Source organism: Pseudomonas pharyngis (assembly GCF_021602345.1).
In the GTDB taxonomy this organism is placed as follows: domain Bacteria; phylum Pseudomonadota; class Gammaproteobacteria; order Pseudomonadales; family Pseudomonadaceae; genus Aquipseudomonas; species Aquipseudomonas pharyngis.
In genome coordinates, this window is record NZ_BQID01000010.1 from 57,489 (window position 1) to 113,960 (window position 56,472).

A 56,472-nucleotide genomic window follows, 5' to 3' on the forward strand; every position below is an offset into this window, starting at 1 on the left:
GCTAGCATTGAGAGCTATTTTGGCAACAATTGATGCCGCCCAAAAAGCTAAGGTTGCTTCACTTTGATTAAAACGGTTCGCCACAAGATGAGCGCATACTGAATACTCAGTTAGCTTCGGATTGTAGAGATATTCAAAGGTTTCTTTTTCATAAAGACTAGTTGCGACTATTCGTTGATCTTCATCCTCAATGCGACGAAGCAGAGACATTGCCGCATCCATTTCCGCCGCCATCGCTCCGGTTTCAAGCAAGGAAATAGTCGAGATCGGCGACCTCACTATCGGCTCCCACCGCTCATTGAAAAAACGGACGAACAAAATCGGTCGCTCACCCGGCTTACCATCTGGGCGAAACTCTCTACCAGATGTGAGACGTGACCGCCAAGGTCGTTTGGTGTCAAACTGCTCGGCGACGGTGGTGTAATATTCAGGAAGTTTGAGCCGTCTTAGATGCGTGTAATAAGCTCGCATAACGTGGAACTTGCTCTCATCATTACCAACACAAACATAGGCTCTATGCATCATCCTTAGATGACGTAGCCCCCAGACGGTAGATGTAGAGTCCACAAAGTGAGTATATTCATGTACGGCCAAAACCAAAGCCTTCATCATCCGCTCACAAGTGGCGAGATCGATTTTTTCTACAGAGTTAAGATCAGAAAGAGCTATACCTTTAACAGCGTGGCTTTCTAAAGAATCAAGCATTACGATGCAGGTATTGAAGTCGAATCGGCCCAAAATATCTACTTGGCGAAGAGGATTCCAACGTGCACTACTATCCTTAATCTTCTCGACCAAAGTTTTGTTTGAGTCTGACATTATTTGCGTCCTAGCATTTATTGAAGAGTAGATGAGCCACAAGATTGGCTATGCTGCCATAGCTAAACGCCACTTCACAGAGGTGACGAGGGTTGCACAGGCTCGAAAATGACAAATGTGGCCCGCTGAACGCTATTTTCCATGCATCCCATGCGACTCAACAGATCGTTGCTCGCCGACAGTCTGAAGCTCTGCCTGCGGTTGATGCTCATCCAAGCGGACTGGCAGTCAATGGGTGAGTAACCCACTGTTTGCCGCATGATGGCTGACAATATTAGCCCTATGATTGAGCGCTGGAGCTGTTTATGATGAGGGTTGCCAACAGCGTTCAGCATTATAAATCGGGAAAGACTATGGGCCTGGAAGTTGCAACCACGGTGACAAAGGAAGACATCACCTTTTACCTGAGCGTCGCAACGACCATACTGGGTATTGCGACGTTATTTGTAGGCTTTTCGCAAATGAAGATTGCGAGCGCCAAGGTTAGATTAGACTTATACAACAAAAGATTTAACATCTATGTTGCCGCACTCGAATACTATCAAGCAATGTGGAACCACCCTATCAACCTTCTGAATCTTAACCAAAAAGCTGAAACATTCATCAAGCACTACAGAGAGTCTTCATTCCTCTTCTCAAACAGAGACGGTATCTACGAGACACTTACCAAAATTAAAGACAATGGTGCAGTAGTCAAAACCTATGAAGAATGGAAACAAGATAGCAGCGGCGTGCATTCAGTTGATGGCTTGAATGCACTACACACAAAGAGTGTGACGGCTAGGGAAAGAATAGCCGCCGACTTACAAACGTTGGAGAAGCAGATTGCTGATTACATTGATTTCAGAGTTGTAGAAGGCTGGGCGTTGCTGGGAATACCTCGTTGGCTTAAATGGTTTTCCAGCGTAACAAATACAAGGCACTGAACTCCGCCCGCCGCCGCCCAGAAGACCTTACACCTTTCGAAAAGTCTCAAATCAGATTGGGAAAAATAATGACCGGGCGGTGGTCGGTCTGAACAACACCTCAAGGATGCGCGGTATGAGAGCACTATTAATAGCGGTGGCATTGATTGGGATGTTGTGTAGCGGGTCGGTCATCGCTGACTTCACCGGCGGGAATGCCCTACTTGCTCAGTGCCAGGGTGTGATTCCTTATGTGACTGGCGACGAAATCAAGGGCGGGCCAACTGTCGCTGAAGGGATGTGCGTAGGACTTGTTGAGGGGGTTCTGAGAACAATGCAGAGCTTGAATAGTCACCTTCCGAGCGAGTTTAAAACATGCTTCCCTGAAAGGTCTGTAAAAATAGGCGAGGCAGTACAGGCAGTAGTCGATTACTTGCGGACTACCGAACTCCGGGACACTGATGACGCTACATTAGCGATGTTTGCTATTCAAGAAGCTTACGCCTGCAAGTGACATGGCATTCTCCTAACGAAAACGCGAATCCCGCGCAGCGAGAGTCATACACTTGAGGGTGTTCTACGTCTCGGTTCAGGGAAAAATAATCTGGGGTTCTATCCCACCCACTTAGCCTGACACGGGTGGCCCATTTGAAAGCTGTCCATTTCTCAAAATAAGTTGAAGTGCCCATCTCCAGGTCATAGATGTGACGAAGCCCTGCGTTGGCGAGGCTCTGGGGCGTCGTGTAAACCCTTCTGGGGAGGCGTGGAAGATCGTACAGGGGCTCACAGAGCCGCTTCACTCGAAGGAAAGTGAAGGGCCAGGTTCTTCATCACTCGACTCACTTGAATAGACGACCATTGGCCTCCCCGACTTGTGGTGATGCCCTTGCCGTTCAGGCAATCAGCAACCTGTTGGAGTGTACGACCACCTTTGTGGATGCACAGGTCTATGGGATCACGTACCGACTCTTGCCATGTATTCACGCGCTGTTGAACTGCCTCACTGGCCTTAGCACGGTTGGCCTCTGTACGGCCTTTATCCAGTGCTTCGGAGCGACGAGAAATCTTTTGAACAGACTGCACGTCACCAGCGTCAGCACGCTTCTTGAGGGCTGCCAGAGCTTCTTTGGTACGGTTGGCGATGAACTCTCGCTCCTGTTGGGCAAGGGCTGCAAACAGATGGAGCTGGAAAGAGTTGGCGGTGGGCATGGTTGCAACTTTGAACTCTGTTTCCTCCATCAGACGGGCGATGTGGTGAACCGAACGGGATAGACGATCCAGCTTGGCTACAACGAGTTGTGCACCCAGCTCTTTACACGCTGTCAGTGCCTTCTTGCCTTCGGGACGATCCTCGATAGCCAGCTTACCCGACACAACATCCACGAACTCACCAACGATGTTCCAACCATTCTGTTGGGCTGCACGAGCGATGTACTCGCGTTGAGCTTCCAAACCCAAGCCACTTTCACCTTGTCCCTGACTAGACACACGGCAGTAGCTCACTACGTCAATTGTGTTGGTGATGATGTTGGTGTCGGTGGTCATGTCCCCGCCCTCTGAATTTCGTCTGAGAGCAACTATAACATTTCTCGAATGGTCGTTCTAGAATTGTTATGGCAAATATCCTACTAAACCTTTATTACCTGATTTTGAAAATCCCAGCGGTTATGGCGGATGCGTTCGCATCGAGAGTCTGCAATGCGGTGACAGCGTTCTCATGTATTTCACTTGATCCATTGGCCCTGACCCACAGGGCTACCTCCTCAATTGCTGCTGCAAGCGCGTGCTGGTTATGCAGCAAGAGGGTTAGCACGTCAGCGGTGGCAACGTTTGCATCTGTGTTGTTTGGCATGCCAGTCGTCCTTGATGGGGGTGGCTACTATCGTAGCTCAGCAACTTGATGAACGAGTTGGATGCAGAATCCGCATGGCCCAGGTCGAGTGTGTGATGGAAACGCGGGTGATGCGCTGCTATACGAAGCGGAGCGACCTTAGCACGTCGAAACTCTCCAGATTTTGCGTGCAGGCGGGGAAAAACGGCTTTTGCTTGGTGTTAGGGAAGGCAGGTGGCTCTAGAATCAATGTTTCCGGGCATCGCACCATACCAACGCCCTCGAATAACCACACTCGATGGCCCAATTCCGTCCGTTAAAACAGGGTTTATCGAGGGTTTTTCCATACTTCTTTTTATATAAATCCGGTGAAATTAGTGTGCGGGGTACGCATACACGCAGAATACCCGATCAACAGGATTAGTCTTCTAGGCCGCCCAAGCTGACACTGACGGTTTCACAGGCAGCGCCACAACACTTTGCAATATCCATCGCACATCCAGTTGGTCAATACACCTGATTCGCATGGAGGAAACATCTGCACTTAGAACCATCCGCACCGATGAAGCCAGCAAGACAGAGGGCGATGACACAACGAAGTTATAGAGGAATACCCGTTAACCGAAGGTAAAGAGGAATTACACAGCAGCGTTGCTGCAACAGAACACTCTTTCAATGGGCAATAAATTTCATTTATTTTATTGCCTAATTACGGATGCCAGACAACCATCGGAGATGGGATAGCATTCCACTTGCGAACTTACTCAATAAATACAATCAATGTGCAAACCACTTTAATGTGATCAGACCACACGCCAAGCGTGTCATGGGATAACAGCTTCACCTTCGGTTAAAGGATTACAATTCCAGAGGTATCCAGCTCAGAGAGCCCAAAGCTTTTGAGCTTCTTTATACATGCGTCTGGAATTGTGTACCCCCTCGATGGAGGTTTATGCCGCTTGCAACTGGCCTTCATCCCGCCATTTGCGGATAGTCGACAAGGACACACCTGTACACCGACCAATGCTTTTCAGACTCTCGCCCTGCGACAGCATATCCATCACTTCGGCTTTCTTGGCGTGTTGCTTTCGGGCTGGGAACGTCAACACGGTGGGAATGAACACTCCTTCCACAGCGACTCCATACTCTGCTTCGGTTTTAAACTCGGTGAGGGTGCGCATGTCATGATGCAACTGTGCAAGCTCTGCGTCACTTGGCTTACGCAATTCATCCAAGTCTTCCCACATCAACGCGCCGCCAGGAGGCGGTAGTACACCTTCCATTTCCCAACGTAGCGCGTTAGGACGACTATCCATCATGCGGGGTATCGCCAGCTTTACAGCCTTCACGTAACGGCTTGCGTGACGCTCTCCAAGGTCGAGGAAGCGCTCTACAGCCTCCGTGGTGACTTCGGGTAGCCATTCGAGAATAGAGAGAATCTTGCGCACGCTCAGGGGCTTCGAAACACCACCTTGACTGATGCCCCGGCCATGCCAATCAAGTCGAGCAATACCTTCGATGATATCCATTGCGAACAAAGGGTATGGACGCTTGTAGTCGTCGGGCTTCATCAGATAGCCAGCAAACGGATTCACGATAACTCGAGGTTTGCGACGGATCAGTTTTAGAAGCTCTGGACGCTTGGTCTTGAGCTTCCCAGCTAACCAACGATCTGCGTTGGCACCTATACGGGCGCTCATGGCTTCAAGTTCGACGGGCGATAGTAGGACGGTGGACATTTCGCTTCTCCTTGCGTGGTGGTCTATAGGCGTTCCCCCCCTTGGGGATGTGGTTGGATGACGGGCACATTACAGCTTCATCGGAAAAAAGTCAATATAATCATTGACATACAAGTAGTTATATGGTTGCGACTATCTTCCTCCTAGGCTGATGGGTGTGCCGAGCTGCTTAGAGCAGCCCAATCGATTTCATTAGGTGAGCGGTGTTGAAACGCCATCAGGAAGCCCCCAGATATGGTTCACACCGCACTCTCGCGGCTAGTTGAATAATACAAAGAAAGGACGCGATTAATGATTAGGGTGTTACTGTCTCTCGACTTGATTGACTCTGAAGACCAGCGTGACGAACTGTATGAGATTCTGAAGAAAAAGAATTGGCAAAAAACCAAAGATGTCGATACCGTTTGGACTCTTGGATACACCAAGCTAGACCCCAGCAAAGAAAGTGACTTCGTAAAGATAAAAAACAATATTACCTCAACTCTTATAACAGCATCCAAAAATCTAAAACTCAAGAAAATTTACTACGTAGCCCAATTGGGCAATAACGAAGTAATTGCCCGTGTAATCAAGAAGGTGGATGGGGAATACAAAGCTTTCAAGCGAGACCTTTACGAAAAGTAGGAAACTTAAAATCCGAAGATTTCGATCTTCGGATTCACTCGCGGCGTGCAAAAAAACCTCTCTACCCGGAGCGGCACCAGCGTACTTTTACATTGAAGATGGTACGGCATCGCAATAACGGTGCAACTTATAAATCAAGAACATGCGACCGAAATAGTTGTAGGCACGAGTCTTGTTCATTGGCAGCTCTCTTAGAAAATGTCGGTTACCACTCGATGGCAGGTTAATTAGTAGGCGTAATGTGGAAGTGCCCAAGCGGGGCGCTCTTCCTTCACTTCTTGTTTTTGCCATGCCTTTCGTCCAGTTGGTACAGGTTGTGGAGATTGGCGTGTTCCTATCGCTTCGATTAGCTCTTCGACCAATTGAATTCGTAGGGCGATAGGATATTCAGCGGCATATTCTTGCAGCACGCTCAAAACTCCTTGCAGTAATGCAGGCTGATTCATTCAGGCTCTCCTAATCGGGGAATTGCTGGGTTATTGGATGTTGCACGCATAACCTCAACGGAAACGATTTTCCGTATCTGCTCTTCGTATATGGTTCTGTCTTGCGAGCGCTCTAACTGGAGCCGATTGTATGTTTGCCGACTCAGGTCATTTGCGTGCTGGTTGACGGATTCAATTTCTGCCCCTTGGCTAAAGTGCAGTATCACAATCAGTGCCCACGTCATACAGAAGGCGAGCGGTATCTTGCCGATGTACATTGGCACTATCCTTATGTGGGAATATGGGGAATGGCCCGAAGGCCATCCGGGGTTTAGCCTCTAAGACCTATCACTTCGTAAGTTCTGCACGAATGCGAGTTTCGATGGCATCACGTTGAGCCTGACGCTCCGTTGCCAACTCTTTTTCAACTTGGCGATCTATGCTCGCCTGCTCTAGTTCTACTTGACGCAGCACAATAGCGCTATTGTGCTCTTCGATGTCTCGCTTGTACTTCGCCTCCACTTCCAGGAGCAGAGCTTTGATGTCAACTCGCTGCTGTGCTTCCGGTTTGTAGAAATAGATGTAGTGCGAAGTTCCAACATGTTGCATTGTCCCGAATTCATGCAGCGTGTAGCCTTCTGCGATCTTCGCCAGATATGTTGGAATGATTTGATCGGGAGTCAGAACCAATTCAGGGGTGTATGCACCAGTCACCATCTTGGCAATAGGGCGCCCTGTTTTCGGGTCAGTGTCGGCGTAGGCATCATAGCCATGCTGACGGCCTTTATAGGAGGCTGTGGCTGCATCCTTCAGAGCTTGCAGTTCTTGCTTTGTTTCTTTTCGTAGAATCGACATTAGTGGTTTTCCTTGTAGTGGGTAATGTGGGTTGGCCGTTCGAATTGGCGTGTTGCTTCATTTTGTTTCATTTGATTCCTGAGTCGGTGGTTGTTCGTGTTGTTTTTCTCGGTATAGCTGCATGTAACAGCGATGCGAGCATGTTTTTTTTGAAGAGCGTTGCGTTTTCATGGGATTTCCACAGATCACGCAGGGACGTACTAGGATCAAAGCCATATGGCCTCCTTATTTTGTGGTTTTGTGAGAATAACGAGAGAGAGACAAAGAGAATGGCCACTGAGGCCATTCCGATTTTAACACCGATTGAATTAGTTGCTGTTTTCCATCACCTTACAGCGAAAGGCTCTTTGAACAAACGGAGACGAACCCGTCTGCCCTGATGTACCAGTTTGCCAAATGTCACTGGATAGGACACGAGGTAGCGGAGGAAACAGTCCGCCATTGGCACTCTCAAGGTCACAAAAGGGATTTTGAGGAAGATAAAAGAACCACGTTGAACGCGGTTCGCTCTTCGTCATTGGAAGGAATAGACAATGGCGATGAGACAGGAAATAGAGGTGGCAACGGACGCTACCACCAGACAACAACAGCAAACCCATTCAGACATGGTTGATTAAAAAACTGTTGGTGCGAAAGGAGAAAAATTTCTTCTCTACCTTTGTGTAATTCTCGCATGGAAGTGCTGTTTTGTCAAGATATTAGCTGCAAGTCTAGTTTGATTAATATACCCACCCCTTTATCCAGCCATCATATCTTCCAGACTTTTATGTTTACCCTGACGATCCATCAAGAGCCTTCAAAAACCTCCACCGTAGCACCAGTGGCAGTATCGATAAACTCTGCACCATTCCATTGTAGTACCTGACGGGTCGGAGTATTTTCAAACTCAACTATAGCCGCAGCGACACGCTTCGAGTTTGGCATATCGAGGTGATACTCAGTGTGATTATTCGCGATCACCCTATACGTCTCGGTAGCACGATCTGAGCCCATGTATTCGTATATCTGATGATCACCTCCGATATCAATGTGCGGCTCGTCTACAGTAATTGTGGTGCCATTACATACGATGATGTAACCCGTTCCTTGCAACAAAGCATTCAACCTCATTTGATCGTCATCAAGCAGTATATGTTGTAAATCAATCATGTCGTCCATAGACACGGGAGCCGGTGCAACCTTGAGTAACGCCCTCTCCTGCTCAAGCTGTTGGACTTGTTCCGTCAGCCTGTCGAGGACTGTTGTGATTGCAGGAACCATCCCATACTTTGCCAACCCTTCCGCCGCGTTATCCGACTGTCGACGTAGCTCGCTTAATTCGCCCTCGATTTCAAGCAATCTTTTCTCGCCTGATGTGAGGTTCCTGCTTTGAGCAGCACGTTGCATAGCGGCATACATAGTCTGACTGCGGACAAAATCCAGTACGTGCATAGGTATCGAACTTCCGTTCGAACACCCCTCAGCACCCTGACGATGGCGCCGATAGCAACGCATGACCGCAGGAGAGCGCTTCGTGTCCACGACACAGTGATTTGTGCCACACCGCCCGCAACGAACTAAACCAGACAACAGATATTTGGAAGGCGCGGATCGTGGTACATAGCCCTCTTCCAAACGCTTCTGCACCCTGTACCAGAGCTCTTTACTGACGACAGGAGGGTAAACGTCCTCGATGTCATTCCAACGGCCAATCGCAGTGGGATTCCGTAACCAACGTTTCAACGTTGTCGGATTTGTTTTCTCAACAGATGGGTGCTTACCACGAATTCGGGAGAGGATTCGACGCTCGCCAAGTCCGTCAGCGTAGTCCTCGAACACTTGAACAATGATCGGTGCGAGACCTTCAATAAGCTCGCCTTCGGAGGTGAGCCAGACTGGCGTGTGACGTTTGACGCCATCACCGGCAGCGGCCTTCTCTCTTTTCCGTGTGTAGGCGTCCTTGACTCGGCGACTCAACGCGTCACTGTACTGATGCGCCTGTTGTACCTTGGCAACCAAAAGAAAGAGATTGTTCGAATTGTTGGGATCATTGCTGTAGGTGATTCCATCGTCCAGCGTTATCAGCTTTACACCCGCATTCACAATGCCAGTGAGCAGGTGGAGCATCACGGATGGCTCAAGCCTCCCTGCCCTGTCGATAGCTTCGATGAGCACAACATCAGTGGGCTTGATAACGCCGCTCTCAACAGCGGCGAGCAACTTGCCGAAACCGTTTTCAAGATGCTTACCGGAGTAACCACTGATGCCAAGGTCTTGGAAGCTCGCGCTACTCAAACTGTATTCGGGGTGAGCCAACAACCATTTGGCGACGTACTCTTGCTGGCGCGTAAGGCTGTCGCCATGAGCCTGTTCTGCACTGCTGAAACGGATATATGAGAATGCAACGGGCATGAAAAACCCCGACCAGTTGGACGAAAGCAGCGATCATAACATCGCCGATTCCTTCCACCTGATCGGGGTTTTCTTTTACCGCTCGTTTGCGCTTAGTGCGAAACGCGGCTGGTCCCGCCAACGGTCGAAATCCGTACCCGCTCACCCACGCGGAACACTTCATTCTCCTGCACTTGCTGCACATAGGCGCGCATGCTGCCGTCGTCTTCACGTACGGTGATTTCAACACCTTGGGTGCGGGTCAGGCCTTCTTCGGTGGCCGAACCTATCAGGCCGCCGGCCACGGCACCGATAACGGCTGCAACGATGCTGCCTTTGCCGCCGCCGATGGCACTGCCGCCAACACCGCCAACCACTGCACCGGCAGCGCCGCCGATCGGGGTCTTGGTGCCTTCGATTTTCACCGGACGCAGGGATTCGATGGTGCCCATGCGAATCGTCTGCACGCGACGCGCTTCGTCACGGGAGTAGGAGTCACCGGTCAGGCTCGACTGGCAGCCGGTCAGCAACATCGCCATCGTGGAAAAGGAAGCAACCAGCAGAACAGACTTACGCATAGCATCAACTCCAAAGGACAGGTATTCATTAAACTCCGCAGCTTGACGCCTGTCACGGCGTCGCCCGGATAAAGTTGCTTTCATTCAGGCCCGGTACAGGCACCCGCGAACTCACCCAACAGTAGCGCCAAATTCCATTTCCTGCGCCGCCGACCCAAGGATTTCCATGGATTACTTCATCATTGTCGTCACCACCGCCGCCGGTCTGTACTTCCATTGGTGGCTGTATGTACGGATCAAACGCTGGATGGATCGCGATCTGGCATTGTCACTGGCCGGCAAGGATGAAGGCAAACGCGCGTTCATGCTCGAACGGCTGGAGCAGGCTCAGGCGCAGAAGATCAAGCGCCGGGACCTGCCGAAGTGGCTCCAAGCCGCTGCGGCAGACTATCCCGCTCGGTAGACTGCTCAGGGTGCCAGACGTTCAAGAATCCAGTCGGCGCCCTGCACACGGTAGTTGAGGCGATCGTGCAGGCGGCTCGCGCGGCCCTGCCAGAATTCCACGCGTTCGGGGAGCAGGCGGTAGCCACCCCAGTGTTCCGGGCAGTGAGGCTGAGTGTCGGTGAAGCGTTGCTCAGTCGCCTTGAGCAAATCTTCCAGCTCACCCCGGCCGTTGATCACCCGGCTCTGCGGTGAAGCCCAGGCGCCGAGTCGGCTCCCCAGCGGTCGCACCTGATAGTACGCATCCGACTCTTCAGGCGTGACCTTCACCACCCGCCCTTCGATCCGCACCTGGCGCTCCAAAGTCGGCCAGAAGAATGTCATGGCAGCAAACGGGTTCGCCGCCAGATGCTGGCCCTTGGCGCTTTCGTAGTTGGTGAAGAAGGTGAAGCCCTGCTCGTCCAGCCCCTTGAGCAGCAGAATGCGGCAATGCGGACGGCCATCCGCATCCACCGTGGCCAGGGTCATGGCGTTGGCTTCCACTGGCGCCTGTTCGGTTTTCACCGCTTCGGCAAACCACTGGTGAAACAACGCAAAGGGCTCCGCCGGGGCTTGCGCCTCGGTCAGGCCATCCCGAGTGTAATCACGACGCATATCTGCCAGAGACTGGGTCACGGCGCATTCCTTTTCGTTAGCGGATCACTTTTTAGTGGTATCGGTCGCAGCGACGTTCTTGTCGGTTGCGGCGGCTTTGGCGGGCGCGGTCTTTTTCGCCGGAGCCTTGGCCGGGGCCTTCTTCGCTGGAGCCTTGGCAGCAGCCTTCTTGGCCGGAGCCTTTTTGGTGGCCGGTACAGCCGCTTTCTTCGCAGTTGGCGCCGGGGTCACCGGTTTGGCGACAGGCTTGACGTCCTGGGCAGCGACCATGGTCACTGGCTTAGGTGCCGGCATGTTGTACTTGCTCAGCAGCGCGACCATGGTGTTCTGAGGGGTCACCAGCAGTTCGACACGGCGGTTCAGGGCACGGCCTTCAACGCTGTCGTTGGCAGCACGCGGTGCTTCGGAGCCCATGCCGCGCAGCATCAGGCGGTCACGCTGCAGACCGCTGAGGCGGAAGATGGCCGCCACGGCCTGGGCGCGTTCCTGACTCAGCTTGATGTTGGCCGGAGCGGCACCGGTGGTGTCACTGTGACCGAGCACCAGTACGGCGGTTTTCGGGTCGGCTTCGAGGATTTTCGCCACGCGGGTGAACGGGCCGAGGGTCACTGGCAGCAGCATCGCCGGACGATCCGGGTTGAACGAGCCTTCCACCGGCGCGGTCACGACCAGCACGTTTTCACGGCGTTCGAGTTGCAGGTTGCTGTCCTTGATTGCGGTGCGCAGGCGCGGTTCGTAGTCATCCAGCCACGCTTGGGTCACTTTCGGATCGGGCATCGGCACGACTTTGGCCGTGTCCTGCTCCTTGCCACCAAACGGCCACCACCATTTGCCACCCTTGTCGGCCTCGGCCTTGGCGACTTCAACCGGTTTTGCCTCGGGTTTGGCTTCAGCTTTCACTTCTGGTTTGGCCACCGAGTCGTCCGAGCCAAACGGCCAGTACCACGGACTGCTGCTCTCGGCCTTGGCCACAGGCGCGGTGGCGGCCGGTTTCAACGGGGCAGGTGCCGGAGCGGGTTCCTTGGCTGCGACTTTGTCGGAAGAACCGAACGGCCACCAGCTGCCGCCATCGGCGTCGTTCTTTGGAGTCTGTGCACAACCGGTGATTGCGAAACACAGGGCCAGGGCGAGAGTTTGTTTGGACGACATTGGAAACCCACAAAAATAATTAGTGAACAATCAGAGGACTTTCGCCCGGATAAACAGACGCTTTGAAACGAAATTCGCCATGAGGTTCCGGCCCTGGAACCTCGGACGACGCTTTACAGACAAGTGGCAAGTACCCGCGCCAGCTTCTGCGCGCGCGGATCCATCAAGACGTACGGCCCCAGTGTATTTGTCACAAATCCGAAGGCAACATCGTGCTCCGGATCAGCAAAACCGATGGAACCGCCAGCACCCGGATGGCCGAATGCACGCGGGCCGAGGCCGTAGGTGGCGTTCGGCACGTCGGGTTGATCGAGCATGCAACCGAGACCGAAACGGGTGCGGGTCAGCAAGGTCTTGTCCTCGCCGAGGCTGTGTTCGCGGGTCAGTTCGTCGAGCATTTCGCTTTCCAGCAGGCTGCCGTCGAGCAGACCGGCGTAGAACCCGGCCAGACTGCGGGCATTGCCGTGGCCGTTGGCCGCCGGTTGCTGCATGCGCCGCCATTCCGGTTTATTGGTGCTGGTGAGCACCGACGGCGGATTGGTGAAGGCCCGGGTGGTCATCGCCGTCGGCTCGCGCATGGTCACTTGCAGCAGGCGCTGGGCGGCGGCGTCGCCGGTGTTGCCCTTGCCACGGGCAATGTGCGCCACGCGATGGAATTCTGCGTCGGCCAGACCGACATGAAAATCCAGCCCCAGCGGTTTCGCGACCCGCGCCACGATCGATTCCCCCGGCCCGCGACCGTCGGCGCGCCGCAGCAATTCGCCGATCAACCAGCCGTAAGTGATCGCGGCATAACCGTGACCGGTGCCCGGCGTCCACCACGGTGCTTCGGCGGCGAGGGCGTCGACCATGGTTTGCCAGTCGTACAGCGCTTCCGGCGCCAGCAATTCGCGCAGGGCCGGCAGACCGGCCTGATGGCAAAGCAGTTGGCGCAGGGTGACGGACTCCTTGCCGGCAGCGGCGAATTCCGGCCAGTAACGGGCGACCGGCGCATCGAGCTGCAACTTGCCTTCGGCGACCAGTTGCAGCGCGGTGACGGCGGTGAAGGTCTTGGTGCAGGAGAACAGGTTGGCGATGGTGTCGCTGTGCCAGGCCTCGGCGCCGTCCTTGTCGGCGGTACCGGACCAGAGGTCGAGGACGGTTTCCCCGCCGACCCGGATGCACAACGCGGCGCCGCGTTCCTGGGGATCGTCGAACAGTGCGGCGAAGGCTTCGCGCACCGCTTCGAATTGAAGCTCGTAATGGCCCTGAATCTGCACCCGCAACTCCCCCGCGAAAACGCTCTACAAAGTGGCCCGCATTGTTCCAGCCCGTGAGGCTTTTGGGAACCGCTGCGGGCCGGGCGGTCTTCAGGTTTCGTAACGATCAGTGACCGTTGCCGGAATGCCCGCCTGTATGGCCTGCGCCCTGCCCCGGGCCTTTGCCGGCGTCAGCCTTGCGGCCGCCTTCGGTTTCGTGGCCGGCCTTGTCCGCTGCGGCAGCCGCTTTCTGCGCCTCTTTGCTCAACTGATCGACGGTCGCCAGGTTGCTTTTGCGCACCGTTTCGACAAAGCCCTGAAACGGCAGATCAGTGACCCCGACCAGACCAAAGTGACCGTTCTCGCCATCGAGCAGGCGCCCGGTCACCGGTTGGTCCAGATACTGGAACCAGTGCACACCGACAATCGACGGTTCGCTCAGCGCCTGCTTGAGGAAGTTGGCGTAGGCCGGGCCGCGGTCTTCTTCCTTGCTCAACGGGGTCACCCCACCCCAGAACGGGCCACGGTCGGTGGAGCCGAAGTTGAATTCGGTGATCAGCACCGGTTTGTCGAGGTTGCGCAATGCGGCGAAGTCATAGCCGTCCTGAGGTTGCAGGGTGTACATGTTGAAGCTCAGCACGTCGCAGTACTGGGCACAGGACGCCACGGCTTCCGGGGTGCTGGTGGCAAAACGGCCGCCGAGCAGCAACTGGTTCGGCGCGTGCCATTTCAGAGAGTCGGAAATGGTCTTGAAGTAAGTGTCGGCAAAGACCTTCTGGAAGTATTTGAAGTCGGCCTCGATTTCCGGATGCTCCGGGTTCGGCAGCGGCGCTTCGAAACCCGGGTCTTCCATCAATTCCCATGCCGGCAGATCAATGCCCCAGGCCTTCGACAGCCCCGCCTGATTGCGGTACTTGTCGCGCAACTGCTTGAGGAACGCGCGTTTGGCCGGAACGTCGGTGGTCATTTTCAAGGTGCCGTAGGCCAGCGCGTAACGGGATTTCGGGTCATCGCCGGGGCCGGCCCAGGCCAGTTCGTTGTCGGCGAAGTAGCCGATCAGCCACGGATCATCGCGATGATCACGCGCGGCAATCGCCACGGCGCGTTCGGTGGCCATGGCGAAACGTGGATCGAACGGGTCTGGCATGCCGCCCCACCAGTCGGTGCCGGTGCTGATGCTGGTGTAATCGCCGACGATCGACAGCGGCAAGGTGTACGGCATGCGCTCGGCGTCGCCAAGGACAGGGGCGCTCCAGTTACCGACGGTGTTGAAGCCCCAGGCTTGCAGACGATCAAGCGTGTGGCTGGCCCACTTTTGTTCGTCGACCGTGTTTTTGCACGGTGTCGCGACACTTTGCCCGGTTGTCGCGGCCGACTCGGCAACCCCGGATTTCGGCTGTTCGGAGGCGGCTACCGGCGCACTGGCGTTGGTCGCCGCTTCTTCAGCGGCCCCGGCCTTGGCGGCTTCGGCCACTCCGGCCTTGTTGCCGCTGTCCGAAGTGCACGGCTCGCCATACAGGCGCTGAAGGTTGGCACCGTAGAAGTCGTACCAACGCCCGAAGTTGTAGCCACGGCCCTGATCAGCGCCGTTGCCGCCACGGTTATCACCTTCGCCGAAGTGGCTGGCCAGCGGCTCTCCCGGTTTTGGCAGGGATTCGAACATGTACTCGCGGCCGGCCACGTAGGTCTGGTTGACCTCCGGGCTGACGGTGTTCACGCCCAGGGAATAGAACGGATGGCCTTCTGGTGTCACCAGATACCAGCGGCCGTCACGCTTTTCGGTGCGGAAGAAACCGCTGGCCTTGAACGCCGGGCCTTTGCTCCAGCCGCCGAACTTGTCCAGCGACGACTTTTCGCGCTCGGCCAGCCAGGTGTTCAGTTGTTGCTGTTCTTTGGCGGCGGCGGATTTCAGTTGTTCGTCATTGGCGACTTTCTCCGGCCACTTGCCGCGAGTGGATTGGCCATAGGCATCCACCAGATTGCCGTAGGCGGATTTGATCACCTCGCCTTCGTCCTGCACGCCAAAGCGCTCGAGCAACAGACTTTGCGCGGCTTTCGGCTGGTCCATCGACAGGCTGACCGATACCACCTGGCTGCGATCCAGCTCACCGCTGCTGCTCGCCAGCAGGATGCGCTGCCCGTCGATCGTCATCGGCATCACCGGCCCGGCCTTCATGCCCTGGCTCAGTGGCGAGGTCGCGGTCAACGGCACGAGCAAGGTCTGCGCTGGACCGGCCGGCAGGTCCACGCGGCTGACCAGGGTCTTGCCGTCGTTGCTCTGGATTTGCACGTAGACGGTCACCGCCCAGTTCATCGCGCTCTGGATGCGCAGGCTCATCATGCCGGACTGCGACCAGTCCCAGGCACCGGTCTGCGGGGACAGACGCAAGGTCGGGCGAGCCGTCGGGTTGAACGTCACCCGGCGCAGCACTTCACCCTCGGGAGTCTGCTCGGCGTTGGCTTGCGGCAGGTCGGCGTTTTCGGTCGCCACTTTCACCACATCGGCGGGGCGAACAAAGTTGAACAGGGTCTGCTGGCCGGCAGGTGCCGCGAATAAAGGCGCAGCGAAAACCAGGGCAAAAACGGCAGGCAACGAACGACGAATCATGAGAACGGAATTCTCCCTAACGACCCGCAAGGGCCAATGGAAAAGCAGTGACAGAGAGATAGACAGCGCGGCGGGCAAAACTGCCCACCGATGTCTCAGGATATTTCACGACGGAAAGGAGGCAACGCATTGAGGATCGCCTTGCCGTAGCGCTGGGTGACCAGCCGCCGATCCAGCAAGGTGATGGTGCCGCGGTCTTCTTCGGTACGCAGCAGACGGCCGCAGGCCTGGACCAGCTTCAGCGAGGCGTCAGGCACCGAGATCTCCATGAACGGATTGCCGCCCCGGGCTTCGATCCATTCCGACAGTGCGGCTTCGACCGGATCGTCCGGCACCGAGAACGGGATCTTGGCGATCACCACGTGTTCGCAGTAGGCCCCCGGCAAGTCCACGCCTTCGGCAAAACTGGCGAGGCCGAACAGCACGCTGGAATCGCCGCCATCGACCCGCGCCTTGTGCTTGTTCAGGGTTTCCTGTTTCGACAGGTTGCCTTGAATGAATACTTGCTTGCGCCAGTCACGGTCGAGGCCGTCGAACACGTCCTGCATCTGTTTGCGCGACGAGAACAGCACCAGACTGCCGCGCGAGCCTTCGACCAGTTCCGGCAGATCACGGATGATCGCGGCGGTGTGGGCAGCGGCATCCCGCGGGTCGGCCTTCAGGTCCGGCACCCGCAACACACCGGCATCGGCGTGATGGAACGGGCTCGGCACCACGGCGGTGACGGCTTTTTTCGGCAGGCCGGCACGCATGCGGAAGCGGTCGAAGGTGCCGAGGGCGGTCAAGGTCGCCGAGGTCACCAGACAGCCGTAGGCCACGTTCCACAGGCTGCGGCGCAGGGTTTCGGCGGCAAGGATCGGGCTGGCGTTGACCTCGATGTCGAATAGCGAACCGCTTTCGGCCAGGGTCAGCCAGCGGGCCATCGGCGGGTTGTCTTCCGGGTCTTCGGCGGTGAACGCGGTCCACAGCTCCCAGTTGCCGGAAGCACGGGACAACAGGCTACCGAACAGCGGATACCACTCTTCAGCCTGATTGCTGGCGATGCCGATGTTGACTTCGCCGTCCATGCCTTCCTTGAGCAGATCTGTCAGGCGGGTGAACAGGTCGTTGAGGCGGGCGAAGCCTTTTTTCAGCTCGATGCCCATCTCGCGCATGTGCTCGGGAATCACCCCGCCGATGAAGCGGTGACGCGGACGTTCGCGGCCTTCGACATCTTCACCGGGCTTGAAGTCGGCGATCTGTTCGCAGGCGGTGAACATGAACTGCTGCTGGGTCTTGATCTCCCGCGCCAGCTCCGGCACCTGCTCGATCAGCTTGCCGAGATCGCCCGGCAACGGGTGCTGGGCCAGCAGCTTGGTGAGGTTCTTGGCGGTGGTTTCCAGCCAGTCAGCGGTGGAACGCAGGCGCGTGTAGTGAGCGAAGTGGCCGATGGCCTTGTCCGGCAGGTGGTGGCCTTCGTCGAATACATAAATGGTGTCGCGCGGATCGGGCAACACGGCCCCGCCACCCAGTGCGAGGTCAGCCAGCACCATATCGTGGTTGGTGACGATCACGTCGACCTTGCCCATGCCCTCGCGCGCCTTGTAAAAGGCGCACTGGCCGAAGTTCGGGCAATGGCGGTTGGTGCACTGGCTGTGATCGGTGGTCAGGCGCGCCCAGTCGGCGTCTTCCAGCGCGTTGGGCCAGCTGTCGCGGTCGCCGTCCCATTTATTGCCGGCGAGCTTCTCGATCATGCTGGTGAACAGCTTCTGGCTGGCCTCATCGACCTCGATCTTGAAGCCTTCTTCCTCGAACAGCTGGGCAGTGGCGGTCTGTGCGTGGCCTTCCTGCAACAGCATGTCGAGCTTGGACAGGCACATGTAGCGGCCACGGCCCTTGGCCAGGGCGAAGCTGAAGTTCAGCCCGCTGTTGCGCATCAGGTCGGGCAAATCCTTGTAGACGATCTGCTCTTGCAGGGCGACGGTCGCGGTGGCGATCACCAGGCGTTTGCCGGCCAGTTTCGCCGTCGGGATCGCGGCCAGGCTGTAGGCCACGGTCTTGCCGGTACCGGTGCCGGCTTCCACCGCGACAATCGCGGGGTCGCCACTGCGCCGGCCTTCGTCGTCGGTGTCGATATCCCCGAGGACCTTGGCGACTTCAGCGATCATCAGGCGCTGGCCGTAACGCGGCTTGAGGCTCTTGGCCTCTAGAAAACGCGAGTAGGCGCCCTGGATCGTGGTTTTGAGTTCAGTGCTGATCATTGAGTGTCGGGCGCAAAAAACGCTGGATAAATTTTCAGTGGTTCGGATGGGGGGCTATCATACCCCGCGAATCAATCCTGCGCAGATCGGAGTACCCCAATGACACCTTTTAGCCTCGTTTACCCCATCCATGTACTGGCCGCGCTGGTGTGGGTCGGCGGCATGTTTTTCGCCTGGATGGTGCTGCGCCCTGCGGCGATGAAGGCCCTGGACGGTCCCGGGCGCCTGACGCTCTGGGTGGAAGTGTTTCAAGGTTTTTTTCGCTGGGTGTGGGGCGCGGTGATTCTGCTGCCGGTTACCGGGGTGGGCATGTTGCATCTGCAACACATCGCCTTCGATAACGCGCCGCGTTATGTGCAGGTGATGATGGGGTTGTACGTGGTGATGACCGCGCTGTTCATCCGGATTCAGGCCTTGATGCTGCCCGAACTGCGCACGGCGGTGCAGGCGAAGGACTGGCCGGCGGGCGCGGCGGTGCTGGGGCGGATTCGCAAGGTGGTGGGGTTCAATCTGCTGGTCGGGGTGGTGCTGGTGGCCGTGGCTGCTGCGCGGCCGATGATTTAAGCGTGTTCGCTCCCGCGCACGGCGCGGGAGCGAACAGGTGACAGGTTACAAGCGCTGTACAGTGACTGACCCCGCCGCACCCGCAGGCCCCGGCTGCCCGTCAGCCCCCGGCTTGCCGCTCTTGCCGCCGTCGGCGCGATACACCAGGCAGCCCTTGGATTTGCCACCCGCCCCCGGTTTACCGCCAGGACCGGCCGGGCCACCGGCACCGCCGGCGACTTCGACCTTGATCAGCTCGGCCGGAAACTCGCGCGGTACTTCAAGTCGCACCAGCGCGCCCGGTGCACCCGGCTGACCATCGCTGCCGTTGCTGCCATCAAAACCGTGTCCCGCCTGACCCCAGGTGCAACCCGGCTCCTGACCGTTGGCGCCATCAAGCCCGACAAATCCCGGCGCACCGGTGCCGCCACGGGCATCGACCACCAGTTTCGGCGCGTTCAACGCCTTGAACTGCAGATTCAGGTTGCGCCCGGCGCGGGCAGCTTTTTCGTAGGTGCCCGGTGCGCCACGGGCGGTGATCTGGCTGCCTTCGGCGAGTTCGGCGCGGCTGACTTTCATCTCCAGCGCCTGTTCGCTCGGCACGATGGCGATACGCGCTTCGTGGCCCAGTTGCAGTTCACCGACACTCAGCTCGGTCACGTTCGAGGGGATCAGCAAAGTGCCGTAATCGGCGACCACCAGTTTTTCCAGCTGCAAAGTGCTGGCGGTGTTCGGCAGACGCATCAGCGAGTTGGTTTCGACGCTGACCACCTGGGCGCAGGCCAATGGACTGATGAATGCAGCGAGCAGGCAGAGTTTACGCATGGGAAGCCTCCGGAGCGGCCGGGGCCGGGATGGTTTGCAGGTGGAATACGCCGAACAGCAGGATGCGGCCACGATCACGCCAGGGGTGCGGACGACCCTTCAGGCTGCGATTGCACAGCAGCACTTCGAGCACGTGGATCGCCAGCAGCAGAGCGCCGGCCAGATTGACCAGCAGGTGCAGCGGATGAACAAACGGCACCAGCTGATTGGCCAGCACCACGCAGCAGAACAGCAGGGTCAACAATCGCCCCAGCCCACAGAACACCTTCATACGCTCCCCCGTGTTGCGAATTATTCTTTGGGCGCACAGTAACGGCTTCTGCAGGGGATAAGCCAGAGGGAAAAATGAAAAAAACCGATCCACCGCCGGATGGCTGCCGGTTCGACGATGATCATCGACCGACAGCTCTAGCCCGCGGACTACAGACTCATCCTAACGATTGATGTGCAGTTCCACCCGACGGTTCTGCGCACGCCCCTCGTCCGTGTTGTTATCGGCGACCGGTTCACTCTCGCCGCGCCCTTCACTGGTGAGTTTGTTCGGCGCCAGGCCCTCACTCAGCAAATACTCCGCCACGCTGCTGGCGCGACGTTCCGAAAGCGCCTGGTTGTAGGCATCCGAACCCTTGCTGTCGGTGTGGCCGATGACCTTGATGCTCACCACGTCGGCATTGCGCAGTTTGTCCATCAACGTGTCGAGCTGGCTTTTTGCGGCCGGTTTCAAATCCGACTTGTCGAAGTCGAACAGCACGTTGCCGGCATCGTTGAGGGTGATGACTTCGGTTTGCGGGGCAGGTTCGGCCGGTTTCTCGGTGACCGGATATTGCGGCAGCGGACAGCCACGGTGGTCAACCGGTGTGTTGGCCGGGGTATCGGGGCAACGGTCGCGGCGATCAAACACGCCGTCGTCGTCTTCATCGCCATCCTGGGCATAGCAGATCAATCCGCCGGTGAGGATCCCCAGCGCAGCGCCACCGCCGGCCCAACCGCTGCTTTCGAGCGCGCCGAGACCGCCGCCGACCAGTCCGCCAATAAGGCTGCAGATCGGCCAGGTACGTTGATTGAGGGGAGCGGTGCCATCGCTGTGGGTGGCGCAACCGGTCAACAGGCTGCCCAGCAGCAGAACCGGCAAGACGGACCTTGTAAGAACACTCATCGTTAAAGCTCCTGTGTCACCGGCCCATACCGGTTACACAGGAGTAAAGACCCGCATCCGCGACTGCACAAGCCGCGGATGCGAGGGGGCTAGCGGTTGATTTTGATTTCGGTACGACGGTTCAGCGCGCGACCGTCCGCAGTTTTGTTGTCTGCCACCGGCTGGCTTTCACCGGCACCGGTCACCGACACGAAGCTGCTTTGCGGTACGCCGCTTTCAACCAGGTACTTGACCACCGAGTGCGCGCGGCGATCCGACAGTTTCTGGTTGTAGGCATCGCTGCCGACGCTGTCGGTGTGGCCGGTCACGGTCAGTTGCGCGGTGCTGGATTCCTGTTTCAGGCGCGAAGCGACCTTATCCAGGACCAGTTTGTCGGACGGGGTCAGCGTGGCCTTGTCGAACTGGAAGTGCACATCGCGGATGACAATGGTTTCTTCCTTGACCACTACAGCTTCTTCGACCACTGGTGCAGGGGCTGGTGGAGGGCAGCCGTCGGCATCGACCTGAACGCCTTTAGGCGTGCCCGGGCACTTGTCGCGACTGTCCGGCACACCATCGCCGTCTTCATCGCCGTCACCGTGAACCCAGCAATAGGCCGCTGCCGTACCGCCGACGAGTAACGCGCCATACCCCGCCCATGCGGAGCTTTCGGTCGCACCGAGCCCCGCACCGACGACACCACCGACTGCCGCACAGGTCGGCCAGTCGGTTTTCTGCAAACCTGCGCAACCAGTCAACACACTGGTTAGCAGAACCAAGGGTAATGCTGTCCGAACTATGCTCATCTAGTTTTCTCCTGAGGGATCGGCTTAGAACCGATTCAGGGAGTAAAGACCGGAGTTTTAATCTCCGCCAGCAATAGGCCATTGCTGTTTGTGCGCCTGTTCACGGGACTTCGACGAATTTGCCGCAAACCCGCGGGACAGAGATCTAGGCCTCGGCGTCCGGGCAGGCTAGTCTTGGCGCTCTGATTGAGGAGCTTCGATGAACGTCGCCATTTCTTCCCGCACGCCGCAGCAGGCATTGGCCGCCCTGCTCGACCGCTACGCCCCGGCACGTCTGCTGCTGATCGGCGCCAGCGAGTTCCCGGCGCTGGCTGCCTTCAAGGAAGCACACCCGGACACCTGCGTCGCGCACGCCGCGCCCGGTGCGTTGCCTGCGGAACTGGCGGCCCGCCGTTTCGACCTGGCGCTGGTGGTCGATTGCCTGGAACATTTGCCCAAGCGCGACGGCCTGAATCTGTTGGGCGGGATCCGCAACCTCAACGCCAGCCGCATCGCCGTGCTGGCGGATCTGCCGGCCAGTGGCTGGCAGGAGACCGATTTTTACTCACTGGCCCTGCAGGCCAGCGAACGCTTCGCCCGCGACGAGCAGGTACTGACACTCTTCACCTACGATCTGCTTGACTACAAACAAGTCCCCGACTGGCTCAACTCGCGGTTCTGGGCCAATCCGGAAAACTTCGGGAAATACTGGTGGTAATGCAATGAGTACAGCCATTTGCCCTTGCGGCAGCGGCAATCTACTGGATGCCTGCTGCGGTCACTATCACGCCGGCCACCCGGCCCCGTGCGCCGAAGCCCTGATGCGCTCGCGCTACAGCGCCTACGTGCTGGGCCTGATCGATTATCTGGTGGCCACCACCCTGCCCGCCCAGCAAGCGGGGCTGGATCGCCAGTCGATCAGCAACTGGAGCGCCCAGAGCACCTGGCTCGGTCTGGACGTGGAAAGCTCGGAAGTGCTCGGTGGCCAGCCGGAACACGCGTTCGTCACCTTCACCGCGCGCTGGCATGACGGTCAGGGCGAGCACAGCCACCGCGAGCGCTCGTCGTTCGTGCAGAACAGCGGACGCTGGTACTTCATCGACCCGACCGTGCAACTGAAGCTGGGCCGCAACGACGCCTGCCCGTGCGCCAGCGGCCAGAAGTTCAAGAAATGCTGTGCGGGGTATTTCGGCAGCTGAGGCTAGACTGGGCAGCAAAGGGAGTTAAACCATGCTCGGTCATTGGCGCACATTCCAGGCTTTCTCACTGCTCTTGTTTCTGGGGCTCGGCGGCTGCGCGTCCTGGTTCACCGACGACGCCCGCGACCCCGCCGTGCACCTGGTGAAAGTCGAAGTGGTGCGCGCCAAGTTGCTGGAACAGAAATTCATCCTGCACTTTCGCATCGACAACCCCAATGACAGCGACCTGACCGTGCGCGGCCTGGAATACCGCATACACCTGGCCGACATGCTGCTGGCCGAAGGCGAGCACGAACACTGGATCACGGTGAACCCCAAAAGCAGCGCGTTTTACAAGGTGCCGATCCGTACCAACCTGTGGCCAAAGGTGAAAGAGGTGGTGAAAATGCTGAAAAACCCGAACCAGCAGATTCCCTATCGCCTGGAGGGCGAGATGGAAACCGGTTTATTCATCGCTCACTACGTGCACCTGGCGCGCAATGGCGTGATAATCCCCGCCGATTTGATTACGGAGTGACCCCGATGACCCAGCAACCTCATGTCCATGGCCCAGACTGCAACCACGATCATGACCATCACCACCATGATCACGACCATGGCCATGTCCACGGCCCGAACTGCGGCCACGCCCACCAGGAACCGGTGCGCAACGCCCTGAAAGACGTTGGCCGCAATGACCCTTGCCCCTGCGGCAATGGCAAGAAATTCAAGAAGTGCCACGGCGCTTGATGTTTCGGGCGAAGACCTACTTCGCCTGAGATACCGACTTCGCGAGCAAGCCCGCTCCCACATTTGATTGCATTCCGTCAGAAGGAATACGGTCGAATGTGGGAGCGGGCTTGCTCGCGAAGGGGCCGGCCCATTCACCGGAAGCTTTTCAGCCTGCCGCCAGAATGTGCCCGGTGCCGACCACCGTCGCATACTCCCCGTGCAAATTCCCCAGCGACATCGCATGCACCTCTTGCGCCGAACGCAAAGTGCCGAAATAGTCGGCCTTGTCGAAGGTAAAGCACGCATCCTCCGCCACCCACGCGTCAAACCCCAGATTGCCCGCCGTGCGCGCCGTGGATTCCACCGAGTTGTTCGTCGCCACGCCGACAATGATCAACTGCTCGACCCCCGCCTCACGCAACTTCGCCTCAAGCCCCGTCGCACAAAACGCATCCGGCACCTGCTTCTGGATCAGCCATTCGCCGTCCTGCGGCAGAAACCTTTCCTGAAAATCCACCCCTTCCTGCTCGGGCCAGAACACCGAATCCGGCGAGCGCGACAGGTGCTGCACGTGGATCACCGGCCGTCCACTGCGCCGCCAAAAACTCAGCAGCTCAAGAATCCGCTCCTCGGCCGACGGATTATTCCGCCGCCCCAGACGCGGCTGCAGAATGCCTTTTTGCTGGTCGATGATGATCAGTGCAGCGTTGGCCTTGAGCGCCATGGCGATTTTTCTCACGCGGGGTCATTGAATTTCCCGTACTTGAGCATCACCTCCTGGGATTAAGCAAGCTATCGAACGCACACAGGACAACCTGAAGCCGGCGTTTGCTGTCCGCACGTAAGCCATTTTCCTGATTTGGAGTTTTCCATGATCGACCTGTATTACTGGACCACGCCCAACGGCCACAAGATTTCCCTGTTCCTCGAAGAAGCGGGCCTGCGCTACAACGTGCACCCGATCAACATCAGCCAGGGCGAGCAGTTCCAGCCGCACTTTCTGAAAATCGCCCCGAACAACCGCATCCCGGCGATCGTCGATCATGAGCCGGCCGACGGTGGCGAGCCGTTGTCGCTGTTCGAATCCGGGGCGATCCTGCTGTACCTCGCGGAAAAGACCGGCAAGTTCCTGCCCAAGGACCTGCGTGGCCGCCAGGTGGCCCTGCAATGGCTGTTCTGGCAAATGGGCGGGCTGGGGCCGATGGCCGGGCAGAACCATCATTTCAGCCAGTTCGCCCCGGAAAAAATCCCCTATGCGATCAAGCGCTACGTCGATGAAACCGCCCGTTTGTACGGGGTGCTGGACAAGCAACTGGCCAACAATGAGTTCGTGGCCGGCAGCGAATACAGCATCGCCGACATGGCGATCTACCCGTGGATCGTCTCGCACAAGTGGCAGAGCCAGAACCTCGAAGACTTTCCGAACGTGCAGCGCTGGTTCAACCACATCAAGGATCGCCCGGCGACCGTGAAGGCCTACGCGCTGGTGCAGAAGATCAATCCGCCGAAGGCTTGAGTCACCCGGCCTGATCGTTCCCGCGCGCGGGAACGATCAACGGGAAGAAATAACCGCTCGCCCCGCTTGCGCGGCCCCCTCCTGCTCACTAACGTAGCGGCTTTATTGCGCCCCCAGCCTCTACACCCCCGCAGGAGCTTTGCCATGGCCTCGCCAGCCCTTTCACATTTTCTTCCCCGGTTCGGCGTTGCCGCAGCAGTGGCCGGTGTTCTGAGCCTGACCGGTTGTCAGACCTGGAACGCCCAGGACACCCTCCCGCCGACCTCCGGTGTGCAGCCGCTCAAGGGCCTGGCGCAGAACGTTTCGGTACGCCGCAATGCCATGGGCATGCCGCTGATCGAAAGCAACAGCTTCCACGACGCACTGTTCGCCCTCGGCTACGTTCACGCCAGCGACCGGATCAATCAGATGGTCACCCTGCGCCTGCTGGCTCAGGGTCGTCTGGCGGAGATGTCCGGCGCCTCGATGCTCGACGCCGACCGCTACATGCGCGCCGTCAACCTGAAGAAAAGCGCCGGCGAGCTGTACAAGGCTTCGTCGCCACGGCTCAAGCGCTTCTTCGAAGTCTATGCCCGGGGCGTCAACGCCTACCTGTTCCGCTACGCCGACAAGTTGCCGGGGGATCTGGCTTCCAGCGGCTACAAGCCTGAATACTGGAAACCCGAAGATTCGGCACTGATCTTCTGCCTGCTGAACTTCAGCCAGTCGGCCAACCTGCCGGAAGAAATCGCTTCGCTGGTGCTGGCGCAGACCGTGACCAACGACAAACTGGCGTGGCTGACCCCGTCCGCCCCCGACGAAAACCTGCCGCTGGCCGAAGCCGACAAGCTGCAAGGCATCAAGCTCAACGGGCAGATTTCGGGGCTGACGGAGCTGAGCAACGCCAGCGAACAACTGGCCGCCCTCAACCTGCTGGGCACTCAGTCGTCGAACAACTGGGCCATCGCCCCGCAACGCAGCCGCAGCGGCAAGAGCCTGTTGGCCAGCGACAGCCATGGCCCGCTGGCCGCGCCGTCGCTGTGGAGTTTCGTGCAGATCCGCGCGCCGAAATACCAGGCCGCCGGCGTGACCGTGGCCGGTCTGCCGATGGTGCTCGGCGGTTTCAACGGCAAGGTGGCGTGGAGCCTGACCAGCGTGCTCGGCGATAACCAGGACCTGTTCCTGGAAAAAATCCGTCGTCAGGGCAGCACGTTGTCCTACGAGGTCAACGGCAAGTGGCAACCGGTCGCCGTGCGCAACGAAACCTATTTCGTCAAAGGCCAGCGGCCGATTCGTGAAGCGGTGTACGAAACCCGCCATGGCGCGCTGCTCAACAGCACCCAGGCCGCTGCTCAGGGCGCAGGCTTTGGCCTGGCCTTGCAGACGCCGAGCTTCACCGATGACAAATCCCTCGATGCGTTTTTCGATCTGAGCCGCGCCCAGAACGTGGAACGCGCTTCGGACGCCAGCCGGGAAATCCGCGCCATCGCGCTGAACCTGGTGTTTGCCGATGCCAGCAACATTGGCTGGCAAGTCACCGGGCGCTTCCCGAACCGCCGTGAAGGTGAAGGCTTGCTGCCGTCGCCGGGCTGGGATGGTCGCTACGACTGGGACGGTTACGCCGACCCGATGCTCCACCCCTACGATCAGGACCCGGCCCAGGGCTGGCTCGGCACCGCCAACCAGCGGGTCATTCCCCATGGCTACGGCATGCAACTGTCGAATTCCTGGGCGGCGCCGGAACGTGGCGAGCGCCTGGCCGAACTGGCCGGCAGCGGCAAGCATGACGGTCGCAGCGTGATCGCCATGCAGTACGACCAGACCACCACCTTCGCCGCCAAACTGAAGAAAATGTTCGAGGCACCGGGCATGGCGCAGCCGCTGAAACAGGCGATCGACGCACTGCCGGAAGCCGAGCGCAGCAAGGCGCGCGAGGCCTATACCCACCTGATGGCTTTCGACGGCAAGCTCAGCCCGACTTCCGCCGACGCGGCGATCTACGAGCTGTTCCTGCAGGAAAGCATGAAGCTGATCTTCCTCGACGAACTCGGCCCGCAGAGCAGCCCGGCGTGGAAAGCCTTTGTCGCCAATGGCGATCTGTCCTACGCCGCCCAGGCCGATCACTTGCTGGGCCGCGAAGACAGTCCGTTCTGGGACGACGCCCGCACCCCGCAAAAAGAAGACAAACCGGCGATCCTCGCCCGCAGCCTGGCGGCAGCGATCAGCGCCGGCGACAGCCAACTGGGCGGCGACCGCCGGGCCTGGCAGTGGGGCAAACTGCACCGCTACGAGTGGAAGAATGCCAGCGGCCAGACCGTTCGCGGCCCAATTGCGGCGGGCGGCGACCACACCACCCTCAACACGGCGGCGTTTGCCTGGGGCCAGGATTTCAACACCACGCGTGCGCCATCGATGCGTTTCATCGTCGACTTCGGTCAGAGCGAGCCGTTGATGGGGCAGAACGGGACGGGGCAATCCGGGAATCCGGTCAGCCCGAACTACTTGAACGGAATCGATCCGTGGCTCAAAGGCCAGTACATTGGCTTGCCGATGCAGCCGCAGAACTTTGACCGGGTGTATGGCAAGACGCGGTTGACCCTGACTCCCGGGAAATAGGTGTCGCCCTTCTCGATCGTTCCCACGCTCTGCGTGGGAATGCAGCCCGTGACGCTCCGCGTCACTGGACGCAGAGCGTCCCTTGAGGCATTCCCATGCAGAGCGTGGGAACGATCATGCGGCAGTTCAGAAAATCAATAGAACTTCTGACTTCGCGCCAACCTCATAGCTAACAAGTCCCTCCATTCCGGTAATGCCATGGACCTTGTTATCGCCCGCCCCGAAGGCCTCTACTGCCCTGCCGGGGACTTCTACATTGACCCGTGGCGGCCCGTCGAGCGTTCGGTGATCACCCATGCCCACGGCGACCACGCCCGTGGCGGCAATCAGCATTACCTGGCCGCCAGCGCCGGCGAAGGGATTTTGCGTGCGCGTCTGGGCGCGGACATCAACCTGCAAACCCTCGACTACGGCCAGCGCCTGACCCACCACGGCGTCACCCTGAGCTTTCATCCCGCCGGTCATGTGCTCGGCTCGGCCCAGGTGCGGCTGGAATACGGCGGCGAAGTCTGGGTCGCGTCCGGCGACTACAAGATCGAACCCGACGGCACCTGCGCGCCGTTCGAACCGGTGCGCTGCCACACCTTCATCACCGAATCGACCTTCGGCCTGCCGATCTACCGCTGGCAACCGCAGGCGCAGGTGTTCGCCGAAATCAATCAGTGGTGGCAGGCCAACATCGAGGCCGGCAAGGCCAGCGTGCTGTTCTGCTATTCGTTCGGCAAGGCCCAGCGGATTCTCCACGGCATCGACGAAACCCTCGGGCCTATCCTCAGCCACGGGGCGGTGGAGCCGCTGAACCGCGTGTACCGCGAGGCCGGCGTCTACCTGCCGCCGACGATCTACGCCGGCGAGGTGAAAAAGAACGACCCGATGATGCGCCAGGCGCTGGTCATCGCCCCGCCCTCTGCCGGCGGCAGCAGCTGGATGCGCCGGTTCGGCGATTACAGCGACAGCTTCGCCAGCGGCTGGATGCGCCTGCGCGGCACCCGTCGGCGGCGCGGCGTGGATCGCGGTTTCGTGCTTTCGGATCACGCCGACTGGCCCGGCCTGTTGTGGGCCATCGAACAGACCGGCGCCGAGCGGGTGATGGTCACCCACGGCTCGATTGGCGTACTGGTGCGCCATCTGCGCGAAAAAGGGCTCGACGCACAAGGTTTCAACACCGAATACGGTGACGATGAAGAAGAGCTTTCCAGCGCCACGCCTGCGATGGCCGAGGTGCAACCATGAAAGACTTCGCCGGGTTATACGCCGAACTCGACGCCACCACCTCGAGCAACGCCAAACTGGCAGCGATGCAAACCTACTTCGCCCAGGCGCAACCGCAAGATGCCGCCTGGGCCGTGTACTTTTTGTCCGGCGGGCGGCCACGGCAACTGGTTCCGGTGAGAGTTCTGCGCGAACTCGCTGTTGAAACGTCCGGACTTGAGCCATGGCTGTTCGAGGAGAGCTATCAAGCGGTCGGCGATCTGGCGGAAACCATTTCGCTGGTGCTGCCGGAACACCCGCACACGTCGCAGGCCGGGCTCGCCGAATGGATCGAAGACAAACTGCTGCCCCTGCGCGGTGAAACCCCGGAATACCTCGCCCACCAATTGCCCGCTCTGTGGGCGCAACTGGATCGGCCGAGCCTGATGCTGTGCATCAAACTGATCACCGGCAGCTTCCGGGTCGGCGTGTCCAAATTGCTGGTGACCCGCGCTCTGGCTTCCATGGCCGGGCTCGACAGCAAACGCGTGGCGCAACGGCTGGTGGGTTACACCGACCTGTCCAACCGGCCGAACGCCGCCGCTTACCTGAAACTGATCGCCCCCGAATCCAGCGACGAGCACGCCCAGCGCGGCGGCCAGCCCTACCCGTTCTTCCTCGCCCATGCGCTGGCGCAACCGGTTGAAACATTCGAGGCCCTGCTCGGGCCGCCGAGCAACTGGCAGGTGGAATGGAAGTGGGACGGCATTCGCGCACAGGTGGTCAAGCGTGACGGGAAACTGTGGGTCTGGTCGCGCGGCGAGGAATTGGTCACCGAGCGTTTTCCCGAATTCGACACGCTGCTGCACGGTTTACCCGACGGCACGGTGATCGACGGCGAGATCGTGGTCTGGAAGAACAACCGCCCGGTCACCGAAGACGCGTTCGATCCGCAGTCGACAGAAGCCCCGGCGGTGCAACCCTTCGCACTGTTGCAACAACGGATCGGCCGCAAGTCACTGGACCGCAAAATCCTCGAAGACGCGCCGGTGGTGATACTCGCCTACGACCTGCTCGAATGGCAGGGCGAAGACTGGCGCAACCAGCCCCAGGCCAGGCGTCGCGAGCAACTGGAGCAGGTCATCGCCCGCTGCAACAACCCGGTGCTGCTGCCGTCGCCGACCCTGACCGGTGACGACTGGTTCGATCTCGCCCGCCAGCGCGAAGCCTCCAGACGACTGGGGGTAGAAGGCATGATGCTCAAGGCCAGGGATGCGATGTATGGCGTCGGTCGCACCAAGGACATGGGCGTGTGGTGGAAATGGAAGGTCGACCCGTTCAGCGTCGACGCGGTGTTGATCTACGCCCAGCGCGGACACGGTCGCCGCGCCAGCCTTTACAGTGATTACACCTTTGCGGTGTGGGACGGCCCGCCCGGTGCCAGTGCCCGGGCGCTGGTGCCCTTCGCCAAGGCCTATTCCGGGCTGACCGATGCGGAAATGCGCGAGGTCGACAGCATCGTGCGCAAGACCACCGTGGAAAAATTCGGCCCGGTCAGCAGTGTGAAGCCGAGCCTGGTGTTCGAACTCGGTTTCGAAGGCATCGCCCTCTCCCGCCGACACAAGAGCGGCATCGCCGTGCGCTTCCCGCGCATGCTGCGCTGGCGCCAGGACAAAACCGTCGAAGAAGCGGACAGCCTGGCAACCTTGCAGAACCTGTTGGCCTGACCCCTTCCCCCACGCCTGCCCGATCGTTCCCACGCTCCGCGTGGGAATGCAGCCCGGGACGCTCCGCGTCCCATACAGCCGGACGCAGAGCGTCCATTGAGGCATTCCCACGCGGAGCGTGGGAACGATCCTCCGAACCATCCTGGTGCAGCTTTTCCGGCGTGCCCGTTTTCGTGCACTGACCGGCCCCAGCATGCACTTGCTACACCTTTTAAAACACTTGTTCGGGACTCTGGTTCGGAAATTGCTACTTTCTATAAGTCGTAAGCGCTCCAGTAACAATCATTCCGCGCCACAAGCGCTCATATTGGTTCTTAGGGATTGAATAATGAAAAAAGCATTGCTGACCCTTTCTGCACTGGCGTTGTGCATGGCCGCCGGCTCCGCGCTGGCCAAGGAATACAAAGAACTGCGGTTTGGCGTTGACCCTTCCTACGCACCGTTCGAGTCGAAAGCAGCAGACGGCAGCCTGGTTGGCTTCGACATCGATCTGGGCAACGCGATCTGCGCCGAGCTGAAGGTCAAGTGCAAATGGGTCGAAAGCGACTTCGACGGCATGATTCCGGGCCTCAAGGCCAATAAATTCGACGGCGTGATCTCGTCGATGACCGTTACCGAAGCCCGCGAAAAAGTCATCGACTTCTCCAGCGAGCTGTTCTCCGGCCCGACGGCCTACGTGTCGAAAAAAGGTTCGGGCATCACCGACGACGTCGCTTCCCTGAAAGGCAAAACCGTCGGCTACGAGCAAGGCACCATCCAGGAAGCCTATGCCAAAGCCGTGCTGGACAAGGCGGGCGTGAAAACCCAGGCCTATCAGAACCAGGACCAGGTGTATTCCGACCTGACCTCCGGCCGTCTCGATGCGGGCATTCAGGACATGTTGCAGGCCGAACTGGGCTTTCTGAAGTCGCCGCAGGGCGCCGATTATGAAGTCAGCAAGCCGGTCGACAACCACTTGCTGCCAGCCAAGACCGCTGTCGGTATTAAGAAAGGTAACACCGAGCTGAAAGCGCTTTTGGATAAAGGTATCAAAGCGTTACACGATGATGGCAAATACGCAGAGATTCAAAAGAAACACTTTGGCGATCTGAATCTGTACAGCGGCAAATAATGCCCCGGCGCCCATCCTCGATGGGCGCCTTTTTCATTCAGTCAGGTTGCTGATTTATGTTCGAAAACCTCTTACAAAATCTGGGGCTCTCCGCCTTCAGCCTCAAGGGTTTTGGCCCTTTGCTGTTGGAGGGCACCTGGATGACCATCAAATTGTCGGCGTTGTCGCTGCTGGTGGCCGTGTTGCTCGGCCTGCTCGGCGCCAGCGCCAAGCTGTCAAAAGTCAAACTGCTGCGCCTGCCCGCCCAGCTCTACACCACGCTGATTCGCGGGGTGCCGGACCTGGTGCTGATGCTGCTGATCTTCTACAGCCTGCAAACCTGGCTGACGACGCTCACCGATTACCTGGAATGGGAATACATCGAGATCGACCCGTTCAGCGCCGGGGTCCTGACCCTGGGCTTCATTTATGGCGCGTACTTCACTGAAACCTTTCGCGGGGCGATTCTCGCCGTGCCGCGCGGGCAGGTCGAAGCCGCCACCGCCTATGGCCTCAAGCGCGGTCAGCGCTTTCGCTTCGTGGTGTTCCCGCAAATGATGCGCTTCGCCCTGCCGGGCATCGGCAACAACTGGATGGTGATGCTCAAGGCCACCGCGCTGGTTTCGATCATCGGCCTGGCCGATCTGGTCAAGGCCGCGCAGGATGCCGGCAAGAGCACCTATCAACTGTTTTACTTCCTGGTCCTCGCCGCGTTGATCTACCTGCTGATCACCAGTGCCTCGAACATCATCCTGCGCTGGCTCGAACGCCGTTACGCCGCCGGTGCCCGGGAGGCCGTACGATGATCGAACTCCTGCAGGAATACTGGAAAGCCTTCCTTTATACCGACGGTCAGAACATCACTGGCCTGGCGATGACGATGTGGCTGCTCAGCGCCTCGATCTTCTTCGGTTTCCTCGTGTCGATTCCGCTGTCGATCGCCCGGGTCTCGCCGCACTTCTACATTCGCTGGCCGGTGCAGTTCTACACCTACCTGTTCCGTGGCACGCCGCTCTATATCCAGTTGCTGATCTGCTACACCGGGATCTACAGCCTGGCCGCCGTGCGCGCGCAGCCGCTGCTCGACAGTTTCTTCCGCGATGCGATGAACTGCACGATCCTGGCCTTCGCCCTCAACACCTGCGCCTACACCACGGAGATTTTCGCCGGGGCGATCCGCAGCATGAACCACGGCGAAGTCGAAGCGGCTAAGGCCTACGGCCTGACCGGCTGGAAGCTGTATGCCTACGTGATCATGCCGTCGGCGCTGCGCCGTTCGTTGCCGTACTACAGCAACGAAGTGATCCTGATGCTGCATTCGACCACCGTGGCCTTCACCGCGACCATCCCCGACATCCTGAAAGTCGCGCGGGACGCCAACTCGGCGACCTTCCTGACCTTCCAGTCGTTCGGCATCGCCGCGCTGATCTACCTGACCATCACCTTTGCGCTGGTCGGCCTGTTCCGCCTTGCCGAACGCCGATGGCTGGCGTTCCTCGGCCCGACCCACTAGGACCCTTTAGAGATGCGTCATCAGATACACGACCTGCTGGCCCCGCTGCCGGGGACCGCTCGACAGATCCACAGCTTTCATTTCGGCCCGGACAAGGCCCAGGGCAAGATCTACATCCAGTCATCGCTGCACGCCGACGAACTGCCCGGCATGCTCGTGGCCTGGCACCTCAAGCAGCGTCTGGCGGAGCTGGAAGCCGCCGGCCGCCTGCGCAGCGAAATCGTGCTGGTGCCGGTAGCCAACCCGGTCGGCCTCGAACAGGTGCTGATGGACGTGCCGCTGGGCCGCTACGAACTGGAGAGCGGACAGAATTTCAACCGCTGGTTCGTCGACCTCAGCGAGGAAATCGGCAACGAGATCGAAACACAGCTGTGCGACGACCCGCAGCGCAACCTCGAGCTGATCCGCGCCAGCCTGCGCAATGCCCTCGCCCGCCACACCGCCACGACTCAGCTGCAATCCCAGCGTCTGACCCTGCAACGGCTGGCCTGCGATGCGGACATGGTGCTCGACCTGCATTGCGATTTCGAATCCGTGGTTCACCTCTACACCACGCCCGAGGCCTGGTCGCAGGTCGAGCCGCTGGCGCGCTATATCGAATCCCAGGCGAGCCTGTTGGCCACCGACTCCGGCGGCCAGTCGTTCGATGAGTGCTTCACCCTGCTGTGGTGGCAATTGAAGGAGCGCTTCGGCGACCACTTCGAGATTCCACTGGGCAGTTTCTCGGTCACCGTCGAGTTGCGCGGTCAGGGGGATGTCACCCATCCGCTGGCCAGTCGCGATTGCCAGGCGCTGATCGATTACCTGATCCATTTCGGCGCCATCGTCGGCGACCCAAAAGCCTTGCCCGCCCTGCCACACCCCGCCACACCGCTGGCCGGCGTGGAACCGGTGGCCACCCCCGTCGGTGGCCTGCTGGTCTATACCGCCACGCCCGGCCAGTTTCTGGAAGCCGGGCAGAAAATCGCCGAAATCATCGACCCGATCAACGACCGGGTTACGCCAGTCCATTGCACCGCTTCCGGTCTGCTCTATGCCCGCTCGCTGCGGCGCATGGCCACCGCCGGGATGGTGATCGCCCACGTCGCGGGCGCCGAAGCCTATCGCAGCGGCTATCTACTTTCGCCTTGAGGATGCCTGTCCCATGTACAAATTGACCGTTGAAGGCTTGCACAAAAGCTATGGCGACCATCAGGTGCTCAAAGGCGTGTCGCTCAAGGCCAGGACCGGCGACGTGATCAGCCTGATCGGCGCCAGCGGCTCGGGCAAAAGCACCTTTTTGCGCTGCATCAACTTTCTCGAACAACCCAACGACGGCGCGATGAGCCTCGATGGCCAGGCGATCCGCATGGTCACCGACCGCCACGGCATGCACGTCGCCGACGCCGATGAACTGCAACGCCTGCGCACCCGCCTGGCCATGGTGTTCCAGCATTTCAATCTGTGGAGCCACATGACCGTGCTGGAAAACATCACCATGGCCCCGCGCCGGGTGCTGGGCTGCAGCAAGCAGGAAGCCGACGACCGCGCCCGCCGTTATCTGGAAAAGGTCGGTTTGCCGGCGCGGGTGGCGGATCAGTACCCGGCGTTCCTCTCCGGCGGCCAGCAGCAACGGGTGGCGATTGCCCGGGCTTTGGCGATGGAGCCGGAAGTCATGCTGTTCGACGAACCGACCTCGGCGCTCGATCCGGAGCTGGTCGGCGAAGTGCTCAAGGTGATTCAGGGCCTGGCCGAGGAAGGCCGGACCATGATCATGGTCACCCACGAAATGAGCTTTGCCCGCAAGGTCTCGAGCCAGGTGCTGTTCCTGCATCAAGGGCTGGTGGAGGAAGAAGGCGCGCCGGAAGAGGTGCTGGGCAATCCGAAGAGCGAACGCCTGAAGCAATTTCTCAGCGGCAATCTCAAGTAAAACTATTGCCCGGTCGGCGCGGTCATTGAAGGAACATCTTCAGAGCACACGTCGCCGGCATGGGCACTTCCACCGACTTCGCCAAACACTGGTTCAGCGCCCGCGACTGGAAGCCGTTCGCCTTTCAGAAACAGGTATGGGCCGCAGTCAAACGTGGCGAATCAGGCCTGCTGCATGCCAGCACCGGCGCAGGTAAAACCTACGCGGTTTGGTTTGCCGCGCTCAATCGCTTTGCCCGCTCCCGGCCTGTTGCTGAAACCACCCGTAAACGCAAACCACCCGCCGAACCGCTGACTGTCTTGTGGATCACCCCAATGCGGGCGCTGGCCGCCGACACCGCGCGCGCCCTGCAAGCGCCGCTGGACGATCTGCAGATCCCCTGGAGCGTCGGCCTGCGCACCGGCGACACCGGCAGCAGCGAACGCGCCCGGCAGAACCGGCGCCTGCCCACCACGTTGATCACCACCCCGGAGAGCCTGACCCTGATGCTCGCCCGTGCCGACGCGCAAACGGCGCTGTCGACGCTGCGCATGGTCGTGGTGGACGAGTGGCACGAATTGCTCGGCAACAAGCGCGGCGTGCAATTGCAACTGGCCCTCGCCCGACTGCGCCGCTGGCACCCGGGGCTGATCGTCTGGGGCGTTTCCGCAACGCTCGGCAATCAGTCCCACGCCGAACAGGTGCTGATCCCACAGGGCGGTGGCGTCAGTATTCAGGGGCAAAGCGAAAAGTCGCTCAAGGTCGACACGCTGCTCCCACCGGCGATCGAACGCTTTCCCTGGGCCGGGCACATCGGTCTGAAGATGTTGCCGCAGGTGGTCGCCGAACTGGACGTTTGCGCCAGCAGCCTGGTGTTCACCAACACCCGGGCGCAATCGGAAATCTGGTATCAGGCCTTGCTGGAAGCGCGGCCGGACTGGGCCGGATTGATCGCCCTGCACCACAGCTCGCTGTCCCGTGACACTCGCGACTGGGTGGAACAGGCGCTGAAGAACGGCCAACTCAAAGCCGTGGTCTGCACTTCCAGTCTGGATCTGGGGGTGGATTTCCTGCCCGTGGAGCGGGTGCTGCAGATTGGCTCCGCCAAAGGCGTGGCGCGGCTGATGCAGCGTGCCGGACGTTCGGGGCATGCGCCCGGCAGAACGTCGCGGGTCACCCTGGTGCCGACCCACAGCCTGGAGCTGATCGAAGCCGCAGCCGCTAGCGATGCTGTGGCACAGCGGCGGATCGAGCCGCGACTGTCACCGCACAAACCGCTGGATGTGCTGGTGCAACATCTGGTCAGCATGGCCCTGGGCGGTGGCTTTGTTCCCGATGAGCTGTACGAAGAAGTCCGTGGTGCCTGGGCCTATCGTGACCTGACGCTCGCGGACTGGGCCTGGGCGCTGGCGTTCGTACGCCACGGCGGGATGTCGCTGACGGCGTATCCGGATTACCGCCGGGTCGAGCCGGATGAACACGGGATCTGGCGCGTCCCCGATGCCCGCCTGGCGCGCCGCCATCGCATGAGCATCGGCACCATCGTCAGCGATGCCAGCATTCATCTGAAGTTCTGGAGCAAGGGTGGTGGCGGCAAACAACTGGGCAGTGTTGAAGAAGGCTTTATCGCACGCCTCAAACCCGGCGATGGTTTTCTGTTCGCCGGGCGCTTGCTGGAACTGGTGCGGGTGGAAAACATGACCGCCTACGTCAAACGCAGCACGGCGAAAAAAGCTGCCGTACCGCGCTGGAATGGCGGGCGCATGCCGCTGTCCAGCGAACTGGCTGAAGCGGTGGTCAGCCGTTTCAGCGCGGCGGCGCACGGTGAGTTTGCCGGACCGGAAATGCAGGCCTTGCGACCGCTGCTGGAAACCCAGATGCGCTGGTCAGGCCTGCCGACCGTCAACAATCTGCTGGCCGAAGTGCTGAAATCCCGCGAAGGCTGGCACCTTTTCCTCTATCCGTTTGCCGGACGTCAGGTGCATCTGGGGCTGGCCAGCCTGCTGGCGTGGCGGGTCAGTCAGCGCCTGCCTGTGACCTTCTCGATTGCGGTCAACGATTACGGACTGGAATTGCTCAGCGCCACGCCCGTTGACTGGTCTGTGCAACTGGATGGCGCCCTGCTCGGTCCCGAGGGTTTGTTGAGGGATGTGCTGGCCAGCCTCAACGCGGGCGAACTGGCGCTGCGCAGATTTCGGGAAATTGCGCGGATTGCCGGACTGGTGTTCGCCGGTTACCCCGGCGCGCCGAAAAGTACCCGTCAGGTCCAGGCTTCCAGCGGGCTGTTCTTCGAAGTGTTCAAACAATACGACGCCGGCAACCTGCTGCTGGCCCAGGCTGGGGAAGAAGTCCTGCGGGAAGAACTGGATATTCGTCGGCTGGAGCAGACACTGGAGCGAATCAACCGGATGAAACTCGATATGCACTTGATCAAACGTCCGACACCGCTCGGCTTTCCATTGCTGGTGGAACGCATGCGCGAAAGCATGAGCTCGGAAAAACTCGCTGACCGCATCCGGCGTATGGTCGGCGATCTGGAGAACACCGCCGACAAGGGCCAATCCTGATGAACGCGCCTTACCCCGTGCGTCTGGCAGGCGAAGACCTCTGGTTGCTGCCGGAAAAGGCGCTGTACTGGCCGGCGCAGCAGACGCTGCTGATTGCCGATGTGCATTTCGGCAAAGCGGCCGCTTATCGTCGCCTGGGGCAGCCGGTGCCGCAGGGCACTACGACGAGCAATATCGCTGTGATCGAGCAGTTGCTGGCAAAGCTGCCATGTCGGCAATTGATCTTTCTTGGGGACTTTCTGCACGGGCCCGGCTCCCACGCCACGGGCACCTTGAACGAATTGGCTCGGTGGCGCGAACGGCATAAGGATCTGCCCATCACGCTGATTCGCGGCAATCATGACAAGCGGGCGGGCGATCCACCGCAGTCGCTGAATATCAGGGTGGTGCCGGAGCCCATGCTGCTGGGCCCCTTCTCGCTGCAGCACGAGCCGGATCCGCACCCTGAACGGCATGTCCTCGCAGGGCACGTACACCCGGTTTATCGATTGATCGGCAAGGGGCGCCAGCGTTTGCGGCTGGCGTGTTTCAGGCTGGGGGAACGCATCAGCCTGTTGCCGGCCTTTGGCGCCTTCACCGGCGGTTATCCGGTAGAGAAGGAAGACAGCTGTCGGATCTTTGTCATTGGCGACAACGAAATATGGCCCGTCGGCTGACGTCCTGTTCAGGATTCAGCCGACGGGCCATACGTTCAATCAGGCGACGGGCGCGGGTGGCGGTTTGTCCGGCAACGTAGGTTCGCCGGGCTCGGTCGGTTCTTCGTTGGGGGTATCGGGATCGGGCTGGTGAGGAATTCCGCCGGCCGTCGCGATGGGTGGGTGTGCCAACAACGACCAGGCCATTACGCCAACCTGATTGGGCTCGAGCCTTGCCAGTTCGGCAGTGATTTGCGGATCGATCTTCATGGAGCACTCCTCGGCGAAGGCCCGTCCCGCTGTTCGCGAAACGGGCAGTACACCTCATAGAGTGTCTACCCGCCGAAGAATTCCCGGTAACTGCCGGATGGACGGATCAGGTACGCGGCAGCGTCACGCCACGCTGGCCCTGATACTTGCCGGCACGGTCCTTGTAGGAGACTTCACATTCCTCATCGGATTCGAGGAACAGCATCTGCGCCACACCTTCGTTGGCGTAGATCTTCGCCGGCAGGTTGGTGGTGTTCGAGAACTCCAGGGTCACCTGGCCTTCCCACTCGGGCTCAAGCGGGGTGACGTTGACGATGATGCCGCAGCGGGCGTAGGTGCTCTTGCCCAGGCAGATGGTCAGTACGTTGCGTGGAATACGGAAGTACTCAACGGTCGTGGCCAGGGCGAAGGAGTTTGGCGGGATGATGCAGACGTCGCTGTGGACGTCGACGAAGCTGCCGGCATCGAAATTCTTCGGATCGACGATGGCCGAATTGATGTTGGTGAACACCTTGAAATGATTGGTGCAGCGCACATCGTAGCCGTAGCTCGACACACCGTAGGAGATCACACGGCTGTCGTCGCTGCCGCGTACCTGGCGCTCGACGAACGGCTCGATCATGCCGTGTTCCTGCGCCATGCGGCGAATCCACTTGTCCGATTTGATGCTCATGGCGGGTGTCCTGAATAGCGAGGTGGAAAAAATCTGTCCGGCATCTTACCGGGCGCGCCGCCGGGTTCAAAGTGCGGGGTGCAATTCTCGCCGAACGTGCGGGATTTACGCGGCTTCGCGACGAACCGTCACACCGTCGATCCCTAAAACAGAGAAACCTTCGCAAGAAGCATTGGCACGTTCCGGAAAAAGGGTTAAGGTGGCGCCACTGTGCTGCTTGTGTCACTGAGAATCTCTACACGATATGTTGAATTTCGATCCAACCATCTACAAGAATTTTTCCTGCTCTTTGCACTCAGTCTCGGCCAGGGTTCTTCCTGAGTCGCAGTTATCTTTGTTCAAGGAGTTACACCATGTCTAATCGCCAAACCGGTACCGTTAAGTGGTTCAACGATGAAAAAGGCTTCGGCTTCATCACTCCACAATCCGGTGACGACCTGTTCGTTCACTTCAAAGCTATCCAATCCGACGGCTTCAAAAGCCTGAAAGAAGGCCAACAGGTTTCTTTCATCGCTACCCGCGGTCAGAAAGGCATGCAAGCTGAAGAAGTACAAGTTATCTAACTTGTAGCTTCTTTAGAAAAAGGCCCCGCCCTCAAAAGCGGGGCTTTTTTGTGGGCGTCTGTTTCTCCGGGCGCAAAAAAAGATCGCAGCCCGTGAAGGCTGCGATCTTTTGCGTTGCTTACCAAGCCACGCCGAAACCGGCGGTGTAGCGGGTCTTGCTCAGGTCCGCATCCTCGGTGCCGCTGATGATATCGCGTTCGGCCTTGAGGTTGAGCGAGGCCCACTCGGTGACTTTGTAGCGCAGGCCCATTTCCGCATCCAGCGCGTAATCGGCTACGCCGGACAGTGGCTTGCCGACTTCGCCATTGGTGAAGAACTCGACCTTCTTGCCGATCAGGTAGCGGTTGTAGTCCCACTTCATGGCGACCGAATAGAAGTTGTCCTTGCTGCCATCGCGGTACTCGTAATCGGTTCGGTTGAGCAGCGAACCCAGGGAGAACGCTCCCAGCTCGTCATCCCAGAACTGGTAACCCGGGCCGGTACCCACCACGCGCTGGCGCGCCAGCTCTTCGATGTGATCGCGCTTGTAGTTCAACCGCCCCTGCCAGAACCATTGATCAGTGAGGAAGCGGTCGAGCGAGTACTCGGCGCGCCAGTTGTCGGTGGTGGTCACGTCGTCCTGCACTTCGCGGTTGTATTCGCCCTCGGCGATATGGCGCCAGCGGCCGTGACGAGCAGTGGTCTTGAAGCCGACATCGTAGTCGTCGGTATCTTTCTCGGCGCGCTGGTAGTCGAGCGCCAGATCGACGTTGCCCTTCCACACCAGATCCTCGACCACCGGCTTGGGCTTGAGAATCTGCTGAATGCTCGCCAGCTCCACGGTTTTCGGCGCCTCGCCGTTGGCCAATGTGACCTTGCCCTCTTCGGCAGCACTCAGGGACTTGGCCTTCTCGCCGTTGTAGGCGTCCTGCTTGACCAGCAATTCCTGATCGCTCTCCAGGGTCTTGACCTGCTTCCAGTCGATGGTGACGGCCCCGGCGTACTGGGTCTGGACCAGCAACTTGCCGCCGTCGAACAGCGTGATTTTACCGCTCAGCTTGTCACCGTTCTTCAACCAGACGGTGTCGGCAAGCAAAGGTGTGGACGCACTGAAGACAGCAAGGCACAGCAGGGTTCTGGACAACATAAGCGAATCGAAGACTCAAGTTTGCGAAAAAAGGGTCGGCATTATCCGTAGGAATAATTCCCTGACAAGGAGTGACCCGGCTAATTCTGTTGAGTTCATTTCTCAATTGCCCATCCACCGATTACGCTTAAGCACATAACGCGATCAAGTTCAGGAACCGCGCACGTGACAGACCCGATGCATGCCTGCGAAAACGATCCGCAAATCCGACGCACGGCACTCTATTCCACCCTCGCCCAAGTGCCTGAGGGCAAAGTCGTCAGCTATGGTCAGTTGGCCGAACTGGCGGGGTTGGGGCGCGCCGCCCGCTGGGTCGGCCGGACCCTGAGCCAATTGCCCGGCGACACCAAACTGCCCTGGCACCGCGTGCTCGGCGCCGGCGGTCGGATCAGCCTGCCGGCGGGCAGCCCGTCCGGGGACGAACAGCGGGCGCGATTGCGTATGGAAGGCATCACCGTCCTGAACAATCGTGTGGATATTCGGCGCCATGGCTGGCGTCCGGTAGAGCACAGCGGTTAGAGTGCGCGCTTTGTTTTCGCAATCTTGAGGCAGACTTCAGCCCATGCCCCGTAAAACCTGGCGCGCCGCGCTCGCCGCCTATGCCAGTCCTTCGACGCTCGTGCTGTTGTTGCTGGGTTTCGCCGCCGGCCTGCCGTACATGCTGGTGTTCTCGACACTTTCGGTCTGGCTGCGTGAAGCCGGTGTAGCCCGCGAGACGATCGGCTACGCCAGCCTGATCGGTCTTGCCTACGCCTTCAAATGGGTCTGGTCGCCCCTGCTCGACCAATGGCGCCTGCCGTTGCTGGGCAAGCTGGGTCGCCGCCGTTCGTGGCTGGTGCTCTCACAGACGCTGGTAATCCTCGGCCTGATCGGTATGGGTTTTTGCGACCCGCAGAAACACCTGTCCTGGCTGATAGCCATCGCCGTGGTCGTGGCGTTCGCTTCCGCCACCCAGGATATCGCGGTCGACGCCTATCGCCTGGAAATCGCCGAAGACAGCCGTCAGGCCGCGCTGGCCGCCAGCTATATGTCCGGCTATCGGATCGCCGCCCTGCTCGCGACCGCGGGTGCGCTGTTCTTCGCCGAGGGTTTCGGCTCTACAGGCTTCAAGTACCAGCATTCGGCCTGGACCGGCACCTACGTGCTGTTCGGTGCCCTGATGGTGCCTGCCCTGCTCACCACCCTGCTGATGCGCGAGCCGCCGGTGCCGTTGCGCACCCAGTTGCAGGCCGGGCGTTACACCTTCATGCATCAGTTGATGTCGGTGTTCGTGCTGATCATTTTGCTGGTCTCTGTGCCGGCCATGTTCACCCAGCTCTACAACACCGATTTCGCCAGCGTGCTGTTTGGCGACATGAGCCCGCTGGACCTGCTGCTGGAAGACCGGGCGTTCCTGCGCGCGATTCTCTACACCACGCTGACCTGCCTGTGCCTCTCGGCCATGGGGCGCCGTGGTCTGGCGCCAGTGCTGACGCCGGTCAACGACTTTATCCTGCGCTACCGCTGGCAGGCGTTGCTGCTGCTCGGCCTGATCGCCACCTATCGGATGTCCGACACGGTGATGGGCGTGATGGCCAATGTGTTCTACATCGACCAGGGTTTCACCAAGGACCAGATCGCCAGCGTCAGCAAGATCTTCGGTCTGATCATGACCCTCGTCGGCGCCGGCATGGGCGGTCTGCTGATCGTGCGCTTCGGCATCCTGCCGATCCTGTTCATCGGCGGTGCCGCGTCGGCGGGCACCAATCTGCTGTTCCTGATGCTGGCCGACATGGGCCCGAACCTGCAGATGCTGGTGGTGACGATCTCTCTCGACAACTTCAGCTCCGGCCTGGCCACCTCAGCGTTCGTCGCCTACCTGTCGAGCTTGACCAACCTGAAGTTCTCCGCCACCCAGTACGCGCTGCTCAGCTCGATCATGCTCTTGCTGCCACGCCTGATCGGCGGCTACTCCGGGGTGATGGTGGAGAAGTTCGGTTATCACAACTTCTTCCTGATCACCGCGCTGCTCGGCGTTCCGACCCTGGTGCTGATCGCCCTGCACTGGTTCCAGGAAAGCCGCCGCGAAGGCCCGACGCCGACCCCGGAACCCGCACCGACCTCCGTCGTGGAAGAATCGTAAGACATCTCGCACCCGGCGAGAGGGTTTGCGCCGGGGCTGCACTTCTGTACGTCGGCGGATCTCGCCGTTACACTGCTCCGTCATTTCCAGTCATAGCAACCGACAACGGCCAACCATGCGCACCAGTCAATTTTTGCTCGCCACACAGAAAGAAACGCCTTCCGACGCGGTCGTGATCAGCCATCAGCTGATGCTGCGCGCCGGCATGATCCGCAAACTCGCCTCGGGCCTGTACACCTGGCTGCCGATGGGCTTGCGAGTGATGCGCAAGGTGGAAGCCATCGTTCGTGAAGAAATGGACGCCGCCGGCTCTCTGGAAGTGTTGATGCCGAGCACCCAACCGGCCGAGTTGTGGCAGGAATCGGGGCGCTGGGAAGAATACGGCCCTGAGCTGCTGCGCATCAAAGACCGCCACGGTCGTGATTTCTGCGCGGGCCCGACCCACGAAGAAGTGATCACCGATCTGATGCGCAACGAGTTGAGCAGCTACAAACAGCTGCCTATCAACCTGTACCAGATCCAGACCAAATTCCGTGACGAAATCCGTCCACGCTTCGGCCTGATGCGCGGTCGGGAATTCATCATGAAGGACTCCTACTCGTTCCATGCGGATCAGGCGTCGCTGCAGATCACTTATGACCGCATGCACGAAGCGTACTGCAACATCTTCACCCGCCTGGGCCTGAAATTCCGTCCGGTGGAAGCCGACAACGGTTCGATCGGTGGCGCCGGTTCCCACGAGTTCCACGTGCTGGCCGAGTCCGGCGAAGACGATATCGTCTTCAGCAACGGTTCCGACTACGCAGCGAACATCGAGAAAGCCGAAGCCGTGCCGCGTGAAACCTCGCGCGCCGCGCCAAGCGAAGAGCTGCGTCTGGTCGATACGCCAGACACCAAGACCATCGCGGCCCTGGTGGAAAAATTCAATCTGCCAATTGAAAAGACCATCAAGACCCTGATCGTGCACGCCGAAGAAGAAGGCAAGCTGATCGCCCTGATCATTCGCGGCGACCACGAGCTGAACGAAATCAAGGCTGCCAACCAGCCAGGCGTTGCCAGCCCGCTGGTCATGGCCTCCGATGCCGAACTGCGTGACGCCATCGGCGCCGGCGCCGGCTCCCTCGGCCCGCTGAACCTGCCGCTGCCGATCATCATCGACCGTTCGGTGGAGCTGATGAGCGACTTCGCCATCGGTGCCAACATCGACGACAAGCACTACTTCGGCGTGAACTGGGAGCGTGATCTGCCGGTTCCGACCGTGGCCGACCTGCGCAACGTCGTGGCCGGCGACCCGAGCCCGGACGGCAAGGGCACCCTGGAAATCAAGCGCGGCATCGAAGTCGGGCACATCTTCCAGCTGGGCAACAAGTACAGCAAGGCGATGAAGTGCGAAGTGCTGGGCGAGAACGGCAAGCCGGTGACCCTGGAAATGGGTTGCTACGGTATCGGTGTGTCCCGCGTGGTGGCTGCCGCCATCGAGCAGAACAACGACGAAAACGGCATCATCTGGAGCGACGCCCTGGCACCGTTCCAGATCGCTCTGGTGCCACTGCGCTATGAAACCGAGCTGGTGCGCGAAGCCACCGACAAGCTGTACGCGGAACTGACTGCGGCCGGCTTCGAAGTGCTGCTGGACGACCGCGACAAGAAAACCAGCCCGGGCATCAAGTTCGCGGACATGGAGCTGATCGGCATTCCGCACCGGATCGTGGTCAGCGACCGCAGCCTCGCCGAAGGCAACCTGGAATACAAGAGCCGTACCGAAGGCCAGGCGCAAGCGCTGCCGGTTGCCGACGTGCTGTCCTTCCTTCAGGCCCGTATCCGCCGCTGAAACCAGATAGAGACGTCATGTTCAAGCGAAACACCTTAGGCCTCGGTGGTGCCGCCCTGTGCGGCACCCTGCTGGTCAGCGGCTGTGCCAATCACATGTCACAACGCAGCGAGCACGAGGAACGTGTCGAGCGCAAACTGCTCGATCACAGCCTGCAGATCGATGTCGGCGAGCCCAAGGTGCTTGAGCTGCCGCAACGGCGCGTGAAGATCAACGAACAGAAGACTTTCGAAGTCACCGAGTTCGAGGTCACCCGCCATTACGACCGTTACACGCCTTACCAGCCATGGCGGGAGATCTACGAGATTCCGCTGGGCGCAGTGGCGGTGGTCGGCGGCGTCGGCGCGAACGTGGTCAACGTGTTTGCCCTCGGCAATCTGCCCGACAGCGTGACACGGGACTGGCTCAGCTACGGTTTCGCCGGGCTCAACCCGTTCATGAACGTGCAATCCAACGGTCGCGCGCAACAGAACCTGGCCGGTATCGACGAAGTCCAGCGCGACAAGCGCACGGAATATTCAAGCCTGCCATGGAGCGAGCGCCCGGTTCAGGTCAAGGCCGGCAAGCAGACCTTCGACATGACCACCGATCGCAACGGCGTGCTGCGCCTGAACCTGCTGGACAGCCCGTTCGCCGAAAACGACCTCAATCATGTAGGGAAACTGCAGATCAGCGTCGAAGACGGCAAGGATGACGTGCATTCCGACTCGTCTCTGGCGATCAGCAGTCACCTGCGCGGCAAGCTGCTGGAAGCTCACGGGCTGATCTACGACGATCTGGAAGACGACGAAGTGAGCCAATGGGTGCACCGGGTCAAGCGTCTGTCGGAACTGGGTCTGGAAGAAGAAGCCAGTGAACTGGAACAAAGCCTGATTGAACTGACCCGCAACGATCCTGAGTTGCAGGCCGAATTCCTCAAGTCCCTGACCCGGGATGCGGGGCGTCTGGTGGCGGATCCGGGGCCGAACTGAACCCCTGAAAAAATGCCCGAACCTGCTTCGGGCATTTTTTTGTCCGCTTATCGCTCAAACAACTCCATCTGCTCAAAACCGCCGCGCAAATCCTCGAGCCGCACACCCACCCCCAACAACCGCACCGGCTTACCACCGCGATTGAAGGCCTGGGTCAGCATCAACTGGTAACTGCCCAGATCCCGCCCTGCCCCGGCCTGCTCCAGTGTGGTCTGGGTGAAATCGTGAAACTTCACTTTGACGAACGGCTTGCCCGGCCGGTAGCTGCTGTCGATCCGCGCCATACGGGTTTTCAGGGTTTCCAACAGTTCCGGAAGCTTGTCGAGGCAACTGCGCAGATCCGGCAGATCGACGTCGTAGGTGTTTTCCACACTGATTGACTGACGACGACTGTCGTTGTGCACCAGCCGCTCATCGATCCCACGGGCCAGACTCCACAAACGCTCGCCGAAACTGCCGAATTCCCGCACCAGCGCCAGCTTGTCCCACTCGCGCAATTGCAGACAGTCACTGATACCGAGCCTGCTCAGCTTGTCGGCCGTGACCTTGCCCACCCCGTGCAGCTTGCTCACCGGCAGGCCACTGACGAAGTCTTCGACCTGGTCCGGGGTGATCACGAACAAGCCGTTGGGCTTTTTCCAGTCGCTGGCGATCTTGGCCAGAAACTTGTTCGGCGCCACGCCGGCGGAGACGGTGATGTGCAATTGATTGGAAACCCGGCGGCGAATGTCCTGGGCGATCCGCGTGGCGCTGCCGCCGAAGTGCGCGCTGTCCGAGACGTCGAGATAGGCTTCGTCCAGGGAAAGCGGCTCGATAAGGTCGGTGTAATCGCTGAAGATCGTATGAATTTCCTTCGACGCCTCGCGATAGGCATCCATGCGTGGCTTGACGATGGTCAGGTCCGGGCACAGCTTCAAGGCATGTCCGGACGACATCGCCGAGCGAACCCCATAAGCCCGCGCCTCATAGTTGCAGGTGGCGATCACTCCGCGCCGGTCTGCCGAGCCACCCACCGCCAACGGCTTGCCGGCGAGGCTCGGGTCATCCCGCATCTCGATGGCGGCGTAGAAACAGTCACAGTCGACGTGGATGATTTTTCGCTGAGTCATGACAGAAAAGGAAACATGGCGAGCCGGACCGGCAGTATCTCACTGACACCTGTATATAGCACCAGTGGTATGAATGTTCTTTTCAAGTTGTAGGAAACCACCTTTGAATTTATTTTCTCAATCGAAAAGCAACCTCCAATAGAGCTGAAACCCTTGTGCTGCCTGACCTGCAGCCGGGAAAAAGACCGTCCGTCAGCGCTAACCGATTGAAGCTGAACAGGTTTTATCCGAATTGAAGGTTGACACTCCGGCGTTCCTCTGTAGAATGCCGCCACACAGACGCGGGATGGAGCAGTCTGGTAGCTCGTCGGGCTCATAACCCGAAGGTCGTCGGTTCAAATCCGGCTCCCGCAACCAAACATCAAAAAAGGCCAATCGAAAGATTGGCCTTTTTTGTGCGCGTCGGTTTTTCGGATCCAGTCGCGCCAAGCGGAAATCGTTCCGATTCCGAAACTTAGCGCTCCCCCTGCGACCGTTTGCCGCGATTGCACACTTATTTGACCCATCACGGGATTATCGGTTGACACCTCGCCGTTCGCCTGTAGAATGCCGCCACACAGACGCGGGATGGAGCAGTCTGGTAGCTCGTCGGGCTCATAACCCGAAGGTCGTCGGTTCAAATCCGGCTCCCGCAACCAAACATCAAAAAAGGCTACTCGAAAGAGTGGCCTTTTTTGTATCTGTGGAAAAAGTCCTTTCGCAACAATGATCTGTCACTGTGCAGTGAACCGTTCAGGATCTTCAGACCCGCCGAGTTGCGACTATGCTTGAGTCGCGGACAAGGCATCTGCAATCCAAGACCTGCCCTCGCCGATACCCGGTGAGAGGCGTAGTATTTTGTGATTATTTTTTTCTACAGGGATTGGTAACTTGGCTGGATACCTCCATCCTGTCGCGCACAATCCAAGAGGTGATTGATGCGCGCCAACTCGTCTGATTCACAAGACACCGTCACAGCGACCCCACCGATCAAGCCTGAGCGTCTGCGCCTGCTGGATCGGATCAGCAAATACCGCCAGCCGATCGGTCTGGCGGTCACACTGCTGTTGTTCGCCATTGCACTGATTGCCTGTCGCCATTTGCTCAGCGAACTCGATCTCGACGCACTGCACGACTCGATTCTGGAGGTGCCGAAACCGGCCCTTCTCGGTGCCCTCGGTGCGACATTCGTCGGCTTCATCATTCTGCTCGGCTATGAATGGTCGGCCAGTCGTTACGCCCGCGTGACGCTGGCACCGAAAGTTCTGGCCCTTGGCGGCTTCACCGCGTTTGCCATCGGCAACGCCATCGGCCTGTCGATGCTGTCCGGCGGTTCGGTGCGTTACCGTTTATATGCACGGCATGGCCTGGGCGCGTCCGAAGTCGCGCACATGACGCTGTTCGCCAGCCTGTCGCTGGGCTGCGCCCTGCCGCCGCTGGCTGCCCTTGCGACACTGAGCAACCTGCCTGCTGCATCGCAGGCACTGGGGTTGTCCGAGACCTTGTTGGGGACGATTGCCGGCGTGGTGCTGCTGCTCGGCGCGATCCTGGCTATCGGCATCTATCGCCGTCGCCTGCCGGAACAACCTTATCCGGACAACCTGCTGGTTCGAGCCGGCCGTCGCACCCTGCGCCTGCCGGGTCGTCGCCTGACGTTCCTGCAACTGGTCATCACCGCCCTCGACGTCGCCGCCGCTGCGACCGTCCTTTATCTGCTGCTGCCGGAAGCGCCGCCCTTCGGTGCGTTCCTGCTGGTTTATCTGCTGGCGCTGGCGGCGGGCGTACTCAGTCACGTGCCGGGTGGCGTGGGGGTCTTCGAAGCTATTCTGCTCGCGGCGTTCGCCGACAAGCTTGGCGCCGCGCCACTGGCCGCTGCCCTGCTCCTGTATCGCCTGATCTATGTGGTGCTGCCGTTGCTGGTGGCCTGCGTGCTGTTGCTGCTCAACGAAGGCCAGCGTCTGTTTCAGTCGCAGACGATGCGTGCAGCCTCCGGTCTGGCGGCACCGATTCTCGCGGTGCTGGTGTTCCTGTCCGGCGTGGTGCTGCTGTTTTCCGGCGCGACGCCAGAGATCGACACCCGTCTGGAACACATCGGCTTTCTGATTCCTCACCGCCTGGTCGACGCCTCGCACTTTGGCGCCAGCCTGATCGGCGTGCTGTGCCTGATGCTCGCCCAGGGCTTGCGTCGCCGGTTGTCGGCGGCGTGGATGCTGACCACCATTCTGTTGCTGGTGGGCGCCCTGCTCTCGCTGCTCAAGGGTTTCGACTGGGAAGAAGCGACCCTGATGACCCTCACCGCCGCGCTGCTGGGGGTGTTCCGTCGCTCGTTCTACCGCCCGAGCCGTCTGACCGAACTGCCGTTCTCGCCGCTGTATCTGGTGGCCAGCCTGTGCGTACTCGGTGCTTCGACCTGGCTGTTGCTGTTCGCTTATCAGGACGTTCCGTACAGCCATCAACTGTGGTGGCAGTTCACCCTCGACGCCGACGCTCCGCGCGGCCTGCGCTCGCTGCTCGGCGCCGCCGTGTTGCTGCTGGTGATCGCCCTGACCTGGCTGCTGCGCACCGCTCGCCCGGTGATCCACTTGCCGACACCCGATGAGCTGGAACGCGCCTCGAAGATCCTGATGGCCTCCTCGCAACCGGACGGCGGCCTGGCCCTGACCGGTGACAAGGCGCTGCTGTTTCATCCCAACGACGAAGCCTTCCTGATGTACGCCCGTCGCGGCCGCAGTCTGGTGGCCCTGTACGACCCGATCGGCCCTGGCCAGCAACGGGCCGAGATGATCTGGCAGTTCCGCGACCTGTGCGACATCCATCACGCCCGTCCGGTGTTCTATCAGGTGCGCGCCGAAAACCTGCCGTACTACATGGACATCGGTCTGACCGCGATCAAGCTGGGCGAGGAAGCCCGGGTCGATCTGCATCGCTTTGACCTGGAAGCCAAGGGCAAGGAGATGAAGGACCTGCGCTACACCTGGAATCGTGGGAGCCGCGACGGTCTGTCGCTGGAAATCCACGAGCCGGGCCAGGCGCCAATGGACGAGCTCAAGGTGATTTCCGATGCCTGGCTGACCGGCAAGAACGTGCGCGAGAAAGGCTTCTCCCTCGGCCGTTTCAGCGACGATTACCTGAAGCATTTCCGCATCGCGGTGATTCGCTTCGAAGGGCGCCCGGTGGCATTCGCCAACCTGCTCGAGACCTACAGCCACGACCTGGCCAGTCTCGACCTGATGCGCGCGCACCCGGACGCCCCCAAGCTGACCATGGAATTCATGATGGTCGGTCTGATTCAACACTATAAGAGTCACGGATACGCGCGCTTCAGCCTGGGCATGGTGCCGCTGTCGGGGTTGCAACCCCGGCGCGGGGCACCGCTGACCCAGCGTCTGGGCTCGATGGTTTTCCGCCGTGGTGAGCAGCTGTACAACTTCCAAGGCTTGCGCCGCTTCAAAGACAAGTTCCAGCCTGACTGGGAACCCCGTTATATGGCCGTGCCCGCCGGACTGGATCCGCTGGTGGCGCTGGCCGACACTGCTGCCCTGATCGCGGGCGGCTTGACTGGATTGGTGAAACGCTGATGATTCAACGCTCCCTGAAGTACATCCTGGTCGCACTGCTGGTGCTGGCCGCGATTGCCGGTGGCGGTTTCTGGTACCTCAAACGCCCGGCACCGGAACCGACCCTCGAACAGCTCACCCCGGCCGATGGCGCCGCCATGACCCGGGTCATCCCCGGTACCAAGCCCAAGGCTCAGGTGCTGGTGGCGGTCAACGACGACCAGAAGCTCAGTGACAAGCAACTGAGCACCCTGAGCCGCAGCGCCTCGGCGCAGATCGTCCAAGTGATCCTGCCCAAGGACTGCCTGCTGCAAAGCCGCGCCCTGCAAGCCGGCCTGCGTGAACTGAACGGCCCGGCGACCCTGGTCAGCGGCATCGGCCCCGGCGCCGTCCTGGCGTGGCGCTGGCTGTCCGAGCAGAAAGACGACAAGGCCCAGGCCGTATCGGTCGACCTGGCCCTGGAAAAACCCGGCTGCACCCACCTGCTGCCGAAAGCCGCCGCCCACGGCCACTGGCTGGTGGCGTGGAACGACAACCCGGACGACACCAGCGCCGGTTTCGTGCGCGACCAACCGAACGCCGAAACCAGCATCAGCGATTACGACATCAACCTGCCGCAAGTGCTGAACAACGAACTGCGCAAGATCCTCGTCGGCGGCGACAAGGCCAACGGCGGCCTGCAGATCCCGGTGGTGGAAGTCCCGGCCGGCCAGGCCAAGGACACTGTCACCCTGTTCCTGTCCGGTGACGGCGGCTGGCGAGATCTGGACCGCGACGTGGCCGGTGAAATGGCCAAGATCGGTTACCCGGTCGTCGGCATCGACACTCTTCGCTACTACTGGCAGCACAAGAGCCCGGAACAGAGCGCGCTGGACCTGACCGAACTGATGCAGCACTACCGCCAGAAATGGGGCACCAAACGCTTCATCCTGACCGGTTACTCGTTCGGCGCCGACGTCCTCCCGGCGATCTACAACCGCCTGCCGGAAACCGAGCAGCAACGTGTCGACGCAATCATCCTGCTGGCCTTCGCCCGCACCGGCAGCTTCGAAATCGAAGTCGAAGGCTGGCTCGGCAACGCCGGCAAAGAAGCCGCCACCGGCCCGGAAATGGCCAAGCTGCCACCGGCCAAGGTCGTGTGCATCTACGGTGAAGAAGAAACTGACGAAAGCGGCTGCACCGACAAAACGGCGGTGGGCGAAGCAGTGAAACTGCCTGGTGGCCACCACTTCGACGAGAACTACCCGGCGCTGGCCAAGCGACTGGTGGACTTGATCGAGAAGCGCCAGAAGACGGCGCAGGTGGCGGAAGAGTGATCTGAAGCGCACCAACGAAAAGCCCCCGCAACTTCACAGTTGCGGGGGCTTTTTCGTTTTGGCAAACGCCCGAGATCCTTGTGGGAGCCGGGCTTGCCCGCGATGGCGATGGGTCAGGCAGCTGATTTGTAAACTGATACACCGCATTCGCGGGCAAGCCCGCTCCCACAGGGATCTCCACTGGATTCTGATAAGTCCACAAACACAAAAAAGCCCCCGCCAGCCGCAAAGCTGACGGGGGCTATTCAATCGAGACGCAACCTACATCTCCACCTGCGTCCCCAGCTCAATCACCCGGTTCAGCGGCAGATTGAAGAAGCGCAGGTTGCCGTTGGCATTCTTCAACATGAACGCAAACAGCGCTTCACGCCAACGGGCCATGCCTTCGAGTTTCGAGGCGATGACCGTTTCGCGGCTGAGGAAGTAGGTGGTACGCATCGGGCTGAAGTCCAGATCATCCAGATGGCACAGCTTCAGTGCCTGCGGCACGTCCGGTTCGTCGGTGAAGCCGAAGTGCAGGATCACCCGGAAGAAGCCTTCGCCGTGGGCTTCGACTTCGAAGCGGCGAGATGGCGGGACGCGCGGGATGTCTTCGTAGACGACGGTCAGCAACACCACTTGCTCATGCAGTACCTGGTTGTGCAGCAGGTTGTGCAACAGCGCGTGCGGCACCGCGTCGGAACGGGCGGTGAGGAACACGGCGGTGCCCTGGACGCGGTGCGGTGGTTGCACGCGGATGCTGCTGATGAAGATCGGCAGTGGCAGTGCGCCTTCGTCGAGGCGCTCGACCAGCAGTTGCTTGCCGCGTTTCCAGGTGGTCATCAGCACGAACAGCGCGATACCGGCGATCACCGGGAAGGCACCGCCCTGGACGATTTTCGGCACGTTGGCAGCGAAGTACAGACCGTCCACCAGCAGGAAGCCGAGCAGCACCGGCACCGCCAGAATCGGTGGCCATTTCCACAGCAGCAACATGACTGCCGACACCAGAATCGTGGTCATCAGCATCGTGCCGGTCACCGCCACGCCGTAGGCCGAGGCCAGGGCGCCGGAGGATTCGAAGCCGATCACCAGCAACACGACGCCGACCATCAGCGACCAGTTCACGGCACCGATGTAGATCTGGCCCTGCTCGTCGCTGGAGGTGTGCTGGATGTACATGCGCGGGATGTAACCGAGCTGGATCGCCTGACGGGTCAGGGAGAACGCGCCGGAAATCACGGCCTGGGAGGCAATCACCGTGGCCAGGGTCGACAGACCGACCAGCGGAATCAGCGCCCAGCTCGGGGCCAGCAGGTAGAACGGGTTGCGCGCGGCGTCCGGGTTCTCCAGCAGCAAGGCGCCCTGACCGAAGTAATTGAGCACCAGCGCCGGCAGCACCAGCAGGAACCACGCACGAGCAATCGGCTTGCGACCGAAGTGGCCCATGTCGGCGTAAAGCGCTTCGGCACCGGTCAGCGCCAGCACCACGGCGCCGAGGATCGCCACGCCCATGCCCGGATGGACGGTGAAGAACCGCACCGCCCACACAGGATTCATCGCGTGCAGCACTTCCGGGGTGTGGCTGATGCCGTACACGCCGAGGGCGCCGAGCACCAGGAACCAGGTGACCATGATCGGCCCGAACAGAATGCCGATCCGCGCCGTGCCGTGTTTCTGGATCAGAAACAGCGCCACCAGTACCACCAGCGACAGCGGCACCACCCAGTGGTCGATGCCGTCGAAGGCCAGGCCCAGACCTTCAATGGCCGAGAGCACGGAAATCGCCGGGGTGATCATGCTGTCGCCATAGAAAAGCGCCGCGCCGATCAGCCCGCAGACCACCAGCAGCGTGCGCAACCGCTTGCGCCCCGCCGCTGCCCGCCGCGCCAGCGCGGTGAGCGCCATGATCCCGCCCTCGCCCTGGTTGTCGGCGCGCAGGACGAACATCATGTACTTGATTGAAACGACCCAGATCAGCGACCAGAAAATCAGCGACAGAATGCCGAGCACTCCGTCGTGATTGACGGGCACACCGTAAGCGCCGGAAAACACTTCTTTGAGGGTGTACAACGGGCTCGTGCCGATGTCGCCGTAAACTACCCCGACCGCCGCGACCAGCATGCTCAGCGGCTTGGTGGCCGAACCTTCGGCGCCCGCCGCGTGACTACTTGCCTGACCCATCCAACACTCCTGATTCCCAGACCGGCTTCTTATATGAAGCACTATGCTTTGTGTGCAGCATGCGCGTTTTTACGCCCTGTAACAGACGTTTTCTTGACTGTAAAAATTCAGTAAAGCGCAACGGCGCGAAGCATAGCGCAGCACTCGTCGTATTTCCCTGCATAAAGCTGGTCAAGTGCGCTGCTCGTCGCTAGAATTGCGCACTTTTTGATCAGAGGCGCAGTTCAAGCGCCCGTCCGTCGGCTTCTGCCATCAGGCAAGCGACGTCACAAAACACCGAGGTTAGACATGTCCACCACTCCTGCGCCGGCCAATCCAAAGGTTGGCTTCGTTTCTCTGGGTTGCCCGAAAGCACTGGTCGACTCCGAGCGCATCCTGACCCAGCTGCGCATGGAAGGCTATGACGTGGTGTCCACCTATCAGGACGCCGACGTGGTCGTGGTCAACACCTGCGGCTTCATTGACTCGGCCAAGGCCGAATCGCTGGAAGTCATCGGCGAAGCGATCAAGGAAAACGGCAAGGTCATCGTGACCGGCTGCATGGGCGTGGAAGAAGGCAACATCCGTGACGTGCACCCGAGCGTGCTGGCCGTCACCGGTCCGCAGCAGTACGAGCAAGTGGTCAACGCCGTGCACGAAGTCGTGCCGCCGAAGCAGGATCACAACCCGCTGATCGACCTGGTGCCGCCGCAAGGCATCAAGCTGACCCCGCGTCACTACGCATACCTGAAGATTTCCGAAGGCTGCAACCACAGCTGCAGCTTCTGCATCATCCCGTCGATGCGCGGCAAACTGGTCAGCCGTCCGGTGGGCGACGTGCTCGACGAAGCCCAGCGCCTGGTCAAATCCGGCGTGAAGGAACTGCTGGTGATTTCCCAGGACACCAGCGCCTACGGCGTTGACGTCAAATACCGCACCGGTTTCTGGAACGGCGCGCCGGTGAAAACCCGCATGACCGAACTGTGCGAAGCGCTGAGCACCCTCGGCGTCTGGGTCCGTCTGCACTACGTTTACCCGTACCCGCACGTCGACGAACTGATCCCGCTGATGGCCGCCGGCAAGATCCTGCCGTACCTGGACATCCCGTTCCAGCACGCCAGCCCGAAAGTCCTGAAGTCGATGAAGCGCCCGGCGTTCGAAGACAAGACCCTGGCACGAATCAAGAACTGGCGCGAAATCTGCCCGGACCTGATCATCCGTTCGACCTTCATCGTCGGCTTCCCGGGCGAAACCGAAGAAGACTTCCAATACCTGCTGAACTGGCTGACCGAAGCCCAGCTCGACCGCGTCGGCTGCTTCCAGTACTCGCCGGTCGAAGGCGCGCCGGCCAATGACCTGAACCTCGACATCGTTCCGGACGACGTCAAGCAGGATCGCTGGGAGCGCTTCATGGCGCACCAGCAGGCCATCAGCTCGGCGCGCCTGCAAATGCGCATCGGCCGCGAAATCGAAGTGCTGGTGGACGAAGTCGACGAGCAAGGCGCGGTCGGCCGCTGCTTCTTCGATGCCCCGGAAATCGACGGCAACGTGTTCATCGACAACGGCAGCAACCTCAAGCCGGGCGACAAGGTCTGGTGCAAGGTGACCGACGCCGACGAATACGACCTCTGGGCCGAACAGATCTAAGCGCGAAAAATACAGAAAGCCCCGCTCTCTTTTACGAGATGCGGGGCTTTTTTACGGCTAGAGTTTGTGAGGGGAAGGACTCCCTCATCCATGACAAAGAGGCTATCGGGCATGCGTCAGCATTCGGTCATCCACACGCCGAAACTCAGCGATTATCAGGAACTGACCCGGGTCTGGGAGGCCTCGGTCCGTGCGACTCATGATTTCCTGCCGGAATCCTACATCGAGCTGCTGAAGAATCTGGTGCTGACCCGCTACCTCGATGCGGTGATGTTGATCTGCACCCGGGACAGCCACCAGCGCATCACCGGGTTTGCCGGTGTCGCGGCGGGCAAGATCGAAATGCTGTTCATCGACCCGGCTCATCGCGGCCAGGGCCTTGGCAAGAAACTGTTGAAGTACGCGATGGAACACCTGAACGCCGACGAACTGGACGTCAACGAGCAGAATCCGCAGGCCCTGGGCTTTTACTTCAAGCAAGGGTTCGAGGTGATTGGCCGCTCGGAGGTCGATGGCATGGGCCAGCCGTATCCACTGCTGCATATGCGTCTGCGGCAGAATCAGCAGCGCTCGCAACACGGCTGACAAGACAGAAATCAACTGTGGGAGCGAGCCTGCTCGCGATGGCGATCTGACAGTCGACATTGATATCGAGACTAAAGGCCTCATCGCGAGCAGGCTCGCTCTCACAAAAAGCCAAGCGGTAAAATCGTTCCGGGCTTAACCGGCCCCAGGCAGGTACAATGCCCACCCCTTTTTTGTTACGGCCCCTGTCATGACTGACCCGATTCGCCTCTCCAAACGCCTCATCGAGCTGGTCGGTTGCTCCC

At 59.8% G+C, this 56,472-nt stretch carries 53 protein-coding genes and 2 tRNA genes (2 of these 55 running past the window's edge); 32 read left to right on the plus strand and 23 right to left on the minus strand.

Features of this window, described 5'->3' with window-relative positions; all coding sequences use genetic code 11:
- Positions 1-819: the 5' portion of a hypothetical protein gene (locus L6D74_RS20570; protein ID WP_236190189.1), read on the minus strand. 540 nt of this gene lie to the left of the window's left edge; only the first 819 of its 1,359 coding nucleotides appear in the window; the start codon lies at positions 817-819; its stop codon lies beyond the left edge, outside the window.
- Positions 820-1,127: 308 nt separating this feature from the next.
- On the opposite strand from L6D74_RS20570, the gene L6D74_RS20575 reads away from it, so the two are divergent.
- Positions 1,128-1,745, plus strand: a complete 618-nt coding sequence (locus L6D74_RS20575) for a hypothetical protein (protein ID WP_236190191.1) — start codon at positions 1,128-1,130, stop codon at positions 1,743-1,745.
- A gap of 115 nt (positions 1,746-1,860) precedes the next feature.
- A complete protein-coding gene (locus L6D74_RS20580; protein WP_236190193.1) occupies positions 1,861-2,238 on the plus strand; it encodes a Rap1a/Tai family immunity protein in 378 nt (125 codons plus the stop codon).
- Between the two features lie 269 nt (positions 2,239-2,507).
- Here the strand turns inward: L6D74_RS20580 and L6D74_RS20585 are convergent, their stop codons facing one another.
- The 3 genes from L6D74_RS20585 to L6D74_RS20595 form a co-directional block, all read right to left on the minus strand.
- A complete protein-coding gene (locus L6D74_RS20585; protein ID WP_236190195.1) occupies positions 2,508-3,269 on the minus strand; it encodes a recombinase family protein in 762 nt (253 codons plus the stop codon).
- Between the two features lie 94 nt (positions 3,270-3,363).
- A complete protein-coding gene (locus L6D74_RS20590; protein ID WP_236190197.1) occupies positions 3,364-3,576 on the minus strand; it encodes a hypothetical protein in 213 nt (70 codons plus the stop codon).
- A gap of 929 nt (positions 3,577-4,505) precedes the next feature.
- Complete coding sequence (locus L6D74_RS20595; RefSeq protein ID WP_236190198.1) at positions 4,506-5,294, minus strand: helix-turn-helix domain-containing protein; 789 nt, start codon at positions 5,292-5,294, stop codon at positions 4,506-4,508.
- Positions 5,295-5,585: 291 nt separating this feature from the next.
- Here L6D74_RS20595 and L6D74_RS20600 point away from each other — a divergent pair, with 291 nt between their 5' ends.
- Entirely contained in the window at positions 5,586-5,918 is a 333-nt protein-coding gene (locus tag L6D74_RS20600) for a hypothetical protein (RefSeq protein ID WP_236190200.1), read from the plus strand.
- Positions 5,919-6,145: 227 nt separating this feature from the next.
- Here L6D74_RS20600 and L6D74_RS20605 read toward each other — a convergent pair whose 3' ends face one another.
- The 4 genes from L6D74_RS20605 to L6D74_RS20620 all read right to left on the minus strand — a co-directional run bounded on the left by L6D74_RS20605 (position 6,146) and on the right by L6D74_RS20620 (position 10,146).
- A complete protein-coding gene (locus L6D74_RS20605) occupies positions 6,146-6,364 on the minus strand; it encodes a hypothetical protein (RefSeq protein ID WP_236190202.1) in 219 nt (72 codons plus the stop codon).
- A 327-nt stretch (positions 6,365-6,691) separates the two neighbouring features.
- Positions 6,692-7,198 carry a hypothetical protein gene (locus L6D74_RS20610; RefSeq protein ID WP_236190204.1) on the minus strand — a complete coding sequence of 169 codons (507 nt, stop codon included), beginning with the start codon at positions 7,196-7,198 and terminating at the stop codon, positions 6,692-6,694.
- A gap of 786 nt (positions 7,199-7,984) precedes the next feature.
- A complete protein-coding gene (locus L6D74_RS20615; protein ID WP_236190206.1) occupies positions 7,985-9,589 on the minus strand; it encodes a recombinase family protein in 1,605 nt (534 codons plus the stop codon).
- Positions 9,590-9,681: 92 nt separating this feature from the next.
- The gene (locus L6D74_RS20620) at positions 9,682-10,146 is read right to left on the minus strand and encodes an outer membrane lipoprotein (RefSeq protein WP_007969461.1); all 465 of its coding nucleotides are present in this window, start codon (positions 10,144-10,146) and stop codon (positions 9,682-9,684) included.
- A 166-nt stretch (positions 10,147-10,312) separates the two neighbouring features.
- Here L6D74_RS20620 and L6D74_RS20625 point away from each other — a divergent pair, with 166 nt between their 5' ends.
- On the plus strand, positions 10,313-10,549 hold the full coding sequence (locus L6D74_RS20625) for a hypothetical protein (RefSeq protein WP_064382934.1): 237 nt from the start codon (positions 10,313-10,315) through the stop codon (positions 10,547-10,549).
- Positions 10,550-10,554: 5 nt separating this feature from the next.
- On the opposite strand, the gene pdxH is transcribed toward L6D74_RS20625, so the two are convergent.
- The 5 genes from pdxH to dinG form a co-directional block, all read right to left on the minus strand.
- Entirely contained in the window at positions 10,555-11,202 is a 648-nt protein-coding gene (pdxH, locus tag L6D74_RS20630) for a pyridoxamine 5'-phosphate oxidase (RefSeq protein WP_011332787.1), read from the minus strand.
- A gap of 24 nt (positions 11,203-11,226) precedes the next feature.
- The gene (locus L6D74_RS20635) at positions 11,227-12,330 is read right to left on the minus strand and encodes an OmpA family protein (protein WP_197868673.1); all 1,104 of its coding nucleotides are present in this window, start codon (positions 12,328-12,330) and stop codon (positions 11,227-11,229) included.
- A gap of 113 nt (positions 12,331-12,443) precedes the next feature.
- Entirely contained in the window at positions 12,444-13,589 is a 1,146-nt protein-coding gene (locus tag L6D74_RS20640; protein WP_236190208.1) for a serine hydrolase domain-containing protein, read from the minus strand.
- Positions 13,590-13,695: 106 nt separating this feature from the next.
- On the minus strand, positions 13,696-16,176 hold the full coding sequence (locus L6D74_RS20645; protein ID WP_236190210.1) for a beta-galactosidase: 2,481 nt from the start codon (positions 16,174-16,176) through the stop codon (positions 13,696-13,698).
- A 95-nt stretch (positions 16,177-16,271) separates the two neighbouring features.
- The gene (gene dinG / locus L6D74_RS20650) at positions 16,272-18,416 is read right to left on the minus strand and encodes an ATP-dependent DNA helicase DinG (RefSeq protein WP_007952008.1); all 2,145 of its coding nucleotides are present in this window, start codon (positions 18,414-18,416) and stop codon (positions 16,272-16,274) included.
- Positions 18,417-18,515: 99 nt separating this feature from the next.
- Here dinG and L6D74_RS20655 point away from each other — a divergent pair, with 99 nt between their 5' ends.
- Complete coding sequence (locus L6D74_RS20655; RefSeq protein ID WP_007952006.1) at positions 18,516-18,980, plus strand: CopD family protein; 465 nt, start codon at positions 18,516-18,518, stop codon at positions 18,978-18,980.
- 45 nt (positions 18,981-19,025) lie between these two features.
- Here L6D74_RS20655 and L6D74_RS20660 read toward each other — a convergent pair whose 3' ends face one another.
- The 4 genes from L6D74_RS20660 to L6D74_RS20675 form a co-directional block, all read right to left on the minus strand.
- Positions 19,026-19,784 (minus strand): collagen-like triple helix repeat-containing protein, encoded by a 759-nt coding sequence (locus L6D74_RS20660; RefSeq protein ID WP_039771355.1) that lies wholly within the window; start codon positions 19,782-19,784, stop codon positions 19,026-19,028.
- The gene (locus L6D74_RS20665) at positions 19,777-20,055 is read right to left on the minus strand and encodes a DUF1145 domain-containing protein (protein ID WP_085612355.1); all 279 of its coding nucleotides are present in this window, start codon (positions 20,053-20,055) and stop codon (positions 19,777-19,779) included. Before L6D74_RS20665 ends, L6D74_RS20660 begins: the two co-directional genes overlap by 8 nt.
- Before the next feature lie 162 nt (positions 20,056-20,217).
- Positions 20,218-20,940: a PA1041 family peptidoglycan-binding anchor lipoprotein gene (locus tag L6D74_RS20670; RefSeq protein WP_236190211.1), complete on the minus strand. Its 723-nt coding sequence runs from the start codon at positions 20,938-20,940 to the stop codon at positions 20,218-20,220.
- A gap of 89 nt (positions 20,941-21,029) precedes the next feature.
- Entirely contained in the window at positions 21,030-21,725 is a 696-nt protein-coding gene (locus tag L6D74_RS20675; RefSeq protein WP_064593923.1) for a PA1041 family peptidoglycan-binding anchor lipoprotein, read from the minus strand.
- 199 nt (positions 21,726-21,924) lie between these two features.
- Between L6D74_RS20675 and L6D74_RS20680 the strand changes: the two genes are divergently transcribed.
- Genes L6D74_RS20680 through L6D74_RS20695 form a run of 4 tightly spaced genes read left to right on the plus strand, consistent with a single transcriptional unit; the run spans position 21,925 to position 23,632 of the window.
- Complete coding sequence (locus L6D74_RS20680; protein WP_011332778.1) at positions 21,925-22,422, plus strand: DUF6231 family protein; 498 nt, start codon at positions 21,925-21,927, stop codon at positions 22,420-22,422.
- Between the two features lie 4 nt (positions 22,423-22,426).
- On the plus strand, positions 22,427-22,903 hold the full coding sequence (locus tag L6D74_RS20685) for a YchJ family protein (RefSeq protein ID WP_011332777.1): 477 nt from the start codon (positions 22,427-22,429) through the stop codon (positions 22,901-22,903).
- A 31-nt stretch (positions 22,904-22,934) separates the two neighbouring features.
- Positions 22,935-23,420 (plus strand): LEA/WHy family protein, encoded by a 486-nt coding sequence (locus tag L6D74_RS20690; RefSeq protein ID WP_236190213.1) that lies wholly within the window; start codon positions 22,935-22,937, stop codon positions 23,418-23,420.
- Positions 23,421-23,425: 5 nt separating this feature from the next.
- Positions 23,426-23,632 carry an SEC-C metal-binding domain-containing protein gene (locus tag L6D74_RS20695; RefSeq protein ID WP_007955014.1) on the plus strand — a complete coding sequence of 69 codons (207 nt, stop codon included), beginning with the start codon at positions 23,426-23,428 and terminating at the stop codon, positions 23,630-23,632.
- A gap of 148 nt (positions 23,633-23,780) precedes the next feature.
- Here the strand turns inward: L6D74_RS20695 and L6D74_RS20700 are convergent, their stop codons facing one another.
- The gene (locus tag L6D74_RS20700; RefSeq protein WP_236190214.1) at positions 23,781-24,338 is read right to left on the minus strand and encodes a cysteine hydrolase family protein; all 558 of its coding nucleotides are present in this window, start codon (positions 24,336-24,338) and stop codon (positions 23,781-23,783) included.
- Between the two features lie 147 nt (positions 24,339-24,485).
- Between L6D74_RS20700 and L6D74_RS20705 the strand changes: the two genes are divergently transcribed.
- The 11 genes from L6D74_RS20705 to pdeM all read left to right on the plus strand — a co-directional run bounded on the left by L6D74_RS20705 (position 24,486) and on the right by pdeM (position 38,357).
- Positions 24,486-25,130 (plus strand): glutathione binding-like protein, encoded by a 645-nt coding sequence (locus L6D74_RS20705; protein ID WP_236190215.1) that lies wholly within the window; start codon positions 24,486-24,488, stop codon positions 25,128-25,130.
- A 144-nt stretch (positions 25,131-25,274) separates the two neighbouring features.
- Complete coding sequence (locus tag L6D74_RS20710) at positions 25,275-27,725, plus strand: penicillin acylase family protein (protein ID WP_236190216.1); 2,451 nt, start codon at positions 25,275-25,277, stop codon at positions 27,723-27,725.
- A gap of 198 nt (positions 27,726-27,923) precedes the next feature.
- Complete coding sequence (locus L6D74_RS20715) at positions 27,924-28,958, plus strand: ligase-associated DNA damage response exonuclease (protein WP_039771341.1); 1,035 nt, start codon at positions 27,924-27,926, stop codon at positions 28,956-28,958.
- Positions 28,955-30,643 (plus strand): ATP-dependent DNA ligase, encoded by a 1,689-nt coding sequence (locus L6D74_RS20720; RefSeq protein ID WP_236190217.1) that lies wholly within the window; start codon positions 28,955-28,957, stop codon positions 30,641-30,643. The genes L6D74_RS20715 and L6D74_RS20720 overlap by 4 nt, the downstream gene beginning before the upstream one ends.
- A gap of 328 nt (positions 30,644-30,971) precedes the next feature.
- Positions 30,972-31,754 (plus strand): transporter substrate-binding domain-containing protein, encoded by a 783-nt coding sequence (locus L6D74_RS20725; RefSeq protein WP_011332769.1) that lies wholly within the window; start codon positions 30,972-30,974, stop codon positions 31,752-31,754.
- A 56-nt stretch (positions 31,755-31,810) separates the two neighbouring features.
- On the plus strand, positions 31,811-32,539 hold the full coding sequence (locus L6D74_RS20730) for an ABC transporter permease (RefSeq protein WP_007955000.1): 729 nt from the start codon (positions 31,811-31,813) through the stop codon (positions 32,537-32,539).
- Positions 32,536-33,246, plus strand: coding sequence for an ABC transporter permease (locus L6D74_RS20735; protein ID WP_039771337.1), 711 nt, complete (start codon positions 32,536-32,538; stop codon positions 33,244-33,246). The genes L6D74_RS20730 and L6D74_RS20735 overlap by 4 nt, the downstream gene beginning before the upstream one ends.
- Positions 33,247-33,258: 12 nt before the next feature.
- Positions 33,259-34,377: a succinylglutamate desuccinylase/aspartoacylase family protein gene (locus L6D74_RS20740; RefSeq protein WP_236190218.1), complete on the plus strand. Its 1,119-nt coding sequence runs from the start codon at positions 33,259-33,261 to the stop codon at positions 34,375-34,377.
- Between the two features lie 13 nt (positions 34,378-34,390).
- Positions 34,391-35,155 carry an ABC transporter ATP-binding protein gene (locus L6D74_RS20745; protein WP_039771333.1) on the plus strand — a complete coding sequence of 255 codons (765 nt, stop codon included), beginning with the start codon at positions 34,391-34,393 and terminating at the stop codon, positions 35,153-35,155.
- A 59-nt stretch (positions 35,156-35,214) separates the two neighbouring features.
- The gene (locus L6D74_RS20750) at positions 35,215-37,701 is read left to right on the plus strand and encodes a ligase-associated DNA damage response DEXH box helicase (RefSeq protein WP_236190219.1); all 2,487 of its coding nucleotides are present in this window, start codon (positions 35,215-35,217) and stop codon (positions 37,699-37,701) included.
- Positions 37,701-38,357 carry a ligase-associated DNA damage response endonuclease PdeM gene (gene pdeM / locus L6D74_RS20755; protein ID WP_085647834.1) on the plus strand — a complete coding sequence of 219 codons (657 nt, stop codon included), beginning with the start codon at positions 37,701-37,703 and terminating at the stop codon, positions 38,355-38,357. The genes L6D74_RS20750 and pdeM overlap by 1 nt, the downstream gene beginning before the upstream one ends.
- A gap of 39 nt (positions 38,358-38,396) precedes the next feature.
- Here pdeM and L6D74_RS20760 read toward each other — a convergent pair whose 3' ends face one another.
- Entirely contained in the window at positions 38,397-38,606 is a 210-nt protein-coding gene (locus tag L6D74_RS20760) for a hypothetical protein (protein ID WP_085647833.1), read from the minus strand.
- 106 nt (positions 38,607-38,712) lie between these two features.
- The gene (dcd, locus tag L6D74_RS20765) at positions 38,713-39,279 is read right to left on the minus strand and encodes a dCTP deaminase (RefSeq protein WP_007954988.1); all 567 of its coding nucleotides are present in this window, start codon (positions 39,277-39,279) and stop codon (positions 38,713-38,715) included.
- A 353-nt stretch (positions 39,280-39,632) separates the two neighbouring features.
- Between dcd and L6D74_RS20770 the strand changes: the two genes are divergently transcribed.
- The gene (locus L6D74_RS20770; protein WP_002554837.1) at positions 39,633-39,842 is read left to right on the plus strand and encodes a cold-shock protein; all 210 of its coding nucleotides are present in this window, start codon (positions 39,633-39,635) and stop codon (positions 39,840-39,842) included.
- Positions 39,843-39,960: 118 nt separating this feature from the next.
- Here the strand turns inward: L6D74_RS20770 and L6D74_RS20775 are convergent, their stop codons facing one another.
- Positions 39,961-40,968: a DUF481 domain-containing protein gene (locus L6D74_RS20775; protein ID WP_074691375.1), complete on the minus strand. Its 1,008-nt coding sequence runs from the start codon at positions 40,966-40,968 to the stop codon at positions 39,961-39,963.
- A gap of 177 nt (positions 40,969-41,145) precedes the next feature.
- Between L6D74_RS20775 and L6D74_RS20780 the strand changes: the two genes are divergently transcribed.
- From L6D74_RS20780 to L6D74_RS20795, 4 genes are all read left to right on the plus strand, one after another.
- Positions 41,146-41,487, plus strand: coding sequence for an MGMT family protein (locus tag L6D74_RS20780; RefSeq protein WP_011332761.1), 342 nt, complete (start codon positions 41,146-41,148; stop codon positions 41,485-41,487).
- 43 nt (positions 41,488-41,530) lie between these two features.
- Positions 41,531-43,090 (plus strand): AmpG family muropeptide MFS transporter, encoded by a 1,560-nt coding sequence (locus L6D74_RS20785; protein ID WP_011332760.1) that lies wholly within the window; start codon positions 41,531-41,533, stop codon positions 43,088-43,090.
- Between the two features lie 115 nt (positions 43,091-43,205).
- Entirely contained in the window at positions 43,206-44,921 is a 1,716-nt protein-coding gene (locus L6D74_RS20790) for a proline--tRNA ligase (protein ID WP_236190221.1), read from the plus strand.
- A 17-nt stretch (positions 44,922-44,938) separates the two neighbouring features.
- The gene (locus tag L6D74_RS20795; RefSeq protein WP_039771323.1) at positions 44,939-45,892 is read left to right on the plus strand and encodes a hypothetical protein; all 954 of its coding nucleotides are present in this window, start codon (positions 44,939-44,941) and stop codon (positions 45,890-45,892) included.
- A 47-nt stretch (positions 45,893-45,939) separates the two neighbouring features.
- Here L6D74_RS20795 and dinB read toward each other — a convergent pair whose 3' ends face one another.
- On the minus strand, positions 45,940-47,001 hold the full coding sequence (gene dinB, locus L6D74_RS20800) for a DNA polymerase IV (RefSeq protein ID WP_127797112.1): 1,062 nt from the start codon (positions 46,999-47,001) through the stop codon (positions 45,940-45,942).
- Positions 47,002-47,281: 280 nt separating this feature from the next.
- On the opposite strand from dinB, the gene L6D74_RS20805 reads away from it, so the two are divergent.
- The 4 genes from L6D74_RS20805 (at position 47,282) to L6D74_RS20820 (ending at position 51,853) form a co-directional block, all read left to right on the plus strand.
- Positions 47,282-47,358 (plus strand) — tRNA-Met (locus tag L6D74_RS20805).
- A 204-nt stretch (positions 47,359-47,562) separates the two neighbouring features.
- Positions 47,563-47,639: transfer RNA gene (locus L6D74_RS20810), tRNA-Met, on the plus strand.
- Positions 47,640-47,918: 279 nt separating this feature from the next.
- A complete protein-coding gene (mprF, locus tag L6D74_RS20815) occupies positions 47,919-50,558 on the plus strand; it encodes a bifunctional lysylphosphatidylglycerol flippase/synthetase MprF (protein WP_236190224.1) in 2,640 nt (879 codons plus the stop codon).
- Positions 50,558-51,853, plus strand: a complete 1,296-nt coding sequence (locus tag L6D74_RS20820) for a virulence factor family protein (RefSeq protein WP_236190225.1) — start codon at positions 50,558-50,560, stop codon at positions 51,851-51,853. Before mprF ends, L6D74_RS20820 begins: the two co-directional genes overlap by 1 nt.
- Positions 51,854-52,114: 261 nt before the next feature.
- Here the strand turns inward: L6D74_RS20820 and L6D74_RS20825 are convergent, their stop codons facing one another.
- Entirely contained in the window at positions 52,115-53,956 is a 1,842-nt protein-coding gene (locus tag L6D74_RS20825) for a potassium transporter Kup (RefSeq protein ID WP_371857891.1), read from the minus strand.
- Positions 53,957-54,304: 348 nt separating this feature from the next.
- Here L6D74_RS20825 and rimO point away from each other — a divergent pair, with 348 nt between their 5' ends.
- The 3 genes from rimO to L6D74_RS20840 form a co-directional block, all read left to right on the plus strand.
- Entirely contained in the window at positions 54,305-55,642 is a 1,338-nt protein-coding gene (gene rimO / locus L6D74_RS20830; RefSeq protein WP_085612340.1) for a 30S ribosomal protein S12 methylthiotransferase RimO, read from the plus strand.
- Positions 55,643-55,753: 111 nt separating this feature from the next.
- Positions 55,754-56,227, plus strand: coding sequence for a GNAT family N-acetyltransferase (locus tag L6D74_RS20835; RefSeq protein ID WP_085647830.1), 474 nt, complete (start codon positions 55,754-55,756; stop codon positions 56,225-56,227).
- A 190-nt stretch (positions 56,228-56,417) separates the two neighbouring features.
- On the plus strand, positions 56,418-56,472 hold the 5' portion of the coding sequence (locus L6D74_RS20840) for an rRNA pseudouridine synthase (protein WP_236190228.1). Its footprint extends 656 nt past the window's final position; only the first 55 of its 711 coding nucleotides appear in the window; it begins with the start codon at positions 56,418-56,420; its stop codon lies beyond the right edge, outside the window.

Coding starts and splice junctions, on each gene's coding strand:
- L6D74_RS20655 (WP_007952006.1), top strand. CDS start 18,516: ATGACACCTTTTAGCCTCGTTTACCCCATCCATGTACTGGCCGCGCTG.
- L6D74_RS20790 (WP_236190221.1), top strand. CDS start 43,206: ATGCGCACCAGTCAATTTTTGCTCGCCACACAGAAAGAAACGCCTTCC.
- pdeM (WP_085647834.1), top strand. CDS start 37,701: ATGAACGCGCCTTACCCCGTGCGTCTGGCAGGCGAAGACCTCTGGTTG.
- L6D74_RS20725 (WP_011332769.1), top strand. CDS start 30,972: ATGAAAAAAGCATTGCTGACCCTTTCTGCACTGGCGTTGTGCATGGCC.
- L6D74_RS20675 (WP_064593923.1), bottom strand. CDS start 21,725: ATGAGCATAGTTCGGACAGCATTACCCTTGGTTCTGCTAACCAGTGTG.
- dcd (WP_007954988.1), bottom strand. CDS start 39,279: ATGAGCATCAAATCGGACAAGTGGATTCGCCGCATGGCGCAGGAACAC.
- rimO (WP_085612340.1), top strand. CDS start 54,305: ATGTCCACCACTCCTGCGCCGGCCAATCCAAAGGTTGGCTTCGTTTCT.
- L6D74_RS20690 (WP_236190213.1), top strand. CDS start 22,935: ATGCTCGGTCATTGGCGCACATTCCAGGCTTTCTCACTGCTCTTGTTT.
- L6D74_RS20575 (WP_236190191.1), top strand. CDS start 1,128: ATGAGGGTTGCCAACAGCGTTCAGCATTATAAATCGGGAAAGACTATG.
- L6D74_RS20615 (WP_236190206.1), bottom strand. CDS start 9,589: ATGCCCGTTGCATTCTCATATATCCGTTTCAGCAGTGCAGAACAGGCT.
- L6D74_RS20820 (WP_236190225.1), top strand. CDS start 50,558: ATGATTCAACGCTCCCTGAAGTACATCCTGGTCGCACTGCTGGTGCTG.
- L6D74_RS20580 (WP_236190193.1), top strand. CDS start 1,861: ATGAGAGCACTATTAATAGCGGTGGCATTGATTGGGATGTTGTGTAGC.
- L6D74_RS20620 (WP_007969461.1), bottom strand. CDS start 10,146: ATGCGTAAGTCTGTTCTGCTGGTTGCTTCCTTTTCCACGATGGCGATG.
- L6D74_RS20685 (WP_011332777.1), top strand. CDS start 22,427: ATGAGTACAGCCATTTGCCCTTGCGGCAGCGGCAATCTACTGGATGCC.
- L6D74_RS20780 (WP_011332761.1), top strand. CDS start 41,146: ATGCATGCCTGCGAAAACGATCCGCAAATCCGACGCACGGCACTCTAT.
- L6D74_RS20695 (WP_007955014.1), top strand. CDS start 23,426: ATGACCCAGCAACCTCATGTCCATGGCCCAGACTGCAACCACGATCAT.
- L6D74_RS20590 (WP_236190197.1), bottom strand. CDS start 3,576: ATGCCAAACAACACAGATGCAAACGTTGCCACCGCTGACGTGCTAACC.
- L6D74_RS20835 (WP_085647830.1), top strand. CDS start 55,754: ATGCGTCAGCATTCGGTCATCCACACGCCGAAACTCAGCGATTATCAG.
- L6D74_RS20710 (WP_236190216.1), top strand. CDS start 25,275: ATGGCCTCGCCAGCCCTTTCACATTTTCTTCCCCGGTTCGGCGTTGCC.
- L6D74_RS20680 (WP_011332778.1), top strand. CDS start 21,925: ATGAACGTCGCCATTTCTTCCCGCACGCCGCAGCAGGCATTGGCCGCC.
- L6D74_RS20585 (WP_236190195.1), bottom strand. CDS start 3,269: ATGACCACCGACACCAACATCATCACCAACACAATTGACGTAGTGAGC.
- L6D74_RS20610 (WP_236190204.1), bottom strand. CDS start 7,198: ATGTCGATTCTACGAAAAGAAACAAAGCAAGAACTGCAAGCTCTGAAG.
- L6D74_RS20720 (WP_236190217.1), top strand. CDS start 28,955: ATGAAAGACTTCGCCGGGTTATACGCCGAACTCGACGCCACCACCTCG.
- L6D74_RS20775 (WP_074691375.1), bottom strand. CDS start 40,968: ATGTTGTCCAGAACCCTGCTGTGCCTTGCTGTCTTCAGTGCGTCCACA.
- mprF (WP_236190224.1), top strand. CDS start 47,919: ATGCGCGCCAACTCGTCTGATTCACAAGACACCGTCACAGCGACCCCA.
- L6D74_RS20760 (WP_085647833.1), bottom strand. CDS start 38,606: ATGAAGATCGATCCGCAAATCACTGCCGAACTGGCAAGGCTCGAGCCC.
- dinB (WP_127797112.1), bottom strand. CDS start 47,001: ATGACTCAGCGAAAAATCATCCACGTCGACTGTGACTGTTTCTACGCC.
- L6D74_RS20785 (WP_011332760.1), top strand. CDS start 41,531: ATGCCCCGTAAAACCTGGCGCGCCGCGCTCGCCGCCTATGCCAGTCCT.
- L6D74_RS20700 (WP_236190214.1), bottom strand. CDS start 24,338: ATGGCGCTCAAGGCCAACGCTGCACTGATCATCATCGACCAGCAAAAA.
- L6D74_RS20645 (WP_236190210.1), bottom strand. CDS start 16,176: ATGATTCGTCGTTCGTTGCCTGCCGTTTTTGCCCTGGTTTTCGCTGCG.
- L6D74_RS20730 (WP_007955000.1), top strand. CDS start 31,811: ATGTTCGAAAACCTCTTACAAAATCTGGGGCTCTCCGCCTTCAGCCTC.
- L6D74_RS20625 (WP_064382934.1), top strand. CDS start 10,313: ATGGATTACTTCATCATTGTCGTCACCACCGCCGCCGGTCTGTACTTC.
- L6D74_RS20750 (WP_236190219.1), top strand. CDS start 35,215: ATGGGCACTTCCACCGACTTCGCCAAACACTGGTTCAGCGCCCGCGAC.
- L6D74_RS20635 (WP_197868673.1), bottom strand. CDS start 12,330: ATGTCGTCCAAACAAACTCTCGCCCTGGCCCTGTGTTTCGCAATCACC.
- L6D74_RS20740 (WP_236190218.1), top strand. CDS start 33,259: ATGCGTCATCAGATACACGACCTGCTGGCCCCGCTGCCGGGGACCGCT.
- L6D74_RS20670 (WP_236190211.1), bottom strand. CDS start 20,940: ATGAGTGTTCTTACAAGGTCCGTCTTGCCGGTTCTGCTGCTGGGCAGC.
- L6D74_RS20825 (WP_371857891.1), bottom strand. CDS start 53,956: ATGCTGGTCGCGGCGGTCGGGGTAGTTTACGGCGACATCGGCACGAGC.
- L6D74_RS20735 (WP_039771337.1), top strand. CDS start 32,536: ATGATCGAACTCCTGCAGGAATACTGGAAAGCCTTCCTTTATACCGAC.
- L6D74_RS20795 (WP_039771323.1), top strand. CDS start 44,939: ATGTTCAAGCGAAACACCTTAGGCCTCGGTGGTGCCGCCCTGTGCGGC.
- L6D74_RS20745 (WP_039771333.1), top strand. CDS start 34,391: ATGTACAAATTGACCGTTGAAGGCTTGCACAAAAGCTATGGCGACCAT.
- L6D74_RS20605 (WP_236190202.1), bottom strand. CDS start 6,364: ATGAATCAGCCTGCATTACTGCAAGGAGTTTTGAGCGTGCTGCAAGAA.
- L6D74_RS20715 (WP_039771341.1), top strand. CDS start 27,924: ATGGACCTTGTTATCGCCCGCCCCGAAGGCCTCTACTGCCCTGCCGGG.
- L6D74_RS20660 (WP_039771355.1), bottom strand. CDS start 19,784: ATGCGTAAACTCTGCCTGCTCGCTGCATTCATCAGTCCATTGGCCTGC.
- L6D74_RS20665 (WP_085612355.1), bottom strand. CDS start 20,055: ATGAAGGTGTTCTGTGGGCTGGGGCGATTGTTGACCCTGCTGTTCTGC.
- L6D74_RS20705 (WP_236190215.1), top strand. CDS start 24,486: ATGATCGACCTGTATTACTGGACCACGCCCAACGGCCACAAGATTTCC.
- L6D74_RS20770 (WP_002554837.1), top strand. CDS start 39,633: ATGTCTAATCGCCAAACCGGTACCGTTAAGTGGTTCAACGATGAAAAA.
- L6D74_RS20600 (WP_236190200.1), top strand. CDS start 5,586: ATGATTAGGGTGTTACTGTCTCTCGACTTGATTGACTCTGAAGACCAG.
- L6D74_RS20595 (WP_236190198.1), bottom strand. CDS start 5,294: ATGTCCACCGTCCTACTATCGCCCGTCGAACTTGAAGCCATGAGCGCC.
- dinG (WP_007952008.1), bottom strand. CDS start 18,416: ATGATCAGCACTGAACTCAAAACCACGATCCAGGGCGCCTACTCGCGT.